At 70.4% G+C, this 55006-nt stretch carries 53 protein-coding genes and 3 pseudogenes (2 of these 56 only partly in view); 32 read left to right on the top strand and 24 right to left on the bottom strand.

Features of this window, described 5'->3' with window-relative positions:
- The 3 genes in view from ACW9J6_RS13110 to ACW9J6_RS13120 are tightly spaced (at most 56 nt apart) and all read right to left on the bottom strand, a layout consistent with a single transcriptional unit that may run on beyond the window.
- A protein-coding gene (locus ACW9J6_RS13110) for a multicopper oxidase family protein (protein WP_457116922.1) crosses the window boundary here: on the bottom strand, positions 1-960 show its 5' portion. Its footprint begins 462 nt before the window's first position; only the first 960 of its 1422 coding nucleotides appear in the window; it begins with the start codon at positions 958-960; the stop codon falls past the left edge of the window.
- A 34-nt stretch (positions 961-994) separates the two neighbouring features.
- Positions 995-2536: a TolC family protein gene (locus ACW9J6_RS13115; protein WP_457116923.1), complete on the bottom strand. Its 1542-nt coding sequence runs from the start codon at positions 2534-2536 to the stop codon at positions 995-997.
- Positions 2537-2592: 56 nt separating this feature from the next.
- Complete coding sequence (locus ACW9J6_RS13120; RefSeq protein ID WP_457116924.1) at positions 2593-2979, bottom strand: hypothetical protein; 387 nt, start codon at positions 2977-2979, stop codon at positions 2593-2595.
- Between the two features lie 1340 nt (positions 2980-4319).
- Between ACW9J6_RS13120 and ACW9J6_RS13125 the strand changes: the two genes are divergently transcribed.
- Entirely contained in the window at positions 4320-4565 is a 246-nt protein-coding gene (locus ACW9J6_RS13125; protein ID WP_457116925.1) for a hypothetical protein, read from the top strand.
- 450 nt (positions 4566-5015) lie between these two features.
- Here ACW9J6_RS13125 and ACW9J6_RS13130 read toward each other — a convergent pair whose 3' ends face one another.
- Together ACW9J6_RS13130 and ACW9J6_RS13135 are read right to left on the bottom strand one after the other, a co-directional pair.
- The gene (locus tag ACW9J6_RS13130; protein ID WP_457116926.1) at positions 5016-5492 is read right to left on the bottom strand and encodes a DUF305 domain-containing protein; all 477 of its coding nucleotides are present in this window, start codon (positions 5490-5492) and stop codon (positions 5016-5018) included.
- Between the two features lie 59 nt (positions 5493-5551).
- On the bottom strand, positions 5552-6238 hold the full coding sequence (locus tag ACW9J6_RS13135; protein ID WP_457116927.1) for a DUF2231 domain-containing protein: 687 nt from the start codon (positions 6236-6238) through the stop codon (positions 5552-5554).
- Between the two features lie 406 nt (positions 6239-6644).
- On the opposite strand from ACW9J6_RS13135, the gene ACW9J6_RS13140 reads away from it, so the two are divergent.
- The 5 genes from ACW9J6_RS13140 to ACW9J6_RS13160 all read left to right on the top strand — a co-directional run bounded on the left by ACW9J6_RS13140 (position 6645) and on the right by ACW9J6_RS13160 (position 10819).
- The gene (locus ACW9J6_RS13140; protein WP_457116928.1) at positions 6645-7043 is read left to right on the top strand and encodes a hypothetical protein; all 399 of its coding nucleotides are present in this window, start codon (positions 6645-6647) and stop codon (positions 7041-7043) included.
- 421 nt (positions 7044-7464) lie between these two features.
- Entirely contained in the window at positions 7465-8022 is a 558-nt protein-coding gene (locus ACW9J6_RS13145; RefSeq protein WP_457116984.1) for a sigma-70 family RNA polymerase sigma factor, read from the top strand.
- A complete protein-coding gene (locus tag ACW9J6_RS13150; RefSeq protein WP_457116929.1) occupies positions 8019-8669 on the top strand; it encodes an NrsF family protein in 651 nt (216 codons plus the stop codon). The genes ACW9J6_RS13145 and ACW9J6_RS13150 overlap by 4 nt, the downstream gene beginning before the upstream one ends.
- A gap of 542 nt (positions 8670-9211) precedes the next feature.
- Entirely contained in the window at positions 9212-9385 is a 174-nt protein-coding gene (locus ACW9J6_RS13155) for a hypothetical protein (protein ID WP_457116930.1), read from the top strand.
- A 165-nt stretch (positions 9386-9550) separates the two neighbouring features.
- The gene (locus ACW9J6_RS13160; RefSeq protein WP_457116931.1) at positions 9551-10819 is read left to right on the top strand and encodes a hypothetical protein; all 1269 of its coding nucleotides are present in this window, start codon (positions 9551-9553) and stop codon (positions 10817-10819) included.
- Here the strand turns inward: ACW9J6_RS13160 and ACW9J6_RS13165 are convergent.
- On the bottom strand, positions 10816-12261 hold the full coding sequence (locus ACW9J6_RS13165) for a hypothetical protein (RefSeq protein WP_457116932.1): 1446 nt from the start codon (positions 12259-12261) through the stop codon (positions 10816-10818). The two genes, ACW9J6_RS13160 and ACW9J6_RS13165, sit on opposite strands and share 4 nt — an antisense overlap.
- 281 nt (positions 12262-12542) lie before the next feature.
- On the opposite strand from ACW9J6_RS13165, the gene ACW9J6_RS13170 reads away from it, so the two are divergent.
- The 5 genes from ACW9J6_RS13170 to ACW9J6_RS13190 all read left to right on the top strand — a co-directional run bounded on the left by ACW9J6_RS13170 (position 12543) and on the right by ACW9J6_RS13190 (position 18922).
- The gene (locus tag ACW9J6_RS13170; protein WP_457116933.1) at positions 12543-12899 is read left to right on the top strand and encodes a hypothetical protein; all 357 of its coding nucleotides are present in this window, start codon (positions 12543-12545) and stop codon (positions 12897-12899) included.
- A 269-nt stretch (positions 12900-13168) separates the two neighbouring features.
- Positions 13169-13726 (top strand): FixH family protein, encoded by a 558-nt coding sequence (locus ACW9J6_RS13175; RefSeq protein ID WP_457116934.1) that lies wholly within the window; start codon positions 13169-13171, stop codon positions 13724-13726.
- The gene (locus tag ACW9J6_RS13180) at positions 13726-15219 is read left to right on the top strand and encodes an efflux RND transporter periplasmic adaptor subunit (RefSeq protein ID WP_457116935.1); all 1494 of its coding nucleotides are present in this window, start codon (positions 13726-13728) and stop codon (positions 15217-15219) included. Before ACW9J6_RS13175 ends, ACW9J6_RS13180 begins: the two co-directional genes overlap by 1 nt.
- Positions 15216-18383, top strand: coding sequence for an efflux RND transporter permease subunit (locus tag ACW9J6_RS13185; protein ID WP_457116936.1), 3168 nt, complete (start codon positions 15216-15218; stop codon positions 18381-18383). The genes ACW9J6_RS13180 and ACW9J6_RS13185 overlap by 4 nt, the downstream gene beginning before the upstream one ends.
- Positions 18384-18439: 56 nt before the next feature.
- On the top strand, positions 18440-18922 hold the full coding sequence (locus ACW9J6_RS13190; protein WP_457116937.1) for a DUF411 domain-containing protein: 483 nt from the start codon (positions 18440-18442) through the stop codon (positions 18920-18922).
- Positions 18923-19060: 138 nt separating this feature from the next.
- Here the strand turns inward: ACW9J6_RS13190 and ACW9J6_RS13195 are convergent, their stop codons facing one another.
- The 4 genes from ACW9J6_RS13195 to ACW9J6_RS13210 form a co-directional block, all read right to left on the bottom strand.
- Positions 19061-19204 carry a hypothetical protein gene (locus ACW9J6_RS13195; RefSeq protein ID WP_457116938.1) on the bottom strand — a complete coding sequence of 48 codons (144 nt, stop codon included), beginning with the start codon at positions 19202-19204 and terminating at the stop codon, positions 19061-19063.
- Between the two features lie 30 nt (positions 19205-19234).
- Positions 19235-20281, bottom strand: coding sequence for an RNA-guided endonuclease InsQ/TnpB family protein (locus ACW9J6_RS13200; protein WP_457116939.1), 1047 nt, complete (start codon positions 20279-20281; stop codon positions 19235-19237).
- A gap of 201 nt (positions 20282-20482) precedes the next feature.
- Entirely contained in the window at positions 20483-22045 is a 1563-nt protein-coding gene (locus ACW9J6_RS13205) for a DUF2235 domain-containing protein (protein WP_457116940.1), read from the bottom strand.
- A gap of 143 nt (positions 22046-22188) precedes the next feature.
- Positions 22189-22362 carry a hypothetical protein gene (locus ACW9J6_RS13210; RefSeq protein ID WP_234082671.1) on the bottom strand — a complete coding sequence of 58 codons (174 nt, stop codon included), beginning with the start codon at positions 22360-22362 and terminating at the stop codon, positions 22189-22191.
- Between the two features lie 235 nt (positions 22363-22597).
- On the opposite strand from ACW9J6_RS13210, the gene ACW9J6_RS13215 reads away from it, so the two are divergent.
- From ACW9J6_RS13215 to ACW9J6_RS13230, 4 genes are all read left to right on the top strand, one after another.
- The gene (locus ACW9J6_RS13215) at positions 22598-23701 is read left to right on the top strand and encodes a helix-turn-helix domain-containing protein (protein WP_457116941.1); all 1104 of its coding nucleotides are present in this window, start codon (positions 22598-22600) and stop codon (positions 23699-23701) included.
- Positions 23702-23823: 122 nt separating this feature from the next.
- Positions 23824-24132 carry a hypothetical protein gene (locus ACW9J6_RS13220; protein ID WP_457116942.1) on the top strand — a complete coding sequence of 103 codons (309 nt, stop codon included), beginning with the start codon at positions 23824-23826 and terminating at the stop codon, positions 24130-24132.
- A 217-nt stretch (positions 24133-24349) separates the two neighbouring features.
- A complete protein-coding gene (locus tag ACW9J6_RS13225; protein WP_457116943.1) occupies positions 24350-24739 on the top strand; it encodes a ribbon-helix-helix protein, CopG family in 390 nt (129 codons plus the stop codon).
- Entirely contained in the window at positions 24736-25353 is a 618-nt protein-coding gene (locus tag ACW9J6_RS13230) for a hypothetical protein (protein WP_457116944.1), read from the top strand. Before ACW9J6_RS13225 ends, ACW9J6_RS13230 begins: the two co-directional genes overlap by 4 nt.
- 586 nt (positions 25354-25939) lie before the next feature.
- Here ACW9J6_RS13230 and ACW9J6_RS13235 read toward each other — a convergent pair.
- A complete protein-coding gene (locus ACW9J6_RS13235; protein WP_457116945.1) occupies positions 25940-26485 on the bottom strand; it encodes an inorganic diphosphatase in 546 nt (181 codons plus the stop codon).
- Between the two features lie 216 nt (positions 26486-26701).
- Between ACW9J6_RS13235 and ACW9J6_RS13240 the strand changes: the two genes are divergently transcribed.
- Together ACW9J6_RS13240 and ACW9J6_RS13245 are read left to right on the top strand one after the other, a co-directional pair.
- Positions 26702-27808 (top strand): DNA-binding protein, encoded by a 1107-nt coding sequence (locus ACW9J6_RS13240; protein ID WP_457116946.1) that lies wholly within the window; start codon positions 26702-26704, stop codon positions 27806-27808.
- 98 nt (positions 27809-27906) lie between these two features.
- On the top strand, positions 27907-28305 hold the full coding sequence (locus ACW9J6_RS13245) for a hypothetical protein (RefSeq protein ID WP_457116947.1): 399 nt from the start codon (positions 27907-27909) through the stop codon (positions 28303-28305).
- A 336-nt stretch (positions 28306-28641) separates the two neighbouring features.
- Here ACW9J6_RS13245 and arsH read toward each other — a convergent pair whose 3' ends face one another.
- A complete protein-coding gene (arsH, locus tag ACW9J6_RS13250) occupies positions 28642-29388 on the bottom strand; it encodes an arsenical resistance protein ArsH (RefSeq protein WP_457116948.1) in 747 nt (248 codons plus the stop codon).
- Positions 29389-29438: 50 nt separating this feature from the next.
- Between arsH and ACW9J6_RS13255 the strand changes: the two genes are divergently transcribed.
- From ACW9J6_RS13255 to ACW9J6_RS13285, 7 genes and pseudogenes are all read left to right on the top strand, one after another.
- A complete protein-coding gene (locus ACW9J6_RS13255) occupies positions 29439-29798 on the top strand; it encodes an ArsR/SmtB family transcription factor (protein ID WP_457116949.1) in 360 nt (119 codons plus the stop codon).
- Entirely contained in the window at positions 29791-30318 is a 528-nt protein-coding gene (locus ACW9J6_RS13260; protein WP_457116950.1) for an arsenate reductase ArsC, read from the top strand. Before ACW9J6_RS13255 ends, ACW9J6_RS13260 begins: the two co-directional genes overlap by 8 nt.
- A complete protein-coding gene (gene arsC, locus ACW9J6_RS13265; protein WP_457116951.1) occupies positions 30318-30743 on the top strand; it encodes an arsenate reductase (glutaredoxin) in 426 nt (141 codons plus the stop codon). The genes ACW9J6_RS13260 and arsC overlap by 1 nt, the downstream gene beginning before the upstream one ends.
- Before the next feature lie 7 nt (positions 30744-30750).
- The gene (gene arsB / locus ACW9J6_RS13270) at positions 30751-31818 is read left to right on the top strand and encodes an ACR3 family arsenite efflux transporter (RefSeq protein WP_457116952.1); all 1068 of its coding nucleotides are present in this window, start codon (positions 30751-30753) and stop codon (positions 31816-31818) included.
- A gap of 30 nt (positions 31819-31848) precedes the next feature.
- Positions 31849-32104, top strand: a pseudogene (locus tag ACW9J6_RS13275) (MFS transporter); the annotation flags it as partial.
- A 1225-nt stretch (positions 32105-33329) separates the two neighbouring features.
- Positions 33330-33505: pseudogene (locus ACW9J6_RS13280) on the top strand (FixH family protein); the annotation flags it as partial.
- Between the two features lie 89 nt (positions 33506-33594).
- Positions 33595-33875 (top strand): annotated as a pseudogene (locus tag ACW9J6_RS13285) (efflux RND transporter permease subunit); the annotation flags it as partial.
- 42 nt (positions 33876-33917) lie between these two features.
- On the opposite strand, the gene ACW9J6_RS13290 reads toward ACW9J6_RS13285, so the two are convergent.
- The 4 genes from ACW9J6_RS13290 to ACW9J6_RS13305 all read right to left on the bottom strand — a co-directional run bounded on the left by ACW9J6_RS13290 (position 33918) and on the right by ACW9J6_RS13305 (position 39619).
- Positions 33918-34475, bottom strand: coding sequence for a threonyl-trna synthetase (locus ACW9J6_RS13290; RefSeq protein WP_457116953.1), 558 nt, complete (start codon positions 34473-34475; stop codon positions 33918-33920).
- A gap of 5 nt (positions 34476-34480) precedes the next feature.
- Positions 34481-37729, bottom strand: a complete 3249-nt coding sequence (locus ACW9J6_RS13295) for an efflux RND transporter permease subunit (protein WP_457116954.1) — start codon at positions 37727-37729, stop codon at positions 34481-34483.
- Between the two features lie 11 nt (positions 37730-37740).
- Entirely contained in the window at positions 37741-39114 is a 1374-nt protein-coding gene (locus tag ACW9J6_RS13300) for an efflux RND transporter periplasmic adaptor subunit (protein WP_457116955.1), read from the bottom strand.
- Positions 39115-39238: 124 nt separating this feature from the next.
- Positions 39239-39619: a hypothetical protein gene (locus ACW9J6_RS13305; protein WP_457116956.1), complete on the bottom strand. Its 381-nt coding sequence runs from the start codon at positions 39617-39619 to the stop codon at positions 39239-39241.
- A gap of 164 nt (positions 39620-39783) precedes the next feature.
- Between ACW9J6_RS13305 and ACW9J6_RS13310 the strand changes: the two genes are divergently transcribed.
- The gene (locus tag ACW9J6_RS13310) at positions 39784-40020 is read left to right on the top strand and encodes a hypothetical protein (protein ID WP_457116957.1); all 237 of its coding nucleotides are present in this window, start codon (positions 39784-39786) and stop codon (positions 40018-40020) included.
- A 14-nt stretch (positions 40021-40034) separates the two neighbouring features.
- Here ACW9J6_RS13310 and ACW9J6_RS13315 read toward each other — a convergent pair whose 3' ends face one another.
- From ACW9J6_RS13315 to ACW9J6_RS13325, 3 genes are all read right to left on the bottom strand, one after another.
- Entirely contained in the window at positions 40035-40721 is a 687-nt protein-coding gene (locus ACW9J6_RS13315; protein WP_457116985.1) for a ZIP family metal transporter, read from the bottom strand.
- A 5-nt stretch (positions 40722-40726) separates the two neighbouring features.
- Positions 40727-41656, bottom strand: coding sequence for a cation diffusion facilitator family transporter (locus ACW9J6_RS13320; protein ID WP_457116958.1), 930 nt, complete (start codon positions 41654-41656; stop codon positions 40727-40729).
- 250 nt (positions 41657-41906) lie between these two features.
- Positions 41907-42233 (bottom strand): YnfA family protein, encoded by a 327-nt coding sequence (locus ACW9J6_RS13325; protein WP_457116959.1) that lies wholly within the window; start codon positions 42231-42233, stop codon positions 41907-41909.
- Between the two features lie 191 nt (positions 42234-42424).
- On the opposite strand from ACW9J6_RS13325, the gene ACW9J6_RS13330 reads away from it, so the two are divergent.
- Entirely contained in the window at positions 42425-43030 is a 606-nt protein-coding gene (locus ACW9J6_RS13330; RefSeq protein ID WP_457116960.1) for a hypothetical protein, read from the top strand.
- A gap of 92 nt (positions 43031-43122) precedes the next feature.
- Here ACW9J6_RS13330 and ACW9J6_RS13335 read toward each other — a convergent pair whose 3' ends face one another.
- The gene (locus ACW9J6_RS13335; protein WP_457116986.1) at positions 43123-43398 is read right to left on the bottom strand and encodes a DUF1289 domain-containing protein; all 276 of its coding nucleotides are present in this window, start codon (positions 43396-43398) and stop codon (positions 43123-43125) included.
- Between the two features lie 16 nt (positions 43399-43414).
- Here ACW9J6_RS13335 and ACW9J6_RS13340 point away from each other — a divergent pair, with 16 nt between their 5' ends.
- Both ACW9J6_RS13340 and ACW9J6_RS13345 read left to right on the top strand, forming a co-directional pair.
- The gene (locus ACW9J6_RS13340; RefSeq protein ID WP_238193862.1) at positions 43415-43693 is read left to right on the top strand and encodes a metal/formaldehyde-sensitive transcriptional repressor; all 279 of its coding nucleotides are present in this window, start codon (positions 43415-43417) and stop codon (positions 43691-43693) included.
- 9 nt (positions 43694-43702) lie between these two features.
- Complete coding sequence (locus ACW9J6_RS13345) at positions 43703-44821, top strand: nickel/cobalt efflux transporter (RefSeq protein ID WP_457116961.1); 1119 nt, start codon at positions 43703-43705, stop codon at positions 44819-44821.
- Positions 44822-44926: 105 nt separating this feature from the next.
- On the opposite strand, the gene ACW9J6_RS13350 is transcribed toward ACW9J6_RS13345, so the two are convergent.
- The 3 genes from ACW9J6_RS13350 to ACW9J6_RS13360 form a co-directional block, all read right to left on the bottom strand.
- On the bottom strand, positions 44927-48214 hold the full coding sequence (locus ACW9J6_RS13350; protein ID WP_457116962.1) for an efflux RND transporter permease subunit: 3288 nt from the start codon (positions 48212-48214) through the stop codon (positions 44927-44929).
- Positions 48215-48217: 3 nt separating this feature from the next.
- Positions 48218-49447, bottom strand: a complete 1230-nt coding sequence (locus tag ACW9J6_RS13355) for an efflux RND transporter periplasmic adaptor subunit (protein WP_457116963.1) — start codon at positions 49445-49447, stop codon at positions 48218-48220.
- A 71-nt stretch (positions 49448-49518) separates the two neighbouring features.
- Positions 49519-49830, bottom strand: a complete 312-nt coding sequence (locus ACW9J6_RS13360) for a hypothetical protein (RefSeq protein WP_457116964.1) — start codon at positions 49828-49830, stop codon at positions 49519-49521.
- A gap of 107 nt (positions 49831-49937) precedes the next feature.
- Between ACW9J6_RS13360 and ACW9J6_RS13365 the strand changes: the two genes are divergently transcribed.
- The 4 genes from ACW9J6_RS13365 (at position 49938) to ACW9J6_RS13380 (ending at position 53151) form a co-directional block, all read left to right on the top strand.
- The gene (locus ACW9J6_RS13365) at positions 49938-50210 is read left to right on the top strand and encodes a metal-sensing transcriptional repressor (RefSeq protein WP_457116965.1); all 273 of its coding nucleotides are present in this window, start codon (positions 49938-49940) and stop codon (positions 50208-50210) included.
- A gap of 10 nt (positions 50211-50220) precedes the next feature.
- Positions 50221-51576 carry an MFS transporter gene (locus ACW9J6_RS13370; RefSeq protein WP_457116966.1) on the top strand — a complete coding sequence of 452 codons (1356 nt, stop codon included), beginning with the start codon at positions 50221-50223 and terminating at the stop codon, positions 51574-51576.
- Between the two features lie 195 nt (positions 51577-51771).
- Positions 51772-52443, top strand: a complete 672-nt coding sequence (locus ACW9J6_RS13375) for a hypothetical protein (protein WP_457116967.1) — start codon at positions 51772-51774, stop codon at positions 52441-52443.
- A gap of 45 nt (positions 52444-52488) precedes the next feature.
- The gene (locus ACW9J6_RS13380) at positions 52489-53151 is read left to right on the top strand and encodes a hypothetical protein (RefSeq protein ID WP_457116968.1); all 663 of its coding nucleotides are present in this window, start codon (positions 52489-52491) and stop codon (positions 53149-53151) included.
- Positions 53152-53181: 30 nt separating this feature from the next.
- Here the strand turns inward: ACW9J6_RS13380 and ACW9J6_RS13385 are convergent, their stop codons facing one another.
- Positions 53182-55006: the 3' portion of a TniQ family protein gene (locus ACW9J6_RS13385; RefSeq protein ID WP_457116969.1), read on the bottom strand. It continues 128 nt past the right edge of the window; the window shows 1825 of its 1953 coding nt (coding positions 129-1953); its start codon lies beyond the right edge, outside the window; its stop codon occupies positions 53182-53184.

Consider the following 55006-nt stretch of genomic DNA (forward strand, 5'->3'; position numbering starts at 1 on the left):
GCAGTGGATCGCCCAGTCACCCGGGGCATCGGCGTTGAACTCGATGGCCCGCATCTGCCCGACCGCGACGTCGACGGACACCTCGCTCCACTGCCTGTTCTCCTCGATCCAGCCGCCGTCGGTCCCCGTGACCTTGAAGTCGACCCCGTGGACGTGGATGGGGTGATTGGTCATGGTCAGGTTGCCGAAGCGCAAGCGGACCTTGTCGCCCTGGCGCGCGACAATGGGGTCGATGCCCGGCCAGACCCGGCTGTTGAAGCACCACATGTTCATGTCGAGCATCGTGTTGACCTTAGGCACGTAGGACCCGGCCTCGATGTCGTAGGCGTTCAGGAGCCACACGAAGTCGCGGTCGACGCGCCGCTCGGCGGGATCGCGGGGGTGCACGACGAAGAAGCCCATCATGCCCATCGCCATCTGGATCATTTCGTCCGAGTGCGGGTGGTACATGAAGGTGCCGGAACGCCTGAGGATGAACTCGTAGACGAAGGTCTTGCCCGGCGGGATTCCGGGTTGGTTGAGGCCGGCGACCCCGTCCATGCCGTTGGGCAGTTGCTGGCCGTGCCAGTGGACCGCCGTCGCCTCCGGCAGCCGGTTGGTGACGAAGATGCGGACCTTGTCGCCCTCGACCGCCTCGATGGTCGGCCCGGGCGACTGCCCGTTGTAGCCCCACAGCCGCGCGACCATGCCCGGCGACATCTCCCGCTCGACGGGCTCGGCGACGAGGTGGAACTCCTTCCAATCGCCTCGCATCCGCCACGGCAGGGTCCAGCCGTTCAGCGTCACCACCGGTTGGTAGTCCGGCCCGCTCGTCGGGTAGAGCGGCGGCTGCATGGTCGCCTTGTCCATGATGGGCGCCTCGGGCAGGCTCGCGCCCTGCACCCGCCCGCTGACCATCGAGGTGCCGGCCAGGACGAGGCCCCCGGCGCCGAGCAGCCCCCTGCGTGAGAACTCGGTCATGATGTGCTTCCCCTTTCCTTGCGACACGGCGCGCTCAACCACCCGGCGTGGCGCCGGCGAGGGTCGCCCCGCCGCCGCCGGCGACTCCCTCGACGCCGGCGCTCTCGCCACCGAAGCTGCCGCCCGTGAAACCGCCGCCGATGGTGGCAGCCCTGAGGTCGGTGGCCGCGATCCAGAAGTCGCGCTGGGCCTCGATGGCCTGGATGTTGCTGAGGATGCGGGCACGCGCATCGACGATGAGCGTCGTCACGTCGACCAGCATGCCGCTGTACTGCAATAGCGCCTGATCCTGGATCGTCTTGCGCAGCGGCAGCACGCTGCCCTGGTAGTGGCGCGTGATGTCATACTGGCCGCGGTAGCGTTGGTACGCCTCGCGCACTTCCGAGCGGGCGTTCACGGCACGTTCGGCCAACCGATGGGCGGACCCTAGGTAAGCTTCCTTGGCCCCCCTGATGGCCGTCGTCCCGAAATCGTAGATGGGGATGGTGAGGTCCAGGGAGTAGCCTTGCCGGAACGTCTTATCCCGGGTCACCGTCACGCCGCCCTGGTCGTTCCGCTCGAACGACTTCGACCGGTCGTAGACGTCCGCGTAGCCCAGGTCGAAGGCGCTGATGAAGCCGCTCACCTGGTTGAGGCCGTACTGGCCCGCCAGGGCCTGCAGCTCCAGGCGGGCCGCCTGCAGGTCCGTGCGCTTGCGGACCGCCTCCGCCTCGATCCGCGCCCCGGGCACGAGCCTGCCGGGCAGCGGGGGAAGTCCGTTCGGGAGCTTGAAATTGGTCTCGCGGTCCCACAGGCCCATCAGGCGGACGAGCTTCTCGCGCTCGACGCGCTGGAGCACCCGGGCCTTGGCGAGCTGGGCACCCAATTCGCTGTAGAAGGCATGCTCGCGGGCCTGCTCCAGCTTGTTGAGCGCGCCGGTCTCGCCGAGTTGCTTGGCCAGGGTCGAGGCCGATTCGGTCGCGGCGAGCGCCTGCTCCAGGTATGCGACCGACTGGTTGGCCGACACGCTGCGGTAGAACTGGCGCCGGGTCTCGCCGGCGAGGCGCAGCACCTGCTCGGCGGCCCGGTACTGGTCGGCGCGGAAGCGCTGGCGGGCGATCTCGGCCCGCACCGGCAGCGTCGCCAACTCGAACAGGCTGACGACGAGGGACCGCTCGATCTCCAGGGAGAGGTCCCCGGCGTCGCGCGTGATGGACAGTCTCGGGGAGGGCGGCAGGGTTGCCTGGACGTACTGGGCCTCGGACACCCCGAGGTCGTTGAAGGCGGCCTGCAGCCCTCGGTTCTTCAGGAGCGCGACCTGCACCGCCGTGTCGGCCGTGAGCGGCCGGCGCAACAGTTGGTCGGCCCGGGCGTCGGCGGTGAGCGCGACCCCCTCGTCCGCCACCTTGACGATGTCCTTTCGGAGCTCGACGGACGCGTAGCGGCTGGCCACCGACAGGCCGCCATCCGGCGTGAAGCTGGCGCAGCCGCCGAGCAGCAACCCGAGCCCCGCCAGCCCGGCGGTGGCCCGGGTCAGGCGCGCGCCGCCGGCCGGGATGGCCGGCCGTCCTTCGATCCGCCCGTGGTGCGTCGTCATCGCGTCCCCTTCACGAGGGAGTTCGGGGCGGGGGTCGAAAAGGTGACAGGCCGCCATCACCGTCCTCCAGTGTCGCGCTTGCCGCCCATCCCGGGCATGTTCATGCCCGGCATGTTCGAGTGGTCCATGCCGCCGGACCCCGGCCCGTCCTGGGGCTTGCCCATGCCGGGCATACGGGAGTGGTCCATGCCCTCCATGCCGGGCATCCCCCCCATACTCCCCTGGCCTGGCTTGGGCGCCACGGCCCGGTTGAGCTCGCGCCAGTCCTTCGGGTCGACGACGTCGAAGCGTTTCACGCCGGCGGTCACGCCCGCGTAGCGAGGGCCCTGGACCGGGATGTCCGGGCGGGCCGCGAGCACGAGCCAATCAGGGGCGGCGCTCGGCACGCAGGCGGCGAGCGGCACGGCCGCCACGAGGGTGGCGGATCTCAGTATCCGAAGCATCTTGAGCATCCCGAACGGGGGCGGCCGGCCGCGGGCGATGACCCGCGGGCGTGGGCGTGGCGACGACATCGCTGCCTAGGCGACGCGGGGCGTGGATGCGGCGCGCAGGCGGTCGGCTTGGTTCAGGGAGCGCGACCGGCGCGAAGGCACGGCCCTACGGACGCGGGATGCGCGTCCGCGCGCGTCACGCGATGCGCCTGGGTGGTCGCTCGATGCGCGTGGGGCGAAGGTCCGGCGCGCCGTCGTCCTGAGGCAGCACGAGGCGGTCGGACACGTGCGTGTTCACGCTCGGCCCCGCCCACGCCGTCGAGGGCAGCGCGGCTTGGCACGCGAGGGCGCAGCAGGTCCCGAGGCACGCCGCGGCCCGCTTCTGCGCTGGTCCGTGATGATGGGCGTGATGGTCGGACGCACTCGCTCCGTGCGCATGCCCGCCGTGGCCATGGTGGCGAGCATGGCTTTCGCCGCCGGCCGGGGCATCGCCCGCGTCCGCCGCGCCACCGTGCGGGTGCACGGCCTGGCCGTGGCCCGCGGATGCGTGCCCGGCCATCGTGCACGGGGCCAGCGGCGCGAAAGCGAAGGCTATCGCGACGCAGGCAACGGCAAGGAGGCGTGCGAACGTCAAGGCTGCGGCGGTCCCACAAACGCGTCCGGACCCTTGCATGACGGCCACGTCGGGGCAACGCACACAAGGCTTAAACAAGCCTGAAAACCAGTGCTGTTGGAAAGAAACAACAACTTGCGACATCATGGTCACCGATTTGGAACCGCCCGGGTCCATGCCCGGGCCGGCCACCATCGGCCGTGCCGCGTGTTCCCGGTGCGGCCGACCCCTCAGCCGCTTGGCAGCGAATGCAGGTCGCGCCCTTCGTCTCGACGGACGACGCTTGGTACCCTACGCGCTCGCTCGGCCTGCACGGCGACGCGGATGGCTCCGGGGGTGCACCCCGATGTTTCGCAGCCCACGAGCCGACCTGCCCCGGAGCCGAGTTCCGATTACGCGCTTGCAGGCGGCACGGGGACCGCGCCCGCCGCGACATGGAGGCGCCTGGACCTGGGTCCGGCGCGTCCGCCGGCCAGGAAGGTCGATGGCGCCGTCCCCCGTCCGGCGCCGATGCCGCGGTGGTCACGGTGCGCGTGGAGAACTGACGTGGCGAACTTCGGCAAGGCCAACACCCCGTGACGAGGGGCGGCACGCGCAGCCGGCGAGCGCGTCGTGTCGGTCATTGACGGCTGCCGCCGTCCCCGCCCTAACCCCAAGGGGGTATGAGCTTCGGCGGGTTGCGCGGCAGCCGTCACGACCGCCTGCCGAGCCCCCCGTTCCCCAGTCAGTCGTCGTCGTGATGGTGGTCGTGGTCGTGATGCTTCTCCACGATCACCTCGTGCCCATGGTCGCGGTGTCCCTCGGCCGTCGGGTGGTGGCGATGCTCATCCGTGACGTGCTCATGGTGGTCGCGGCCAACGCGGACACCGTCGGGGCCGACATCGACGTGCTGCGCGTAGGAAATCGACCCGGCGAGAAGGAAGACGGCGGCGGCCAGGGGGATGGAAGCATATCTCTTTACCATGGGTTCCTCCGAGATGAGTGAGGGTCAGTTTCTGCGGTGAGGTGGCGAGTTCCGAAGCGTGCGCCTCACGGGAACTCCCGTACCAGGCCCGCGCCTACACCCGTTACTCGCCGTAGCAAGCGTAGGAAGGTCCGTGGTGGCAGGTATCGTGATCGTGCTCCGCGTAGTGGCCATAGAACCCGCGGGAATGCGCCCGGTGAGCGCATTCGTGATACGAGTACACGCACCCGAGGAACGCCCTTCGGGCATGCGCGGGCGCGAAGGCGGGCGCCGGATCTCGTCCGGGCTGGAAGCGCACGGGACGAGGTGTCGTCCCGTGCGGCTCGGGGGCGTCCCCGGACAGAGCCGCTCCCCCGGCGAGCATGTCGGCACACAGGATGATGAGGACCATGACAACCTTGTTCATGTCCCGCCTCCTTGCTCATGCCAGGGAGATCTAGCCAGGAGGAAAGAGGCCCCGGCCGGCGTCGGTCACTTTTCCTTCCTGATCTTCGCCTGCAGCTCCCTCAGGCTCTTCTCGTTTTCCTCCTTGGTCTTTCGCGCCTCCTTGCGGACATCCTCATCCTTGGAGTGCTTGAGAGCCGCCTCTGACATGTCGATGGCGCCCTGATGATGCGCCGCCATACCCTTCATCCAAGCAAGGCCGGGGTCCGAGTCCATCATCCCCTGCATCATGGCCTTGTTCATCTTATCCATTGCTTCCATGGAGTCCTTCTGCAGGGGACCCATGTTCTTCATGTCCATGTCGGACATTCCCTTCATGTCCGACATGGATCCGCCCGAGTTCTGGGCGGGCGCGGCGACCGCGCCGAGCGTGACGAGTAGCGCTGCCGCGAGCGCGATCCTTGAGGCGTTCATGCATTCGGCTCCTTTTACCCCGGTGGGGTATAAACAACCGAACGCGTTGAAGGTTCGCGCGCCCGCGGCCATCTCGTGCCTGGCCGACACGGCGCCGGCTTCGGCGGGCTGGGCTCGGTTCCGCGGGTGCCCGGCCGTCGAGGGGACCGTCAGTGCGAGTGGGAGTGGCCGTCTTGATGGGAGTGGCCGGCCGGGGCCGCGGGCGGCCGAACCGTCGGGGAGGCCGGCGCGTCCGCTGCCGGCCCGGGCGCCTGTGCGGCGGCCGGGTCCCGCGCCTCGGCGGCCCCTCCGGCGACACCAGCGCCGGCCTCGGAATGGGTGTGCTCGTGTCCGTCGGTCCCGTGGTCGTGCCCGTGGCCCGCGCCAGGGTGCACGTGCCCGTCCGTGCCCGGAAGTCGCTGCACCCCAAGGCCATAGCGGTACACGTTCTCGCCGCCCAGCCATCCCGTGACCACCAGCCCTGCCGCTCCCGCCGCCAGGAGCGCGAGAAGCGCCGCCCCGGCACCGGCGACGCGATGCCTGTCGAGCCACGCCGCGCCGGCCGCGCCCAGGAACACCGCGGCGGTCCCCAACGCCCACTGCATGTGGGTGGTCATGTTGGCGTGCGAGGGCCCGTCGTGAGCGACCGTATTGTAGGCTTGCCAACCCGTGGCCACCGTGACCAAGGCGGCCGCGACGCCCAGGCCAAGGTTCCAGCGCGCGACGAGGGTGAGAGCGGGCCCGACTGGTTGTCGCGCGAGCGCCGTCCCTGTGGCGAACAGTGCCGCTGCCGTCAGCAGCAGGGCGATGGCGAAGTGTACGACCAGGGGGTGCCAGTTGGGAATGATCTCGATCACGTGGGTGCCCTCTCGTGGGATCGGCCACCCGACCCGGTCGATGCGGACGCCGTGCCTTCGAAGGCTTGGCCGCAGTGTCGGCGTCGCAGGGTCGGGACTCGTCGGAACCGCAGCGACCCGAACCCCTGACCGGCGAAGGCCGGAGCGCTTTACGTCTACGGATGCAGCGGGAACGGGACGGGTCGGCAGGCCATGCAGACCGCCTATACCCCGCGAGGGTTTACTCACGTTCAAAAGCCTTGGCAATGGGGGCCAATGCCACGCGAAGGGCAATTTCGGACCGTCGCGGCGCTTTCGCGTCGCTTGCCTTGCTCGGGCTGCGGTTCCGGTCCAGGGCCTTTACCGCGGTCCTGCCGAGCCACCCTTCTGCTAAGCGAGCTCAGTGCTACGGATCGTGGTGGTCGTCATGGCAAATATCACCGTGGTTTTCGTCATGTTCGCCGGACCGACGATGACGGTCTTGGGTCAGGATCATGTACGCCTCTTCAGCCAGGCTCTCGCGTTCTCCGCGTTTCCGGCCCTGGTGAGGCGGTTTCGTGTGCTCGGGGCGGCTGCGTTCCTTGCCGAGGCTGTCACGGCAAGGCCCGCGACGGCGGCGCGGGCAGCGAGCGATGGAGTGGCCCTCGCCGCGGGCGAGGTACGCATGATCGGGTTTTCCGGCAACGCCGGGGCGGCCAATACGGCCGTGGGGTATACGGGGAAGGAGGGACCGGCATGCCAAGCAGCGGTCGGCGCGGCGTCTCGCCGTTGGACGGCGCCCCGGACCAAAGCCGGTGTAACCATTCGACCGGTCGGCACGGATTGAGGGGTGAGGCCATGTCCAAGTTCCGAGACAGCGATGACGAAGCGCAGTCCCCCCGTCGTGTTCGTTGCCCTTGGTCGGCCCGGCGTCCGGCTGGGTCCCTGCCGAGGGTGGGGCGGAGCCCTGCGGCGCGCGGTCGGTTCGGCCGGGCTGCGCGACGGCCGGCGCTCCCGGGGTGCCGGCGGGCTGCGGTGTCAGGCATTGCTCGACCGGCGGCACGGGCCATTCGCTGGAGGCCACTCCCTTTGACCACGCCCTCCGCCATCGAGGACCGGGTGCGATGCCCATCCTTGCGGCCGCCTTCCCGTGGTCCGGCAGCGGCTGCCCCGTGGGACAGGCGAGCGGCCTGGGCCGCGCGGCTGACGGCGTCGCCCGCCTCGCATCCGCGGCCGACCGGGAGGAGAGGTCGGGAGCAGGCCCCGCGTTGATCCGCCAGGAAGCCGAACTCAGGGCCTTGCTCTCGGCGGGGCTTTCGGGCAGCGCCCCGGACTACCGTCGCTTCCTTGAGCGACTCGGGCCGCACCTGCGCGCTTACTTCAAGGGGAAGCTTGACCGTTCGAGGAGGGCTGCGACGGAGGCGGAGGATCTGGTGCAGGAGACGCTCCTGGCGGTGCACACGCGCCGACACACCTACGACCTGGGCCAGCCCGTGACGCCCTGGGTGTACGCCATCGCCCGATACAAGCTGATCGACCACTTGCGCCGGACGAGGGCGGCGGCCGCCGACGTGCCGGTCGAGGACGCGGGGGAGCTGGTCGCGAGCGACGACCATGCCGCCGTGGAGAGTTCCCTCGACGTCGAGCGCTTGCTGGCGAGGCTGCCCGCCAAGATGCGTCAGGCGATCAGGTCGATGAAGGTCGAGGGGCTGAGCGCCGCGGAGGCGGCGGAGCGTTCCGGGATGTCCGAGGCGGCCATCAAGGTCAGCGTCCACCGCGGGCTGAAGGCCATGGCGGCACTCGCTGGAGGCAAACGAAGGCAATGAGGACGGACGAGTTGATCGGCCTGCTTGGCGCGAGCGTTGAGGGGGAGCCCGTCCGGCGCCCGCGATTGACCCGCCGCATCGGGTTGGCCGCGGCGCTTGGAGCCGCAGGTGCCCTGGGCATCGCCCTGCTCGCGCTCGGTGTGCGCCCCGACCTGCTGCATGGGCGCGCGCTCGGGTTCCTTGTGGCGAAGGTCGCCTTCTCGGCCTGCGTCGGAGGCTTGGCCCTGTGCTATCTCGCCCGTCTCGCCCGGCCGGGCGGAGAGAGGCGCGTGAGCCCCGCGGTCGCCTCGCTTCCGTTTGCCGCGGTCATCTTGCTTGCCGTCCTGAGCCTGGCCTCGGCCCCGCCTTCGCATTGGGCCCCGATGCTGGCGGGCGAGATGTGGCTCGAATGCCTTCTGTCCATACCGGTCATCGCCGTCGTTCCGTTCGCCGTGCTGGTGTGGGTGGTCAGACGCTTCGGCGCCCCGACCGACCTTGTGCGGGCGGGTGCGCTGGTCGGCTTGGCGTCCGGGGCGTTGAGCGCCATGGGCTACGCGCTTCACTGCGTCGACGACACCATCCCGTTCGTCGCCGTCTGGTACGGCGGGACAATCGCCCTGTGCACCTTGGCGGGTGCGATCCTCGGGCCGCGCCTCCTGCGCTGGTGAGCGTGCGCGGTCCGACGGCGGGTTCAGCCCGGCTCCAGGGCGAACCCCCGTGATGTCCTTAGCGTTGAGCCGTGCTTGCCTGTCGAGAGGAGGAACCCGGACGATCAAGTCTCCCGTGGTCGCCTGATACGGGCGTCGCCGCGAGGGGGAGGCACGGCTGCGCAGGCCCCCCGTCCTGCCGCCAGCGCGAACGAGACCGGCGCGGGAACAGGGCGGGTTGCCCGCCACCGCCAAGGCGTAAGCCGGACGGGAAGACGAACCCGCGACCCCTTCGATGGCGCGTCGCGGGCCACGGCCGATGCCCGTCGAGTTGCGCGTCCCGCACCGGAGCAATCAAGATTTATTGTAACGAAATGGACGCCGGCTTCGAAGTCCTATGCATCGGCACAGTAGAAGTTCTCAGCATAGGAAGATGAACTATGGCTGTTAGATTTTCCATGATCGCACTCGCGGCCTACTTGGCGGCCGGTGCAGCTTCGGCCGGACCGGACGTCCGGCCCGGCCCCGTTCCATCCAGGGCCGGGAGCGCGGCCTCCGACCGGATGGCCGCACCCATCGAGACCGGCACCGTCACCGGGGCGCTCCGGACGCGCGGCATCGCCCGCGACGTCCAGGGTCGCGACCTTCGAAGCAGCACTCGCGGCAACGCCCGGTTCCCCGAGCGGCCGGCCGCGGCCCAGAACCTGGGCGCCACGGCGGGTGGCCCCGTTTACTGAGGGGAGCGGCTCCGGCGATCGCTCCCCAAGAGCTGTCCACCGTCCGGCAAGCGGGCCTCGGGCGGCCTGGGGCGCCGGAACCCCGTCCACCGGGTTGGATGCACGGCCGGGCCCGGGGCAGGCCAAGCCGGTGGACGGGCGGGCGCCCGCGCCTTAGGGCGGGCCATGAGCGGAGATCTCATTCACGATTGGGCACGGTCCCGGGAATGGCCGACGACGCACGCGGTGCGGCGGGCCTTCACGCGTCTCGCCGCATCGACCTACGCGCGCAAGCAGGCCGGCTTCGGTGTCCTGCCCCCTTCCTTGGCGGCCGAAGAGGCGGCCGTGCTTCGCGAGAGCCGCTCGCGGCTTCTCGACGCGTCGTACGGCGCCAAGCCCGTCGAAGGGGTCGCGGCTCTCCTGGACGAGGTCGCGGAGGTCCTGCGCGCCGGGGCGGCGCCCGGAGGCGAGGGGACGACGTGGCTCGGCTTCATGGGGCTTGACCGCGGCACGGCGCGGTCGGCGGCGCGGGCTGACGAGGGACGCGACTACGTCCTCGCACAGTACCGGGCGATCCAGGCCCACCTCTGGACCGACCCCGCGCAGGCCGTCGTCTTCGCGGCCGCACAAGCCGCCGTGCACCACACCTTGTCCACCACCCAGGGCCAGGAGGAGCCGGAGGTCACCGTCGACCTGATGAAGGAGTTCACAGGGAACATCAGGAACGTCGTCATCGACGCGATGGAGCGCGAGCGGGTGCCTCTACCCGAGGGCTCGTTCCTGGACGTCGCGACGGCGTCCATGACCAACCGCAGGGACCGGCTGGGCGCCGACTTCGCGGTCGTCACCGGCTTTCTCTCCCGGGGGGTGACCAGGTACCGCGTGGCCCTCTTCCAGGCGAAATGGGACGACGGGCGCGGTCGCTTGGCGGATGTCTCGCACCGAAGCGGCGCGCAACTCGACGAGTTGCTCGCGACCGGGATGGGCTACTACGTCTTCTACCCGAGGGTCGGCCGCACGGGCGGGAAGGCACGGCCCGTGTTCCTGCCGACAGTCAGGGCGGCCGGGGACGTCCATCGCGACGTCCACCCCGGGCCGGGCCGTTTCGTTCCCAAGGTCAGCACGTGCGTCGGGGCCGCGAGCGGCGACGTCGCCTGGGAGTTCGCCGCCTTCCTCGCGCTGGCGCTCGCCTCGCCGCGGGCCGGCGGCTTCGGCAGGCTCTTCGACACGCCCGAGGAGGTGGCGCGCATCCTCTCCGGCGGCCGTAGGCGTCCGCTCGCCCGCGAGGTGCTGGCATACGACCTCACCCCGGGACGGAGCCTCAACCTCTCGGCCTTCGTCGAGGCACTCGGGGCCGCGGGCTACGACCGAACCGGCCTCGTGGCCGTGCCGTCCCGGTCCGACACGCCAGGCGACCCCGACACGGACGGGGAGCCCGACGGAACCGGCGACTAGCCCGCCCGCGCGGCGCCTCCGTTCCCGGGGCGGGCGCGTCGCTTCACAGGGGGGTGGATCGTCACGGCCTCAAGCAAGCACTCCGCGCGGACGGCAGAACGGGGCCGTCCCGGCGTGCGGGCGACGTCCGCGAGCAGCGCCCTCTCATCGCTTAGGGCGAGGAGGTCCAGAACCAGCGGCTCCAGGTCGACGTAGGACGCCTTGTCCGTCCAGGCCAGCACGTACTCGATCAGGCCCCGGCTCGCCGACGGCGCATCCTCGACCGACGCGAGCGCCAGGCCACGCCAGTGCGCCTTCGTGTCGTCGGCGAGCGCGGACCAGACGTGGCGCTCATCGCGCAGGCCCACGGGCAGGTCCCGCAAGCGCCTCGCGAGGTCGAGGACGCTGGCTCCGCCCTCCAGCCCCCCGACGAAGGCGAGGCAATGCTCCTCGCGCTTGGCGTCCGCGACCTTCCGGTTCGCCGCGGTGGCCCAGCGAGCGTGGCGAACGAGGGTCAGGGCGCCGAACGTCGCAGTCGGCCGCTCGCTCGGCCAAAGGTCGGCAACCGCGCTCCGCAGCGCCGCGAGCAGCGCGTCGGGCTCCGTCGCCAAGAGGCCGTCGAGGTGGACGAGACGGCGTAGGTCGGCGGCGTTCCAGCCTTTGAACAGCGCCGCCGCCCCGAACCACTCGCGCAGGGCCGGGCCGTGGTCGAAGCCGTCCGTCACTTGCATCCGCCAGCGGATCTGGTCGAGGACGCGAGCGGGCGAACGCCCCTCGACCAAGGCGCGCCGGAAGGCCGCGAGGTAGCCCTCCGGCCCGAGCGCTCCCTCGCCGGCCTCGAACAGCGAGACGAGGCCCTCCTCCACGCCCGCCGCAAGCTCGGGCCAGTGACGGTCGACCGCCTCGTCGAAAGCCTCCTGCCCGCCGGCCAGGCCGTCGCGCAGCCTCCAGAGGCCGACGCCGTCGACCGCGAAGGCGGCCAGGACCTCTTCGAGCGGGACGGGGTCGAAGAAGCGCGCCCGCAACCAGCCGCCCTCGACCGTCGGGGCCAGCCGCTCCGCGACGGCCAGGAAACCGCGCGTGTCCGGGAGCAGCCGCCGAAGGCGGTCGCCCGCGAGGGCGCTAGCCCGGTCGCGGAGGTAGCCCAGCATCGCGGCCGAGGGGTTCAGCTCCTTCTCGACCCTGTCCACCAAGGCCGCGACATCCGGCAGGACGTCGTCGTCCTGCCGGATGTCGCGGCCTCCGAGGTGCAACTGGAGGAGGGCTTCCGTCGCCCGCTCCGATGTCGCTTGCCCCCCGCGCAAGTGGGCCACCACGATGTCGACCATGAGGCGCTCGCCGTCTGTCCCTCGCGCGGCGAGGAACGCCTCGATCTCCGCTCCGTCCGCGCATCGCGCCAGCCCGTCCTCGCGGAGACGGCACAGGGTCGCCGTGATGTCCTCGCCTGGCCCATCCCGATCCATCGCCTTCCCCTCTACGCGAAGGAGCCCCCTATCGACGACGCGGCCGGGCTCCTCAAGGGGACGACCGCCGGGCCGGCGCGCGGGGATTCCCGGGACCATGCGCCGAAACGGACCGACGACGAACGGGTTCGGTCGCGGCTTGGACGCGGTGTAACGAATTCGACGAGTGTCCCGAACTGATCGACGGGGCCGCCGCGGCGAGGGGGCGCCCTGCGGCGTCCCCGTGCTTACGACCGCCCTCCTTTTGTGAGATACTGCGACGGATGTCGATCTGGACCGCCATGTGTCGCTTGCTCACGGCTCTCGCCGTGGTCGGCCTCCTGACGGGGGCGCTGGCAGCTCCCTCGCGGGCGCTTGCGTCGGCAAGCATGGCGAGCCAGGCGGCAACGGCCCAGCCGGCGGCGGACATGGAGGACATGCCCTGCTGCGACCCCGTCCGCGGCGCGCCCGACCACCGCGACATGGCGGATTGCCCGTTCCTGGCCCTCTGCGTTGCCAAGGTGCTCGCGGGACCCGCGTTCGGGGCGGTCGGCGGGACGCGCGCGGCCACCGCTGCCGCGCAGCCCCTGCGTGACGACCTGCGGCGCGACGGGCTGAGCACCGCACCTCGCGGACACCCGCCCAAGCCCCTGTCCTGATCCCAGACCACTCCCGGCGCCACGCGGCCGAGCCGGCGCGCACGAAGCGACGTGCGCGACCGTCCAGGCCGACGATCCGACATGCGCCGGCCCGTCTCCGGAACCAGGATGGAACCCGTGATCACGGACTCAGACATTGACTTCCCCCGTCGGCTACGGCTGGCCAGCACGCACGGAATGGCCCTCTCGACCCGACCGCGCACCCGCAGGCTCGCGGGCCGGCACGGCCCCGCAGCGGGCGCGAACGGGTTGCGTGACGGGAGGGCGGCATGACGGAGCGGCGCGACCTCCTCCCGGAGGACGATGACCTTGGCCGCCGCGGGTCCGGCCGGGGCCGGTGGACGCTGCTCGGGCTGGCGTTCGCGGCGGCGTTGGCCGGCGCGGCGGGAGCGGGCTACGCCCTGGGGCAGGGGGCCTGGACGCTGCCGCGGGCCGTCACGGAGCGGGTGCCGCCTGCCCTGGCAGGGTGGCTGCCGCCCGCCGCCGGCCTGGCGGGACAGTCCCGCGAGCTCGGGGACTACGTCTTCGAGCTTGCCGAGCCGGAGGCCAGGCCCGGCGCGGCCACCCTGGCCGTCCGGCTGGTGCACAGGCCGACCGGCAAGCCGGTCCCCGACGCGGTGGTCTTCGCGAGGCGCCTCGACATGGCACCCGAGGGCATGCCCACGATGACATCCAAGCTGGAGCCGCTGCCGACGAACGAGCCGGGCCTCCACCGGTTCAGGGCGAACCTGGCGATGGAGGGCGGCTGGCGGCTCTCGCTGGCCGCCAAGGTGCAGGGCGAGGTCGGGACGGTGCAGGGCCGACTCGCGCTGAAGGCGGTGCCGTGATGGATCAGACCACCCCGTTCCACCTCAGCCGGGCCCGGAACCGGACCGGCGCACGGCGCACGGCGGCGTGGGTCGCCGGCATGGCGCTGGTCACCGCGGCGCTGGGCGGAGCCCTGCTGGCCGGCATGAAGGCCGGCGAGGCAGGCATGCCGTTGCCGGCGTGGCTCCCGGCCCCGGTGGTCGCGCTGCTCGTCGGTGAGCGCCCGGAGCCGGCGTCCGACGCCCCCGTGCTCTACTACCGCGACCCGGCCGGGAGACCCGCTTACTCGGCGGGGCCCGCCAGGACGGCGGACGGGCGCGACTTCCTGCCCGTCCGGATCGGCGAGGACGTGGATTTCGCCCCCAAGGCCGGCAAGCCGCAAGGCGCCGAGCCTTCGGCCCATGTCGAGGGCGGCGGCAAGAGGATCCTCTATTACCGCAACCCGATGGGGCTGCCGGATACCTCGCCGGTGCCGAAGAAGGACTCGATGGGAATGGACTACGTCCCCGTCTACGAGGGCGAGGCGGAGGACGGCGGAACCATCAGGATCTCGCCCGGCAAGGTCCAGCGCACCGGCGTGCGCACCGAGCCCGCCGAACGCAGGGTCGTATCGCGGCCCGTCCGGGTACCGGGCACGGTCGCGCTCGACGAGCGCCGGGTCACCGTGGTGGCGACGCGCTCGGATGCGTTCGTCGACCGCGTCGAGAACGTCACGACGGGCGACCGCGTGCGGAAGGGGCAGCCGCTGGTCGACGTCTACTCGCCCGAGATCAACGCGGCCGCCGCGCAGCTCATCGCCAACCCGGGCTTCGACGGCTCGCGGCGGCGGCTGCAGAACCTGAACGTGCCGGCCAACGTCATCGCCGAGATGGAGCGCACCCGCCAGGTCCCGATGGCGATCACGTGGTCGTCGCCGCGCGACGGGGTCGTGCTGGAGCGGAGCGCCGTGGAAGGCATGAAGGCCGCCGCCGGCGACACGCTGTTCCGGATCGGCGACATCTCGGTGATGTGGGTCCTCGCCGACGTGCCCGAGTACGACCTCGGGAGCGTCAAGGTCGGGCAGCCCGTCACCGTCCGGGTGCGCTCGCTCCCGGGCCGGGCGTTCCCCGGCAAGGTGGGCCTGATATACCCGCAGGTGAACAAGGACACCCGCACGACGCGTGTGCGCATCGAGCTGCCCAATCCCGAGGGCGCGCTGCTCCCGGACATGTACGCCGACGTGGAGATCGCGACCGGCTCGGGCAGGCCGGAGGTCGCCGTCCCGGCCGACGCCGTCATCGACACGGGCACCAGGCAGGTCGTCCTGGTGGACAAGGGCGAGGGGCGCTTCGAGCCGCGCGAGGTCAGGGTCGGCGCACGCGGCGAGGGCTACGTCGAGATCCGGGAGGGCGTCTCGGCCGGCGAGCCGGTCGTCACCTCGGCCAATTTCCTCATCGACGCGGAGAGCAACCTGAAGGCGGCCCTCCAGGCGTTGGCTGCCCCTAAGGACCCCGAGCGGGAGAAGCCGCGATGATTGCTCGCCTGATCGGATGGTCCGCCCGCAACCTGGTCCTCGTGTTCGTCGGCACGGCGTTCGCGGTGGCGGCCGGTCTCTACGCCGTCCGGACGCTCCCCCTCGACGCCATCCCCGACCTCTCCGACGTGCAGACTATAGTCTACACCGAGTATCCGGGTCAGGCGCCGCAGGTCGTGGAGGATCAAGTCACGTATCCGCTGACAACCGCCATGTTGACCGTGCCTCGGTCGAAGGTGGTGCGCGGTTTCTCCTTCTTCGGCGTGTCGTTCGTCTACGTCATCTTCGAGGACGGCACGGACCCGTACTGGGCCCGTTCGCGCGTCCTCGAATACCTCAACGCGGCCGGGAGCAAGCTGCCGTCGGGGGTGACGCCGACGCTCGGCCCGGACGCGACCGGAGTGGGCTGGGTCTACCAGTACGCCGTCGTCGCCAAGGAGCGGACGCTCGCCGAGCTGCGGTCGCTCCAGGACTGGGTCGTCCGCTTCGGCGCATCGCGGGCGGAGGGGGTGGCGGAGGTCGCGGGCGTCGGCGGCTTCGTCAAGCAGTACAACGTCGTCGTCGACCCGAACCGCTTGCGTGCGCAAGGCGTCACCCTCGACAGGCTGCGGGAGGCCATCCGGTCGAGCAACGCCGATGTCGGCGGGCGCACGGTCGAACTCTCCGAGTTCGAGTTCATGGTGCGCGGCCGCGGCTACCTGAAGAGCGTGTCCGACATCGAGAACATCGTGCTGAAGACCTCGGGCGGCACGCCGTTGCGGGTGAGGGACGTGGCCCGGGTCGAGCTCGGGCCTGACGAGCGGCGCGGCATCACCGAGATGAACGGCGAGGGCGAGGTCGCGGGCGGCATCGTCCTGCAGCGGTTCGGCGCCAACGCGCTCAACGTCATCGAGGGCGCCAAGGCCCGGCTGGCCGAGGTCGCGGCGAGCTTGCCCAAGGGCACCGAGATCGTGCCGGTCTACGACCGCTCGCAGCTCATCGACGCCGCCATCGAGACGCTCAAGGGCACGCTCGTCGAGGAGAGCGTCATCGTGGCGCTCGTCTGCATCGTGTTCCTGCTGCACCTCAGGAGCGCGCTCGTCGCCATCCTGATGCTGCCCGTCGGCATCCTCATGGCGCTGGGCGCCATGAGGATGCTCGGCATCGGCGCCAACATCATGTCGCTCGGCGGCATCGCCATCGCGGTCGGCGCCATGATCGACGCGGCCATCGTCATGATCGAGAACGCCCACAAGCACCTGGAGCGGGCGCCGGCGGGCAAGCCGCGGGTCGAGATCCTGGTCGAGGCGGCGGGCGAGGTCGGCCCCTCGCTGTTCTTCTCGCTCCTCGTCATCACGGTGAGCTTCCTGCCCATCTTCACCCTGGAGAGCCAGGAAGGCCGGCTGTTCGGGCCGCTCGCCTTCACCAAGACCTTCGCGATGGCGGCGGCCGCGCTCCTGTCGGTGACCCTGGTGCCGGCCCTGATGGTCCTGTTCGTGCGCGGACGGATCGTGCCGGAGCACCGCAACCCGGTGAACCGGCTGCTCATCTGGCTCTACCGACCCATCATCCGCGCGGTGCTCAGGGCCAAGGGGCTGACCATCCTGCTCGCCGTGGCGGCCCTCGCCGCCACGGTGTGGCCGGCGCGCCAGCTGGGGTCCGAGTTCATGCCGGACCTCAACGAGGGCACGCTGATGTACATGCCGACAACCCTGCCGGGACTGTCGGTGACCAAGGCCGCGGAGCTCCTGGCGACCCAGGACCGCATCATCAAGTCCTTCCCGGAGGTCGATACGGTCTACGGCAAGGCGGGGCGCGCCGCCACCGCGACGGACCCGGCGCCGACCGAGATGTTCGAGACAATCATCACGCTGAAGCCGAAGGCGGAGTGGCGGCCCGGCGTGACGCTCGCGAGCCTCAAGGCCGAGATGGACAAGGCGCTGCAGTTCCCCGGCGTGTCGAACGCCTGGACGCAGCCCATCCGGGCCCGCATCGACATGCTGTCGACCGGCATCCGCACGCCAGTCGGCATCAAGGTCTACGGCACCGACCTGACCGAGATGGAGAAGGTCGCCCGCAAGGTCGAGGCGGTGGTCCGTTCGGTTCCGGGCACGTCGAGCGCCTACGCCGAGCGGGTCATCGGCGGCTACTTCCTCGACATCACCCCCGACCGGGAGGCGCTCGGGCGCTACGGGCTCATGGTGGGCGACGTGCAGAGCGTCATCGCCATGGCGCTCGGCGGCGAGAGCGTGACCAACACTGTCGAGGGGCGCGAGCGCTACAGCGTGAACGTGCGCTATCCGCGCGCCTTCCGCTCGAACCCCCAGGCCATCGCCTCGGAGGTGCAGGTGCCCCTGCCGGCGGGCGGGACCGTGCCGCTCGGGGAGGTTGCCAACGTCCAGCTCACCCGCGGGCCGACCTCGATCCGCACCGAGAACGGGCAGCTCGCCGTCTACATCTTCGTCGACATCTCGGGCCGGGACCTCGGCGGCTACGTCGCCGAAGCCCGCGCCGCCGTCGCGAACGAGGTGAGGTTGCCCCAGGGGATGAGCGTCCAGTGGAGCGGGCAGTTCGAGTACCTGGAGAGGGCGGAGGCACGGCTCAGGATCGTGGTCCCCGTGACGCTGCTCATCATCTTCCTGCTGCTCTACCTGAACTTCCGGCGCCTCACGGAGACGTTGATCGTGATGCTCTCCCTGCCGTTCGCCCTGGTCGGGGGCGTGTGGCTGATGTGGTGGATGGGATTCAACATGTCGGTCGCGGTCGCCGTCGGCTTCATCGCGCTCGCGGGCGTCGCTGCCGAGACCGGGGTGATCATGCTCATCTACCTCGACCATGCCTGGGACGAGCGGCGGGCCGAGGTTGCCGCCGCCGGGCGAAGCCTGGTCCGTGCCGACCTCTACCGGGCCATCATGGTGGGAGCGGTCGAGCGCGTGCGGCCGAAGATGATGACCGTGGTGGCCATCATGGCGGGTCTCGTGCCGATCCTGTGGAGCACCGGCTCGGGCTCGGAGGTGATGCAGCGCATCGCCGTGCCCATGATCGGGGGCATGGTCTCCTCGACGGTCCTCACGCTGGCGGTCATCCCGGCCATCTACGGCCTCGTGAAGGGGAGGGGCCTGCCGACGGCCGCGCCGAACCGCCGTGCACCTGACGAGCCGCGGCTGCCGCTCGCCGCCGAGTGAGCGCGACCGGGCGCGCGGAGCGGGGGCGCCCGACATCTTTGACGTTGGAGGTTATGATGGACGTGGGAGACATGTTTCCGCCGTCGCGCCGGGGCGTGGTGCTGGGCCTCGCGGCGTTCGCCGCGGGCGGCGGGCTCGCCCGGGCCGAGGGCTTGCCGGAGGTGGCGGTCACCAAGGACCCGAGTTGCGGCTGCTGCACGGCATGGGTGGAGCACCTGCGCAAGGAGGGCTTCACGGTGCGGGTCACCGAAGGGGCGGTGAGCCCGGTCAAGGTCCGGCTCGGTGTGCCTCGCGAGCTCGCTTCCTGCCACACCGCCCAGGTGGGCGGTTACGTCGTCGAAGGGCACGTGCCCGCGGCGGCCATCAGGCGGCTGCTGACGGAGCAGCCTTCCGGTACCGGCCTTGCCGTTCCCGGCATGCCCGCCGGCTCGCCCGGCATGGAGGTCGACGGCGTCGAGCCGGCAACCTACGACGTCGTCCTGTTCGGTCCGGCCGGGCGGAGCACGTTCGCGCGGTTCAAGGGCCGGCAGGCCTCATGACTGGGCGGGCCGGGTCACGAAGGCGCGGCCGGAAGGGGGGACGGCGGCACGAGGCGCGCCGGCCGCCCCCTTTTCCCGAAGCGCGGCCGTCGTTCGGTCGCCAAGCCACGGCTCAGAAGTGATGATGAACTACCACCCTCAAGCCGCTTGCGCGGCTCTTAGCGCGATTTCCGGGCTCGCGCCCGCGGCCAGTTCCTGACCGATGTTCCAGAGCACCCACGCCGACGCCTGATCGCGCGAGATCACGCGTCCGTCCGGCAAGGTGTGGGTGCGCTCGCCCAAGCCCTTCTTCCTGACCTCGCCCGAGACGGGTCAGGTCTGAGACGGCTTGTGCTTGCGAGGATCGACGAGAACCACCACGCCCCCAGCTTCTTCCGCTTTGATACGCAGGTTGGACAGAAACGATCCCGGAGCCGTGTCGAGGATGGCGCGGTTCAAGCCCGCCTTCTGCTTGACACGGCGGCCCGGTTTCTCGGCCGTGCCCTCGGCCGAGGCGGTCATGTTGCGAACCGACGGATCCTCCGTGACGATCATCGCGTGCTCGCGCACGAGCCGGGCCGTCACCTGATGCGTGCGATCCTTGCGCCGGTTGGCGAGACGGCGCGAGCGCCGGGCGACGAGCCGCTTCGCCTTGGCGGCCCGCTTCGAGCGCTTGCCGCGCAACGCCCGCGACAGGGCGCGCTGCTCCTCCTTCAGCGCCTCGTGCTCGGACGCGAGGAAGCGGTCGTTATCGACCTCCCCGAACCGCATCGGCCCGGTGCAGAGCGTGGCATAAGTCTCCACGCCCCAATCCAGTCCCGCGACCGCCCCGCCGGTCCGCTCGCGATGCGGCTCGCACGAGACGACCACCGACAGGAACCACCCGTCCGCCTTGCGCTGCACGTCGGCGCAGACGACCTCGCCCGGCGTGCGGGCCTCGCCGCGGGCCTGCATCTCCCCGATCCCGGAGAGGCGCAGCGTGCCATGCCGCCAGCCCTGGTCCGGCGTGAACCGAAAGCCGTCGCCAAGATGCTTGAAGCCGAAGCCGGGGAAGCGGTCGCGCCCCTTGAAGCGTGGGAAGCCCGTTGTCTGCCCCGCCTTCACGCGCCGGAAGAAATTCTGGAACGCCCGGTCCAGACGCTTGAGCGTGACCTGAAGCGACTGCGCGTTGAGCGACCGATAGGCTGGGTCGTCCAGCCGGATCGCAGTGACGGACTTGCACTGGTCGTTGTAGCTGATCGACTTGCCCGCCTTACGGTATGCCTCGATCCGCTCCTCCAGGGCCGCGTTGTACAGCGCCCGATGCAGGTCGCAGGCACGCTCCATCGCCGCCGCCTGAGCGGCCGATGGATAGAGCCTATACGTGACTCTGCGATGCACGATGGAAATAGCGCGAACATACCTCCGGTCGAGGATGAACGAAAGCGGGTAAGCGCTCCGCGCTGGCGGCCTTCACCACCCGCCAACCGCTGCGCGGTCTGGCGGGAGCACTAGCCGCAATTTGGTAGACCACCCGTCCGAAGCATTCCCGGACCTGGTCCTCAAGCGAGATGAAAGCTTCCATGGCCTCGTCCTCGCGTTTCATGCGACGGCGCCCGGCGCCCACCCGTACCGGTCCTTGAAGCGGTCGTGGTTCGCCAGCGGGGCCGGCCGGTACGGGGCGACGCCGTCGCACTGCACGACTGAGGGAAGGGCGAAGCGCTCATCGACGCTTGGGTGCACGGTGGCGTCGGGCCTGATGTCCCGGTCCTTGGTCTCCCAGGACTTGCCCTGCGCCCAGCGCCGCACCCAGCCCGGCACCCACGAGGCCGAGACGCGGGCCTCGATGGCGTCGCGCATGCCGGCGACCTCGCAGTGCTGCACGCCCGCCGCGGACGGGTGCAGCCGCAGCCGCGGGATTTGCATGACCTCCACCGGATGGCGCGGATCGGCCACGGCCGGCATGCCGTCCACCTTGAGGCCGTCCGGGACGCCGACGGCCTGCTCCAGCATCCACTTGAGCGCGATGTCCGACAGGCGGGATTCGGTCTCGTCGTAGCTGCCGCCGATGTCCGAGTGGTTGCCGGCGAACCAGAATTGGCGGAACTGGTCGGGCGCGCCCGGCGCCCGCGGCGGCGTGACCTCGGTCTTCCCCCACCTCACGCGGTCGAAGTCCTTGCGCCGCTCGTCGATGGCGATGGCCGCCCGGGCGTAGCCGACCTGGGCGCTGAGGAGGCGGTCGAAGTTCTCGCCCTTCCACTCGGCCACGTGGCTCTTCGACTTCCCCGGCTCGGGCCAGTCCGAGATGGTCTTGGTCTTCGCGGCGAAGAGGTGGCGTCGCACCGCGAGGGCCATCCCGGCCGATGCGGCGACGAGGACGGCCGCCGTGATCAGGTCCGCTCTCCAGAAGGAGCCGTCGAACAGGTAGGAGACGCCCCCGACCAGGGAGGAGGTCACCGCGATGGCGATGCCGAGCGGGATGACGACCGCAGCCGCGAGGCCGGCCTTGATCAGGGTGCGCTTCGGGCCGGCGACGCCGAGCGCCGCGACCGTGTCGAAGGTCCCGATGAAGTACGGCTCGACGTTCGACTTGCCGTCGCCGTCGCGGTGGTCCGAGCCGTACTTGGCCCGGAACCGCCGGGCGAGCTCGTGCCGCTCCGCGTCGAAGTCCGCGCGGGGATGGCCGGCGCCGTGCTCCAGGACCGTCCCGACGGCCTCGCGGGCGATGTCCCGCGTCATCTTGCGGAAGCGCAGCAGCGGGCCGTCCGCTCCCTTCGTGGGCACGCCGCAGTACATGAGGAGGTTGGCCACGCACCGGACCGTGTAGGCCCCACGGCTGAAGCCGATGAGGAAGATGCGGTCGCCCGGCTCGTAGTGGTCGACGATGAACCGGTAGCAGTCGGCGATGTTCGTGGCGATACCGCGCCCCGAGAGGGAGGCGGCCATCTTCTGCACGAACCGCACGGGTGCCGTCAGTGCCGTGGCGCCGATGTCGGTGCCGAGGCCCGGGTCGTAGAAGGCGACCTGCTCAGCGGGATCGATGCCGCTGTCGGGCCCGACCTTGCAGGCGCGGTACATCTTGTAGACGTTGCTGACACGCTGCTCGGGGCGGACGCCCCCGTCCTGGCCGGTGCCGTCCGAGAAGACCACGATGTTCTTGGGCATGATGCGCCTTGCGTCGGAGCACGGGGTCGGGGGGGGGGGGGAGGGGGGGGGGGGGGGGGAGAGAGCCGCGATTGGGAGTGATGCGCTTTGCGTGGGAGCATGGGGTCGCGGGCCCGCCCGAGGGCGGGCCCGCCGCGAGCGCCTCAGCGCTCCTTGCGCACGCCCTTGAAGGGGGTGCCGTCCTTCTTGCCGTCCATGAAGCGGCCGGTATCGGCGTCGCGCTTGGTCCAGGTCTCCGTCCTGGGGTTGAAGACCTGCGAGCGGTCGCGGACCATGCCGTTGCGGTGGCCGTCGCCGGAGGGAGGGTTCGTCGCCATGTCGATGCTCACGTCGGGGGCCCGCGCAACGGTTGCGCGGCCCGGGATGCCTCAGAGCCTGCCCGCTGCCCGGGGCCGATGGCGCCGGGACGGCCGGGAAGCCCTGATGCTCAAGCCCCCGGTCCGAGGCTGTGGCGGCGCGCCCATGGTTCGAGTACGCACGCAGCCTCGTGGTTTGCGTTAATATCTTGCAAAACGCCTTTTTGCAAGATAGGCCGAGCGGATGGGGCAGACCATGACACCAGCATCGACCGGCACCCGGCTGAAGGCGTTGCGCGAGCGGCGCGGCATGTCCCAGGAGCAAGTCGCGCAGGCTTTCGGGTTCAAGAACCACCAAACCGTCGCGCAGATCGAGGGCGGCCAACGGAAGCTGTCGGCCGAGGAGCTCGTGCAGGCCGTGCGGGTGTTCGAGGTCGACCTGGACTATTTCACGAACCCCTTCCTTATCGTCGGGGAGGCGCGGTTCTCCTGGCGGCGGGACGGGGCGCTCGGCATGGCCGAACTGGACGCGTTCGAGCGCAAGGCCGGCGAGTGGATCGGGGCGTATCGCGAGCTGAGCGTGACGACCGGCAACGCCCTGTCGCCCATCGTGCACCGGCTGAACCTGACACGGTTCGACAGCTACGAGGCCGCGGAGGCCGCCGGCGAGGGCGTCGCGGCCTTCCTCAAGCTCGGGCCGGTCCCATCGCAGCGCCTGGCCGAGGCCATGCAGGAGGAGCTCTCGACGCTCGTGCTGATGGTCGAGGCGCAGACCGGCATCTCCGGGGCGGCGTGCCTGGTGCGCGACTTGGGCGCCGTGCTCGTGAACCGGAAGGAGCCGGCCGGGCGCCGGAACTACAACCTCGCCCACGAGCTCTTCCACATCCTGACCTGGGACGCGATGCCTCCCGAGCGGCTCGACGACGGCGTCGGGTCCGGCAAGATCCAGAAGCGCATCGAGCAGATGGCGGAGAAGTTCGCCTCCGCCCTGCTGATGCCGCGCGACGTGCTCGCTCGATATCCCGCGACCGGGATCGACCATGCGTGGCTCAACCGGACCGCGACCGCGCTCGGCGTCACCTCCCGCGCCCTGAAGTGGCGGTTGGTGAGCATCGGGGTGATGGATGCGGACACCGCCCGGGCGTTCGACGACCGGCTCCTCAGCCACAACGGCCAGGCTGACGGGCGGCAGGACGAGTTGCCGCCGCTTTTCGGGCGTCGGTTCATGGAGGTGATGGCCGCCGGGATCGACCAGGGGCACATCTCGGTGCGGCGGGCCGCGGCGCTGCTCGACGTCACCATCGACGAACTTGGCGAACTCTTCGACGCGCACGAGGTCGAGCGCCCGTTCGACATGTGAGCCCGCCGGATACCTGTCCATCGCGGCGCGGTTCTCACCGACACCAACACGGTCATCGAGGCGCGCCGCGTCGGCGCGTGGCGTGCGCTGTCGAGCCGCTACGGGTGCGTGACGGTGACGAAGTGCCTGGAGGAGACGCGGACGCGATTCCAGCGCCGGCGCCCGGAGGAGATATCGACCCGACTGCCCTGCGCTCGACCTTCCACGCGGTCGAGCCGGACGACCACCTCGCCATCATCAGGCTGCAGCTCGACGGCCCCGGCGCGTACCTCGACGCCGGCGAGCTCTCGCTCTGGGCGCATGCCCTGGCCCGGGACGACGACTGGCTGATCTGCGGGCCCGACGCCGCCAGCATGCGCTTCGGCTTCGAACAGGGGCACCGGGCCAGGCTCGTCAGCCTCGAAGCGCTCCTGCAGGCCATTGTGCGTTAGCCCGCGCCGCCCCGCCGCAACTTCGGCAAGCGGTGGCTCTACGACCTAATCCACCGCCTCGCGACAGAACGGCTCCGAAAGTGGCCTGGGCAAGGAAAGCCGGCATGAAGGACGCTCCCGCAGCCACCCGGAACCCTCGGCTCGGCGGTCGCGACGCACCTAGCATGACCCGCTGGCCCATGCTATGGTACATACGTATGTATCGGAGTGTGCCGCGATGGAGCGTCAGTTCACGATGAAGGTCGATCCCGCCCTCATCGAGGCGGTCAAGGCACACGTGCTGAGGCGCGGCACGACCGTGAGCGACCTCATCCGCGACCTGCTCATGCGCGAGATCGGATGGAAGGAGGCGACCGACGGGGTGACCCCATCCCTCACCGACGAGCGGCGCCACGCCATCCTGACCGCCTACTCGCGAGGGGAGGCGGGCCGTGGCGACACCATGGTCGCCCTTGGCCTGGACCCGTCCGAGGTGGGCGCCTTCGCCCGGCTCATGAACGGGAGCGGCGTCGCCTGGCCGCGTCCCGACCGCGCGAGGGCCGAGGAAGCGGCGGAGATCCTCCTCGAACTGGCGCCGGGACTCGGCGAGCGCGGGGACGGCCGGTGAGGAAGGCCCGCATCATCCTGCCCGACGCGGGCCCCTTGTTCTCGTTCGCGGGCATCGACCGGCTCGACCTTCTCGTCGAGGTCGGGCTTCCCATCGTGCTGACCGACTACATCGAATACGAAGCGACGCGCTCCGGCAGCGTGACGGCGCGGCGCATCGATGCGTGGATCGGGGCGAACCGTCCGCTGGTCACGGTCCTGCCCACCGAGACCGGCCAGGAGCGGATTCGGAAGGAGAAGGCAGGCATTCCCGACAAGCGCAAGAACGTGGGCGAGCTCACGATCTTCGAGGCGGTCTCGAACGGGTACATGGAGCCCGGCCCCTACGTATTCCTGTTCGAGGAGGAGCGGCTGATGCGGGGGCACACCGTCAGCTTCTTCGACGAGTACCCCGTCCACGCCCTCACGACCTACGCCTTGCTGGTCGGCTTGGAACGCGCGCGGCGCATCCCCAGCGCCGACGCGGTGCTGGCCGACATGCGGGGGCTTGGCCAGCCGGACCTGACCGATGAGGAACGTCGGCAAAGGCGACGGGGATTGCGGCGGACGCTGATCGACCGGCCGCACCGGGACGAGCAGGGCGACGACACGGAATGGCGTCCCCCCGGACCGTGATCTCGCCCGGGCCGTTCGGAGGGTCGCGCCGCGGCGGGGGGATCAACGTCCGCGGTCAACCAACTTCAGAGAGCGCCTGACCATCCCATCGACCGTCCACCGGTCCATGTCGGCGTTCGCCTCCGCGTGCGAGCGGTAGCGATAGACGCCTTGGGGCACGACACGGGGGGCCCTGCGCGAGTTATCGATGCTGGCCTCGATCTCGTCCCGCGTGGGGCCCCGGAGACCGATTCCCGGCAAGCGGTGTCGACCGACGATGGTCGCCGGCCGACGAGAATGCCACAAGCGGGGCCACCGGGATATGGCCCGCGGTCCGCTTGCCCACGACCATGAGCGCTCGGGCGTCGCCTCGGTACGCTCGGGCCTACGGTGTTGAGCCGGTGGCGGCGCCAGGGGCCCGGGATGGCCGCTGCGGCAGGGCGGGCGCCGAGGAGCACGAGGCGGCTGCTTGATTGACTCGCGTGGCGGTCGGTTGTCGCGTTCCATGACCGAGATGGACGGAGGCGGCACCCCGGGCCGGCATGAAGGGGCTCCCATACCGACCCGGGCATGGGTCAGCCCCCGGCGACGGTCCGCTGGTTAGGTGTCAGCGTTCCGCCCGACCGAACGCCCCGACGCCTTTCCGGACCATGCCCAGCGCCGCCTCGGCGTCACCGCGCCGGAGCACCCGGAATTCCTTGCCGGCGAGTAGGTTGTAGTGGCCGAAGAACGCCTCGACCTCGTCGAGCATCCCCGGGCGCAGGTCGTTGAGCGCCTCGATGTGCGCGTGCGTGCGGGCCTTCACGGCTACGCCGATCAGACGGTCGTTGCGCTCCCAGGTCCCGTCGCGTTCGCGCTGCTCGGCCTCGATGACGCCGATTAGGCGTGCCTCCAGCATGCAGCCCGGGAAGGCGGGCGCGTCGAGAAGCAGGAGGACGTCGAGCGGGTCGCCGTCGGCGCCCTTGGTCGAGGGGATCATGCCGAAGTCGTAGGGGAAGCTCGTGCCCTCCGGCAGGACCATCTTGAACCGGAAGGCGCCGAATGCATCATCGTAGGCATACTTGTTCGGGCTGCCCTTGGGCGTCTCGACGACGACGTGGACGGTGCCATCCTCGCCGAAGGTGGGCAGGCGGCTCAGCGAGGGGGCGGTCATGGGCGAGGCGGGGCTCCGGCGCATCGCCCGGGCGGCGGCACGCCCCTGGTGAACTCGCATGGAGCCACGGGGGTCCCGGGGCGGGGCGACCGGGGCGACTCCGAGGATGCCGCGTAACGAGGGCCGCCACGCGACACGCGCTACGCCGGGGGCGCGCGAAGACCAATTTTTCACTGCCCTGCCACAGGATGGCCGCCTCCGGTGAGGGCGGCGGGCATGGTGGCGGAAGTCGACGTGTGGGCGGCGGCGGACCGGATACGGGCTCGGGCCAAGCCGGACTGCGCTCCGGGCGAGCGCGTCTCGGTGCGCAACGTGCGGCGGGAGCTCGGTCGGGGCTCCTTCGAGAGCATCGGCCCGGCGCTCGCCCGGTGGAAGGCGCGGACCGGCTACCAGGCCGTCATCGAGACGGCCGGCCTGCCCGAGGCCCTGCAGAACCGCCTGGCCGAGTTCGGCGCTGCCCTGCTGGAGCACGTGCGGATCGAGTGGACCCGGCACGACCTGACCGGCTTGGCGAACGGCGAGCGGGCAGCTTTCCGGGAGATGCTCGACGAGGCGCTGGCGCACGCGGACGTGATGGAGGCCCGTGCTGCGGCGCTCCAGGCCGAGGTCGAACGGCTCCGAAACGGTTCGGCCGTGCCCGTGCCTTCGTTCCCGTCCGCACCCACACCGGAAACCGGGGCGCCGAGCGCGACGGCCGGCTTCATCGGCATCCTGATGGGCAAGAGCCTCGCCCGCGAGGCCGACGCCTACTGGGACGAGGTGCGGGCCGCGGTCGACGCGGCGATGCGCCGGCAGGGCCCCCTGGCCGTGCACGCACTGCACGGGGCGCTGCCCGCCGCGCTGAAGGACAGGGGCGCGCGGATCGGCATGCCGCTCACGCCTGCCTGGCTGCGCTACCGCCTGCTGCGGCTGGCAGAGGGCGGACAGGGCGTCACCGAGGCCGGGGGGCGCTTCGCCCTCGCGGAGCCGTCCCGCTCCGCGCCCGCACCCGGAGCCCCGCCCTCGGACCGCGCCGTGCCGCCGGCGCTCTCGGGACGGCGGTTCTGGACGCTGTTCGTGGCCGAGGTGCACGACCTGCTGCTGGAGGCGGGCCCGCTCTCAGTCGACGACATCCTGGACAAGCTCCCGCCCGGCTGGGTCGAGGCCACGCGGCGGTACGGCAAGGCCGACGACCAGGGGACCGTCCCGCCGGGCAAGCTCCGGGAGAAGCTGAACGTCCGCATCGCCAAGGGCAGGCCGCTCAAGGAGATGGACGACGGGCGCTTCGCCGCGACCTACCGCTGGCCCGGCAGCAGGACGCTCAGCGACGAGGAGGCGGCGTAGTTCGCCCCTGACGCCACCGGACGGGCGGGGCCGGGCGCCGCCGGCATTTCTTAAGCCGCCACGTCCAGGATGCCCCAGCGCTTCCTAGAGGGGTACCCATGTCGGACTGGCACCAGATCGTCTTCAACCTCGCGGTCGTGACCTACGCCCAGGGCGGCCGCGGCTCATGGGCCCACAGGAAGGCCGAGGATGGGGCGGACGTTCTCTGGACCTGCTGGAAGGACGGCGACGGCACGCCCCACGCGCGGGTGATACGCGGCCGCGACCTGACCGGGCCCGACCTCCGGCACGCCGCCCATGTCGTCGAGAACGAGGACCAAGCCGTCCTCTACGCCGAGGATTTCGGCGAGGAGATCCCCACGACGGAGGACGGCGGCACGTACCTGCTCCCGGAGCCGGCCGTGCCGGAGCACCACGTCGCCATGCTGAAGGCCGGCCGGTACAGGACCTGCGACGGCCTCAGGCCGCTGGATGACGTCGGGCGGTCCTTCGCCTGACGAGCGAGCTCCGGACGGTCACCGGATGCCGTCCTGGCCGGGCCGGGTCGCGCACGCAGGCCCGTGGCGCGGCGGCGTCCCGGTTGCGACTTCCGCCGCAACCGGTATCATCGGGTCGTGGGCTGCGGACAGGTTGTCCCTGGAGATCCCGGTCGATCTACCTTGGACCCCTCCCGTGGACGATATCGGAAGGCGGGCCTCTGAAAGGGGGCGCCGCCTTCGCTCTTTTCGGGGCCGGCCGCGAACCCGGCAGGCTGAACGGATGCCGCCGCCGCGCCAAGGAACTTGCGCCGGCAGGCTACAACGGCCCGGGGTCAGGAAAGCGGTTGCCCGGGTTCAGCGCTTCGCGAACCCGATGTCGGCGGCGACGGCCTTGAGACGCTCGGGCTCGCGCTCCTTCCGCTCGGAGTACCGGTCGACGAGGTAGTCGGCCCGCCCGCGGGTCAGCAGGGTGAACTTCATCAGCTCCTCGCAGACGTCGACCACACGGTCGTAGAGGGGGCCCGGCTTCATCCGGCCGGCCTCGTCGAACTCCTTGTAGGCCATCGGCACCGAGGACTGGTTCGGGATGGTGACCATCCGCATCCAGCGCCCGAGCACGCGAAGGCCGTTGACCGCGTTGAAGCTCTGCGACCCGCCCGAGACCTGCATCACCGCGAGCGTGCGGCCCTGCGTCGGCCGCACCGAGCTCTCGCTCAGCGGCAGCCAGTCGACTTGGGCTTTCATCACCCCGGTCAGGTTGCCGTGCCGCTCCGGGCTGACCCAGACCTGGCCCTCGGACCAGATCGAGAGCTGCCGGAGCTCCTGCACCTTCGGATGGTCGGCGGTGGCGTCGTCGGGCAGCGGCAGGCCGTGGGCGTGGAAGATCCTGACCTCGCCGCCCATCGCCTCCAGCAGGCGAGCCGCCTCGTAGGCCAGGAACCGGCTGAACGAGCGCTCCCGCAGCGACCCGTAGAGGATTAGGAAGCGGGGCGGGTGGGAGATCGGCGTCGAGGCTTGCACCCGCTCCTCGGTCGGCACCTCGAAGTGCGTCTCGCTCAGGTTCGGCATCCCGTCGGAGAGCGGCTGATGGGACTTGTCCAAGGCGCTATGTTCCTCTACATTTCAACAGAAGTTGATATGTAGGTTATTCGATGGACGAACGGCAAGCCCTCGCGGCCTTCTCGGCGCTCGGTCAGGAACACCGGCTCCGGGTCGTGCGCGCCCTCGTCACCGCTGGGCCGGACGGTCTCGCGGCAGGCGTGCTCGCCGAGACCGTAGGCGTCGCTGGCAACAACCTGTCCTTCCACCTGAAGGAGCTCTCGCATGCCGGGCTGATCACGTCCCGGCGCGAGGGAAAGTCGGTCATCTACAGCGCCGCTTACGCCGGCCTGTCCGACCTCGTCCAGTTCCTCATGCGCGACTGCTGCCAGGGCCACCCGGAGGTGTGCAACCCGGCCGTGGCCGCGCTCGCCGCCTGCGACTGCACCACCGGGGACGCCCTCCATGCCTGAGCCCGCCTACAACGTCCTGTTCCTCTGCACCGGCAACTCGGCCCGCTCGATCCTGGCCGAGGCCATGCTCAACAAGGAGGGCGGCGGCCGCTTCCGCGCCTTCTCGGCCGGCAGCCAGCCGAAGGGCGAGCCGCACCCTCTGGCCTTGCAGGTCCTGCGCGAGAGCGACTACCCGACCGAGGGGCTGCGCTCGAAGTCCTGGGACGAGTTCGCCGGACCCGACGCGCCGGTCATGGATTTCGTCTTCACGGTCTGTGACAACGCCGGGGGCGAGGCCTGCCCGTACTGGCCCGGCCAGCCGGTGACGGCGCACTGGGGCATCGAGGACCCCGCCGCGGTCGAGGGCTCGGAGATGGAACGCAAGCGCGCCTTCGTCACCGCGCAGCGCTACCTCAAGAACCGGATCGCGGCCTTCGTCGCCCTGCCGCTTGGCAGCCTCGACCAGGTGGCCCTCTCGTCCAAGGTCCGCGAGATCGGCCAGCTTGCCGGCGCGACCTCGGCCCGCCCGGAGGTCGCGTGATGGACGTCGTCATCTACCACAACCCGGCCTGCGGCACCTCGCGCAACACGCTCGCCATGATCCGCAACGCGGGGGTCGAGCCGCACGTGGTCGAGTACCTGAAGACGCCTCCGAGCCGGGCGCTCATCAAGCAGATGCTCGCCCGCGCCGGCCTCTCGGTGCGCGACGTCCTGCGCGAGAAAGGGACGCCCTACGCCGAGCTCGGCCTTAGGGACCCGGCGCTCACCGACGAGCAGCTCCTCGACGCCATCGAGGCCCAACCGATCCTACTGAACCGTCCGCTGGTGGTCACCCCGAAGGGCGTGCGCCTGTGCCGACCGTCCGAGGCCGTGCTGGACCTGCTGCCGGCGCAGCAGGGCGAGTTCATGAAGGAGGACGGCGAGCGCGTCGTCGACGAGCGCGGCCGCCGCGTCGCCACCGCCTGAGGACGCCATGAGCACCTTCGAACGCTACCTGACCGTCTGGGTCGCGCTCTGCATCGTGGCCGGCATTGCGCTGGGCCACGTCATGCCGGGCTTCTTCCACGCCGTAGGCGCCGCTGAGGTCGCCAAGGTGAACCTGCCGGTGGCAGCCCTGATCTGGCTCATGGTCATCCCCATGCTGCTAAAGATCGACTTCGCCTCGCTGCGCCATGTCGGCCGACACTGGCGCGGAATCGGCGTGACGCTGTTCATCAACTGGGCCGTGAAGCCCTTCTCGATGGCGGCGCTCGGCTGGCTGTTCATCGGCTACCTGTTCCGGCCCTACCTGCCGGCCGACCAGGTCGACAGCTACATCGCCGGGCTCATCATCCTGGCCGCGGCGCCCTGCACCGCGATGGTGTTCGTTTGGTCGAACCTGACCCAGGGCGAGCCGCACTTCACCTTGAGCCAGGTGGCGCTGAACGACACCATCATGGTAGTGGCCTTCGCGCCCATCGTCGGCCTGCTGCTCGGGCTCTCGGCCATCACCGTGCCCTGGGGCACACTTGTGCTCTCCGTGGTGCTCTACATCGTCATCCCGGTGATCATCGCCCAGGTCGTGCGGCGCAGCCTCATCGCCTCGGGCGGCCAGCCGGCGCTGGACCGGTTGCTCGCCAAGCTCGGGCCCGCCTCGCTCGTCGCGCTGCTGGCGACCCTGGTGCTGCTGTTCGGCTTCCAGGGCGAGCAGATCCTGGCGCAGCCCGCGGTCATCGGGCTGCTGGCGGTGCCCATCCTGATCCAGGTCTACCTGAACTCGGGGCTGGCCTACCTGCTGAACCGCGCCGCGGGCGAGCGGCACTGCGTCGCCGGCCCTTCGGCCCTGATCGGCGCCTCGAACTTCTTCGAGCTCGCGGTGGCCGCCGCCATCAGCCTGTTCGGCTTCAACTCGGGCGCGGCGCTCGCCACGGTGGTCGGCGTGCTCATCGAGGTGCCGGTCATGCTCTCGGTCGTGTGGATCGTGAACCGGAGCCAGGACTGGTACGAGCGTGGCGTGGCGAGCAGAGGAGCGGCCCGGACGCACGCACCCCGCGAGGTCTGACACGGGCGGCCGCGCGGTTTCCTCGCCGTCATCTCGGCCCTGGAAGTGGTGGAGATCCTCGCCAGCGGCTCGTCCTTCGACCTGTCGGCGGCGCGCACCGGGCCCATCACGGCCGATGCCGACCGGCCTCTGGCCTGGGGCGGCGGCTTGTCCCGGGCACCTGGTGGCCGCGCTCGCGTCTCCCGAAGTTGGCCTCGCCATCCACCGGCATGGGGGCAGGCCGTTCGTCGCGCTCGCCGCCCTGCTGCTTGCCGCGGGCCACGTCATGCCTGGCGCCGAACCATCCGGCGTTCGTAGCGCGTGGATGTCGTCGACCTCGAAGCCAATGTCACTGGCGTGCCCGTGGTGCGGAGGCGCTGGACGTCGGCCTCGTGGCGAACGGTGTCCTGGCCGGCCTGCTCGCCATGCGCCGCGGCGCAGGCCAAAGCGAAGGCAGGCGTCAACCGCCTGGCCGCCGCGGGAATCGACGCCGTCATTCGTCCGGCCGGCAACGGACACAGGTCCGAGGGCCGCATCATAGGACAGGTCTTCTCCCGGCTTCGTTCTGAGTTCAATCCCTTCGAAGGCCCTGAGCCTGGACGTCGGCCGTCACGGCGCCGCGCATCTCATCGCCGGCGGCGCGACGGCGCAGCTTAGGGAGCATTCCTGTTTGACGGTGCAGAACCACGAGAGATTGCCGCTTTTGATGCATGCGCCCCCGCAGCGGCGGTAGGGACCACCGTATATTGGTCGCACGACTACCGACTCGGTAAGTACTCGCGGCTTGCGCGGGTACTCCGTCACGCCGGCGGCTTGCGCTTGTGCAAGCGATAGGCACGCCGCCAGGTTCAGAAGGAACCGAACGCGTCGCATGACCCCATGCCATCACAGCATCGCCAAGTTGCACTTCACGCCCGCTTGGAAGCGTTGTCGACTAAATTGCGCTTCATATCCCGGGGCTGTGACGCGCGGTCGCACGGGTCCCGCCCGCGCCGCTCATGCGCGCTGCCATCTGCAGCAAGCGACGACCCACCGCCTTCGCCCCGAACCGGGTCTTCCGGTCGGTACCCGATGGGCGATCCCTCGCCCGTGATAGCGTAACTCACTTTACGGCGGCGGCCCCGTTCATTGCGGTGTTCCAGCCTCGCTCTCGCACCGGTGACCGCGTCCGCGGTCACCGCAGGAATGCGTGTGCCGGCGGCCGTGCCAAGCCACGCGGTGGCGACGTTGGCAGGCGACAGGAATGACATGGCCGAGGCGGCCATGGACGACATGCCGTGCTGCCCCCCACAAGACGCCGGCGATCCCGGATTGCCCGAAGGGTTGTCCGCTGACGGCCTTTCGCCTGGCGAGGGTCGTGACCGGCCTGCCGGACGGGGGCGGCCTCCCCACGCGGATCGACGTGGCCGAGGGGCGTGCCTTGAAGGGCGAGTCGTTCTTCGCCGGCCTCGCGCAGCAGGCCCCGCCCGCGAAATAACCCCGATCCTGAGGCTGATGCCACCGGCGTGGGCGCCAGACGACGCCGCGCGCCTCTCGACATGGCTCCCAAAAGCATGGATGAGATGACCTCGAAGATCGAGCGGCCCCCGACGACCGAGCCTGGTGTGTATCGCTTCGAGGCGAAGCTCACGATGGCCGACGGCCGGCGCACGGGGCGAAGGTTCAGGGCGAGACCGGCACCGCCGAGGACCGGCTCGACTTCCCTTAGGTAAATCGAGCCGCCCGGGCTGCGTGACCGGTTGAGTCGGCGAGGATGAAAGCGGCAGAGGCCGGCCCCGCGCCTTGGGGACGCCTACCTGGAACCTCGACACGGCGGTCTCGGGAGCGCCGGATCGGCTGGTCCCGATCCTGATGACCTCGCTCGCGACGGGATCTGCTTGCTGCCGCTGGCGCTCGGCGCGGGAGAGCCAGGGCGCGAGATCGAGGAACCGATGGCCATCATCATCCTTGGAGGTCCCGTTACTTCGATGGTCCTCCACCTTCTCGACCGGCCGACCCTCGCGCTCCGATACGGGTCTTTCGATTCACCGGTTGAGAAAGGGATGCCGGAGGCCGACGTGGAGGCGGTGACCACCTGATGAGCGCGTGCGCCGCTAGGGTATGCGTTGTTTGGTGCCGGCTCAGTGGTCGGCCGAACCGATCAGGTCGGCCACATGCGCACCGGCCGGGTGCCCAGTCGCGGCGCGATGGGCCTGCGAGCAGGCCGCGTAACCGGGGCCGAAGGCCGTCATCACGAGTTCGCGCCGGCCGTCCGCCGCCTCACGGCTCGCAAGGAGCGCTCGGCCGCCAGGCCAGAACTCGGAATCCGGGGTGGATCCAGGATTGGGCTCGCCGTAGCGGCGCACGCCCTCGTCGTGGATGGTCTTGCGGGCCCGCGCGAACACCTCCGCGGTCAGCGGCACTCCTACCCAGACCACCTGCTGCAGACCCTCGTCCCGGCAGACGACCAGCACGACCTCAGCCGTGCCGGACCCGGTCGCCGGGCCCCACCCGCTCGGGTAGTACAGGCCGGTGAGGTTCGCCTCGCGGTCGACCTTCCACGGCCGCGGCACGGTGGCGACAGGCCCCCAGGCGAGGCCGAGGGGAGCCTCGCCGTCGGGGACCTCCGCCGCGGGCCCCGGGCGCGCCAGGGCGAGGAGCGCGAGCGGGACCGCCGCCCAGGTCGCGACGCGTCGCATCCGGCCTACTCCGCCGCCTTGAGGTGTCGGGGCTCAGCCTCCGCGGGGCTCGCGTCGACCTTCGGCACGGCCGCCTTGCCGAAGCGGGCGTAGAGCGCCGGCAGGACGATCAGGGTCAGCAGGGTCGCGCTGATCAGGCCGCCGATCACCACGGTGGCGAGCGGCCGCTGGATCTCGGCGCCGGTCTCGGTGGCGATGGCCATGGGCACGAAACCGAGCGAGGCGACCAGCGCCGTCATGGCCACCGGCCGGAGCCGGGTCATGGCGCCCTCCATGATGGCCTCGCGCTTCAGGCGCCCCTCGGCCACGAGCTGCTTGATGAAGGTCAGCATCACCAGGCCGTTCAGGACCGCCACGCCCGACAGCGCAATGAAGCCGACCGCGGCAGGCACCGAGACCGGCATGCCGCGCAGCCACAGCGCGAGGATGCCACCCGTCAGCGCAAGCGGCACCGCGCTGAACACCAGGAGCGCGTCCCGGGGAGACCCCAGAGCCGAGTAGAGCAGCAGGAAGATCAGGAAGAAGCAGACCGGCACCACGACCATCAGCCGCCGCTTGGCCGAGGCGAGGTTCTCGAATTGGCCGCCCCAGGTCACGTAGTAGCCGGGCGGCAGCTGCACCTGGCTGCCGACCTTGGCTTGCGCCTCGGCCACGAGCGAGCCGATGTCGCGGCCGCGCACATTGGCCGTGACCACGACGCGGCGCTTGCCGTTTTCGCGGCTGATCTGGTTCGGACCCTCGGTGACGGAGAAGCTCGCCACCTGCTTGAGCAGGACCGAACTCGCCCGGCCGTTCGAGCCCGGCGGCAGCGGCACCGGGACGTTCTCCAGGGCCTCCCTGTCCTCGCGCACCTTGTCGGTCAGGCGCACCACGATGGGGAAGCGCCGGTCACCCTCGAACACGACGCCGGCGTCGCGGCCGCCGATGGCCGTGCCGATGACCTCCTGAATGGCCCCCGTGCTCAGGCCGTAGCGCGCCGCCTCGGCCTTGTTGATCTTGATTTCCAGGAAAGGCAGGCCGGCCGTCTGCTCGACCTTCACGTCCTCGGCGCCCGCGATGCCGCGCAGCACCGCCGCGACCTGGTTGGCGGCCTTGAGCATCGGCTCGAACTCCTCGCCGAACACCTTCACCGCGAGGTCGCCGCGGGTACCGGCCAGGAGCTCGTTGAAGCGCAGCTGGATCGGCTGGGAGAACTCGTAGACGTTGCCGGCAAGCTGCCCGACCGCCTTCTCGATCTGCTCCTGCAACTCGGCCTTGGGCAGTTCCGGATCCGGCCACTCCTCCTGCGGCTTGAGCATCACGAACGTGTCCGACGAGTTCGGCGGCATCGGGTCGGAGGCGACCTCGGCGGTGCCGGTCTTCGAGAACACGTAGGCGACCTGCGGGAACTTCGAGACCGCCCGCTCGACCTTGAGCTGCATCGCCTGCGACTGGGTGAGGCTGGTGGACGGGATCCGGGTCGCGTTCAGCGCGATGCTCTTCTCGTCGAGCTGCGGGATGAACTCGGTGCCCAGCCGGGTGAACAGGATGCCCGCCCCGACGAGGAGCAGCAGGGCCGCGCCGACGAAGGCGAACGGCGCTCGGACCGCCGCGCCCAGCACCGGCCGGTAGGCGGCCTTGAGCGCCCGGATGATGAGGTTGTCCTTCTCGGTGACCTTGCCGGTGATGACGATGGCGATCAGCGCCGGCACGAAGGTCAGCGAGAGGACGAAGGCCGAGACCAGGGCGATGATGACGGTGAGCGCCATCGGCTCGAACATCTTGCCCTCGACGCCCGTGAAGGTCAGGAGCGGCACGTAGACCAGGATGATGATGGCCTGCCCGTAGAGGGACGGCTTGATCATCTCCTCGGCCGAGGCCCGGACCGTCTGGAGACGCTCCTCGGTGTCGAGGGGCCGGCCCCGTTCGTGCTGCCGCTCGGCGAGATGGCGCAGGGCGTTCTCGGTGATGATCACCGCCCCGTCGACGATGAGTCCGAAATCGAGGGCGCCAAGCGACATCAGGTTGGCCGAGATCTTCGCCTCGACCATGCCGGTCATGGTTATCAGCATGGCGACCGGGATGACGAGCGCAGTGATGACGGCCGCGCGGATGTTGCCGAGCAGAAGGAACAGGATGACGATGACGAGGGCCGCCCCCTCGGACAGGTTCTTGACCACCGTCCTCACAGTCGCCTCGACGAGGCGGGTGCGGTCGAGGACGGTCTGCACCTCGACGCCGGGCGGCAGGCTCTTACGGATCTGGTCCATGCGGGCGTCGACGGCGGCCGCCACCGTGCGGCTGTTCTCGCCGATCAGCATCAGGGCGGTGCCGACGACGACCTCCTGCCCGTCCTCGCTGCCGGAGCCGGTGCGCAGGTCGCGACCGATGCGGACCTCGGCGATGTCCCTGATCCGGACCGGTACGCCGCCCCGGGTCGCGACGACCACGGTCCCGATGTCGTCCATGCCCTCCAGGCGGCCGGCGGCGCGCACGACGTAGCCCTCGCCGTTGTCCTCAAGGTAGCGCGCGCCCTGGTTGGCGTTGTTGGCCTCCAGCGCCCGCGCGATGTCCGAGAAGGATAGGTCGAGGGAGGCGAGCTTCGTCGGGTCGGGCTGCACGTGGTACTGCTTCTCGAAGCCGCCGATACCGTCGACGCCGGCCACGCCCGGGACGGTCTTGATCTGCGGCCGGATGATCCAGTCCTGGACCGTGCGCAGGTAGGCGGTCTGCTCCAGCTCCGTCCGGAGGCGCTGGCCCTCGGGCGTCAGGTAGCTGCCGTCCGGCTGCCAACCGGGCTTGCCGGGCTGCGAGACCTTGCGCTCGCCGGGCTTCGCGTAGTGGATCGACCACATGTAGATCTCGCCCAGCCCGGTCGAGATCGGGCCCATCGCGGGCTCGGCGCCCGGAGGCAGATCGCGTTTCACCTGGGCGAGGCGCTCGGCGACCTGCTGGCGGGCGAAGTAGATGTCGAGCTTCTCCGCGAAGACGGCGGTGACTTGCGAGAAGCCGTTGCGCGAGAGCGAGCGGGTGTATTCCAGCCCCTTGATGCCGGCGAGCGCGGTCTCGACCGGGTAGGTCACCTGCTTCTCGATATCGACGGGCGAGAGCGAGGGCGCGGTCGTGTTGATCTGCACTTGGTTGTTGGTGATGTCCGGCACCGCGTCGATGGGCAGCCTAATCACCGCGTAGCCGCCGAAGCCGGCGGCGAGCAGCGACAGGAGCAGCACGAGCCAGCGCTGGTGGACCGAGAAGTCGAGGATGCGGCTGATCATGTCGTTCCTCCTCAGTGGTCGTGGTCGGCTTCGCTCTTCCCGAGCTCGGCCTTGAGGAGGAAGGTGTTGGCCACCGCGATAGGCTCGCCGGCCTTCAGGCCGGAGACGACCTCGAAGCCGTCGTCGTCGGAGCGCCCGAGCTCGACCTCGCGCTTCTCGAAGCCCTCCTCTGTGCGCACGAAGACAACGCGCTTGCCCTCGACGGTCTGCAGCGCCGCCTTGGCGACCCGCACGGGCACCTGGTCCGTCGCGGTCTCGACCTCGGCGGTGACGTAGGTGCCGGGGCGCCAAGCCATGTCTTTATTGGGAAGCGAGACCACGACGCGGGCGGATCGAGTGTCGGCGTTCAGGAGCGGGCTGACGAAGATGACCTTGCCCCGCTCGCTGCGTCCGCCGCGGTTCACGGTGACGAGCGCGCCCTCCCGGACCTCGGCGAGGTCCGAGGTCGGCACCGACAGCTCGATCCACACGGTCGAGAGGTCGGCGACCGTGTAGACGTCGGCGGGGTCGCCCTCCTTACCGACCGCCGTGCCGACATCGACCTTGCGCTCGACGATGCGGCCGGAGATTGGTGCCCGCAACTCGTACTGGCGGAGCGTGGAGGCGTTGGGCGTCGCCTCGTCGCGCTTCTGCGCGGCGGCGACCTCGGCCGCGTTCAGGCCGAGCGCCGAGAGCTTCTGCCGGGCGAGGTCGACGCGGAGTTGGTTCTCCTGGAAGGTGGCCTTGGCGTTGTCGAACGCCGCCTGGGACGCGGCGGCGGAGGCGAGCAGGCGCTGCTGGCGCTCGAAGTTCACCTTCTGCAAGTCCGACTGAACCATGGCGGTGAGGTACTCGCTCTTGGCATCGGCGACCTCGCGGCTGTCGAGGACGGCGACGACCTCGCCCTTCTTGACGTCGTCGCCCAGGCGCTTGCGCATCTCGGACACGGTGCCGACGACGCGGACCGGGACGCGGGCGATGCGGTCGGCGTCCGTCGTGATCGTGCCGGGCACGAGGAGGTGCCTCGACAGCAGGCCGCCCTCGGCCTTGGCCACCTTGATATCCTGGCCGTCGATCTGCTCGGCGGTCATCTTGACGTGACCCTCCTCGCCCTCGGCCTCTGAATGGGCATGCTCGCCGTGGGCGTGCCCGTCGCCGACCTTGGGTTCAGCGGCCTTAGGGGCGGCGGACTTGGCGGGGGGCGCGTTGCCGTGGTCGTGTCCGTCTCCCTCATCGTGGCGGGTCTCGCCGGGCGACGCGGTTCCGGGGCCGGCGGCGAAGGTCAGGGCGGTCGGCGGCAGCCCGGCCGAGGCGAGGAGGCCGCGGACGAAGCCGGACACGGCGGGAACGGCGGCGCCCACGAGGACGCCGGCGGCCACGAGGGCCGCGGTCAGGAGAATGCGCATGATGCCTGCTCGTCGGGACGCCGGCGCCGTGGCGGCTTCCGGGGCGGTCCCGTTGCGGTGACGTGAGGGTACGGTCCCCGGGGCTCGGCCCGGAGCTCAGGACGCGCGCCTTCGCGGCGTCACCTCAGGCGCGTGGCGGGCGCGGCAGGCGGTCGGGGAAGATCGACGGGAGGGCCGTGCTGGCCTGCCCGTAGCACGGTCGCGAGAGCGACACTGGAGGGGCGGCCCCCACGGCGTCCAGCGGCATGGCGACGTGGCAGCCGCAATGGACGTGGCAGGCTACGCCGGGGTCGCTTTTCTGGGCCGATGCCTGCGCCTGGTCCGACGCCATCGCCAGTTCGGTACGGTCATGGCCGGGATGGCCTTGATGATACGCGAGATCCTCGGCGAGGCCTGCCGTCGGGGCGGAGACCGCCAGCGCCAGGACGAGGGCGAGCGCGCGGGCGGCGGTCGCCCACCACCCCGTCCATGCCCCGAAGGCCCTCTGGCGTCCCGCCGAACTCATCACGTTCCTTATGCGCGATTCCGGCGTCCTGCCACAAGTCTCAGGGGAAAGACGCCGGACGAACCGGTCGCATTAGCGACCGACGAGGTGCTGAACGTCACCTTCAGCCGCGGTTCAAGGCGGTCGCGGCAACCTTGCTAGACATTCACCGAGAGCGACCGGACATGAAGATGCGCCTTGTCATGCTGGCGACGGCCGCGGCCCTCCTCGTCCCGGCGGCGGCGTCGGCCCAATACTACGAGGGCGGCTATGGCTACAGGCGGCCGCACGGCCACGTCGACGTCTACCGCCACGGAGACCATGACGACGTCGTCGTCCGGCACCACCACCCGCGTCGCTACGAGGACAGGCCGTTATACGGCGAGCGGCGTCACCACCAGCATCATGACTTCGATGACTGATGCCCCCGCTCGGGTCAGCCGATCATCTCGTCGAGCAGGAGCAGCAGGAGAAAGCCCGCGAAGAACATCGCGGTCACCCACGGACGGTCCTCGGTCTCGTGCGCCTCGACGAGGAGCTCCTCCGTGACGAGGTAGAGGAGCGCGATCAGGCCGAAGGCGAGGAAGCCGCCCTGGACGGAAGCGGGCAGCGAGCCGACCGGGCCGCCGAGCAGCGCCCCGAGCGGCAGGAGCAGCACGAGGCCCGCGGTCGAACCGACCACCTTCCACTTGGACGCACCGCCCTCGCCGAGCTCGTTGGCGACGGTCAGCCCGAGGAACAGCACCTCGATGGTGAGGGCCACCGTCAGGAGGATGCCCGCCTTGGCGCCGGCCGCGAACGCGATGCCGAGCACGAGGCCGTCCACCAGGACGTCGATGCCGGTGACGGCCATCAACCCCACTGGTCCCTTCATGCGCCGCTCCAGCGTGCGGACGCCGAGCATGGCCGCCACGCCTAGGGCGCCCCCGATCACGGTGGCCCAGACGGAACCGGTGTGCTTCAGGTCGGGCAGGATCTCGCCCGCGGCCGCGGCGAAGACCACGCCGGCGGCGAAGTGCTGGATCGCGCTGACGAGCACGGAACCGGGCCGCAGGTTGACGGCGGCGGCCGCCCCGATGACCGCGGCGGCGACCGGTATGAGCGTGTATGTCCAGGCTTGCATCGCGGTCACACCACCTCGTCGGGCGCCAGCGCGCAATCGTTGGCCGGATCGGTCTCGACCTGCAGGGTGACGTGGCCGATCCCGAAGCGCTCCCGCAGCCGCCTCGCCGCGTCCATCAGGAACGCGTCCCCGGGATGCCCGTCCGGGGTCACGAGGTGAGCCGTCAGCGCCGTCTCGGTCGTGCTCATCGGCCAGACATGGAGGTCGTGCAGGCCCCTGACGCCGGGCAGCCCTTCCAGGCAGGCCCGGACCTCGGCCGTGTCGATGCCGAGCGGCACGGCGTCGAGCGACAGCCGCACCGAATCGCGCAGAAGGCCCCAGGTGCCGACCAGGATCACGACGGCGATGACGAGGCTGATGGCGGGGTCGAGCCAGAGCCAGCCGGTCCAGCGGATGAGGAGCGCGGCGACGATGACCCCGACCGTCACGCCCGCATCCGCCGCCATGTGCAGGAACGCGCCCCGGATGTTGAGGTCGCCCTTCCTGCCGGCCATGAACAGCCAGGCCGTGCCGGCGTTCACCAGTACGCCGGCGGCCGCGACCCAAAGGATGGTGCCCGTCGCGACGGGCTCCGGCTCCGCCAGCCGGTGCACGGCCTCCCAGGCGATGGCGCCGACCGCGACCAGCAGGATGGCGGCGTTGGCGAGCGAGGCGAGGATCGGGGCACGCTTGTAGCCGTAGGTGCGCCCGGGTGTCGGCGGCTTGTTCGAGAGCCAGGACGCGCCCCAGGCGATCAGCAAACCGAGCACGTCCGAGAGGTTGTGGCCGGCGTCTGCCAGGAGCGCGAGCGAGCCCGACATCGCGCCGAAGGTGGCCTCCAAAACCACGTAGGCCGTGTTGAGGCCGATGCCGATGGCGAACGCCTTGCCGAAGCTTGCGGGGGCGTGGGCGTGGCCTTCATGGCCGTGTCCGGAGTGATCGTGATGTTCGGTCATTCGGTCAGGCGTGTCCTCGGTTCTGGTCATGGCGAAACGTCGCCGGGTGTGGCGTCCGTTCCGGGGGGTGGATCGGTCTGATCGCTCGTAGGCTACTCTCCCGGCGCTAGCCGGGCGGGGACGTCGCCCTCGCGGTATTATCGGGGAGTGCGGCCATGGGCGCGTCGGCGAGTGCCGGGTCATCGAGGTGCTCTCGGACCACGGCCTTTGCGTCGACGACCGCCATTGACCGCTTGCCCCGGTGGGCCGCCTAGGCTCCCCGGGGCGCGAACAGGATCAGGCCGCTGCCCGCCAGGCACACCAAACCGCCGATGACGTCCCATCGGTCGGGTCGGTGGCCTTCGAAGCCCCAGAGCCAAAGGATGGCGGCGATGATGTAGATGCCGCCGTATGCCGCGTAGGCGCGCCCCGCCGCCTCGGTCTCCACGAAGGTCAGCAGGTAGGCGAACAGCGCGAGCGAGGCCATGCCCGGGATGAGCCACCACGGGGATTTGTCGAGGCGCAGCCACGCCCAGAAGGCGAAGCAGCCGGCGATCTCGGCCAGGGCGGCCGCTGCGAAGGCGGGATAGGTCAACATGGGTGCCTGTTCGCATGGCCCGTACGCGCGGCCAAACGGTGACAGGGGCAGGCGTCGCCGGTACTGGCCATCGCGCCTAAGCCCGGTCTCGATTGCCCGCCGGACCCGGCTTGAGGCCATCGGGCCGTGCAGGCGACGGGATTTGCTCGGGATGACGAGGATCTGCGCGTTCCGCAGGGTCGGAGGATGACGTGTCGCTGTCGTGGTTCGGGGCCGTCGTCACATTCCAGGTGACGTTCACGGAGTTGTTCATCGCCGCGACCGTGATCGCGGCGGCGGCCTACCGGTTCGGCTGGCGCAGCGTGGCGCTCGGGTCCGTCCTCGGTGCCGCCGGCGTCGCGGCGCTGGCGGCGGTGCTGCAGGTGGCGGCGTACCGGATCGCCCTGCATTGGCTCGACTGGATCTCCGCCCTGCTGCTGCTCGGCTTCGGTCTGTACCTCTCCTACGAGTTCGTGACGGGCCTGCGGGAGCGACCCGGGGTGGACGGCGTACCTCACGGCTTCGGCTGGGACTTGCCGGTCAACGCCGGCGGGGTCGGCGTCGCGGCCTGGGCCTTGGCTGCGGAAGGACTGGAGATCCTCGTGGTCTGGCTCGGCGTGTCGCTGCGCGAGGGGCCGGCCACCGCGACCGCCGGGGTCGCGGCCGGGCTTATCGTCATCGTCCTCCTGGGCCTGCTGCTGCGGAATGCAGGCATCTTCCGGCGCGTGCCGCCATACGTGCTGGACGGCATCGCGGCGGTGATGGTCACCGGTTACGGGGTTTATTTCCTCTGGCTGGCCTATTCCGGCGCGCCCTGACCGAAGTGTCGCGCTGGACCTCAGGCACTGGATGGCGGGTACGTCGCGACAGGCCCCCAAGCTCTGCCGCGCGCTAGCGTCCATGCGGTGGCTCAGCCTTTACCCGGATCGGCCCCGTCCTGCGTGCCGGCGATTTGGCGTACCCGACGCGGGAGTTCGCGGGCGAGGGCGGTCTTCCGGTAGGGCGTCATCTTCCGCCAAGCGCGGATCTCCGGGACAGTGCGGCCACATCCCAGGCACCGGCCTGTACGCCCGTCCCATTGGCAAACCCCGATGCAGGGGGCGTCCTTCTTCATGTTAGGGCTCCATACGCCAAGCGGCACGCCGGCCGCTAAACACATATAGGGTACCCCCCTATATATCGCCATGACGAGGAATCCCGCGATGGCCCACACGATCAAGGAAAAGACCAAGCTCCTGGCGCGGGTGCGCCGGATCAAGGGACAGGCGGAAGCCGTCGAGCGGGCCCTTGAGGCCGAGCTCGGCTGCGCCGACGTCCTGATGCTGGTCGCCTCGATGCGCGGGGCCATCAACGGCCTGACCGCCGAGCTGATGGAAGACCACATCCGCCACCACGTCGTGAACCCGGACGCGGAGCCGGACGCCGAGCGCGCCCGGGGCGCGGCCGAGCTGATCGAGGTGGTGCGGACCTATCTCAAGTGACGAGACCCCATGACGTCCTTGCCTGACCTGCTCCAGCAGGGCACCGCTCATGCTTGGCTGTTCGTGCCGAGCGCGATCCTGCTCGGCGTCCTGCACGGCCTGGAGCCCGGCCACTCGAAGACGATGATGGCCGCCTTCATCATCGCGGTCCGGGGCACGGTCACGCAGGCGGTCCTGCTCGGCGTGGCGGCGACGCTGTCGCACACGGCGGTCGTATGGGTCATTGCGCTGGGCGGGCAGTATCTCGGCCAGGAATGGGGCGGCGAGGCGAGCGAGCCGTACTTCCAGCTTGCCTCCGCAGCCCTCATCGTCGGCATCGCCTTCTGGATGGCCTGGCGCACCTGGCGGGAGCAGCACCACGACCATCACCATCACGACGAGGCGAAGCACGTCACGACCGGGACCGGCCTCCTGACGCTGGAGGTGTTCGAGGACGGCGTGCCGCCGCGCTGGCGGGTGCGTGCGGAGCGTGGCGACCTGCCGTCTACAGGCGACCTCCTGATCGAGACGGTCCGCCCGGACGGGGGCCGGCAGACGTTCACCTTTGCGAACGGCGGCGACTTCCTGGAGAGCCTGGAGACGATCCCCGAGCCGCACGCCTTCACGGCGCGGCTTGCCCTGAACGGACCGGCCGGAGCCGAGGCCCACGAAGTCGCGTTCGAGGAGCACGACCATGAACACGGGCACATGGACCTGGGCGACGAGGACGACGCCCATGCCCGCGCCCATGCCGACGACATCCGCCGCCGTTTCGCGGGCCGGCAGGTGACGACGGGCCAGATCGTGATGTTCGGCCTGACGGGAGGCCTGATCCCGTGCCCGGCGGCAATCACGGTTCTCCTCCTGTGCATCCAGCTCAAGCAGTTCAGCCTGGGCTTCGCGCTGGTCGTCTGCTTCAGCGTCGGCCTGGCACTCACGATGGTCTCGGCCGGCGTCATCGCGGCGCTCAGCGTCAAGCACGTGGCCTCGCGCTGGTCCGGGTTCGGCTCCTTCGCCCGGCGGGCCCCCTACGCCTCGGCCGCGCTGATCGTCCTGGTCGGGCTCTATACCGGCTGGCTCGGTTGGCAGGGTATCAGCCACCCACACCAAGACCACGCGGCCGCATGGACGGTCGACGTTCACGGCTGACCGACAGGCCGTGAGCCGAGACAGGTTCAGTCGTTGGCGGTGGCACTCGACCTGGGATCGACCAAAAGGCGAACTCGACAGCCATCACGCTCCCGTGGGCTTCTCCTAAGCGCGCTGCTCCGCCAGCCCAGGATGCCGCGCCTCGACGACCCGCGTTCCCGTCGCCGCCCTGCCGAAGCGGATGTACAGCGCCGGCAGGACCAGCAAGGTGAGCAGCGTCGCGCTGACGAGGCCGCCGATGACCACGGTCGCCAGCGGTCGCTGGACCTCCGCCCCGGTCCCCGTCGCCAGGGCCATCGGGACGAAGCCGAGCGCGGCGACCAGCGCCGTCATCACCACGGGCCGCAACCGGGTCAGCGCCCCCTCCCGAACGGCGTGCGGAATGGCCATGCCCCCCGCCACCAGCGTCCGGATGTGGTTGAGTAGCACCAGTCCGTTCAGCACCGCCACGCCCGACAGCGCGATGAAACCAACCGCCGCCGAGACGGAGAAGGGCATGCCGCGGAGCCACAGGGCGGCCACGCCGCCGGTCAGGGCCATCGGCACGGCGCTGAACACGATGGAGGCCTCGCGCGCGGAACCGAGCGCACCGAGGAGCAGGATGAAGATCAGCGCGAAGGCCGCCGGCACGACTACCATGAGGCGCTGCCGGGCGGCTGTCAGGTTCTCGAATTGTCCGCCCCAGCGCACCTCGTATCCGGCCGGCAGCCTCACCTCGGCGGCGATCCGTTCCTGCGCCTCGGACACCAGCGAGCCGATGTCCCGCCCGCGGACGTTCGCGGTGACGACCACCCGGCGTCGCCCGTTCTCCCGGCTGACCTGGTTCGGCCCCTCCGTGAAGGTGAAGGTCGCCAACTGCCGCAACGGCACGCTCGTGGCGCCGGCCGGCCCGGGCGCCGCCGGAACCCCGGTGCCCGCCCGCGCCGGCGCGGCCTGCGTGGGCGGAAGCGGCACCGGCAGGTTCTTGAGCGCCTCGACGTCGCCCCGGACGTTGTCGGCTAGGCGCACCACGATGGCGAACCGCCGGTCGCCCTCGAAGACCTGCCCGGCATCCTTTCCGCCGACGGCCGTGCCGATTACGTCCTGCACGTCCGCCATGCTCAGGCCACGCCGGGCGATCTCGCGGCGGTCCACCTTGATTTCCAGGAATGGTAGTCCGACCGCCTCCTCGACCTTCACGTCGGCGGCGCCATCGAGGCTCCGCAAGATGCCCGCGATCTTGCGTGCCCCCTCGACCATAGGGCCGAACTCCTCGCCGAACACCTTCACCGCGAGGTCGTCGCGCACGCCGGCGATGAGCTCGTTGAAGCGCATCTGGATGGGTTGCGAGAACCCGAGCAGCGTGCCCGGGATCAGCTTCGCCTCGGCTTCCATGCGCCCGATGAGGGCCTCCTTGGACTCGTCCCGATTCGGCCACTCCGCCTGCGGCTTGAGGATCAGGTAGGCGTCGCAGGCGTTCGGCGGCATCGGGTCGGCGGCGATGTCGGGGGTGCCGCAACGCGAATAGACGAAGGCCACCTCGGGGAACTTGCTCATGGCGTCCTCCACGCCGAGCTGCATCGCCTGCGACTGGGTGATGGACGTCGACGGGATGCGGCGCGCCTCCATGACGATGTTCTTCTCGTCGAGCGTCGGCGTGAACTCCTGCCCGAGGCGCGTCGCCAGCACCCCGGCGAGCCCGAGGACGACCACCGCACCCAGGATGAAGGTCGCGGGCGCCCGGATGGCACCGGCAAGGACCGGCCGGTAGGCCGCCTTCAGGGCGCGGACCAGGGCGTTGTCGCCTTCGCTGACCCGTCCGGTGACGAAGGTCGCGATCATCGCCGGGACGAAGGTCAGGGACAGGACGAAGGCCGCCACGAGCGCGATCAGCACCGTCAGGGCCATCGGCGTGAAGGTCTTGCCCTCCACGCCGGTGAAGGTCAGCAGGGGCACGTAGACCAGGATGATGATGGCCTGCCCGTAGACGCTCGGCTTGATCATCTCCTCGGCCGAGATGCGCACGGTCCCGAGCCTTTCGTCGAGGGTGAGCTTGCGTCCGAGCTCCTGTTGCCGCTCGGCTAGGTGACGCAGGCTATTCTCCGCGATGATGACGGCACCGTCGACGATGAGCCCGAAGTCGAGCGCGCCGAGCGACATCAGGTTGGCGCTGATGCGCCCGGCCAGCATGCCGGTCGCCGTGAGCATCATCGTCACGGGGATGATCACGGCGGTGATGACAGCCGCCCGGATGTTCCCCAGGGCGAGGAACAGCACCGCGATGACGAGCAGTGCGCCCTCGGCGAGGTTCCGGCCCACCGTCCGGATGGTCGCGTCGACGAGGTCCGTCCGGCTGAGGAGCGTCCGGGCCTGGATGCCCGGCGGGAGGAGCTTGTTGATCTCCTTGATCTTGGCGTCGGCCGCCGCCGAGACGGTGCGGCTGTTCTCGCCGATCAGCATCAGGGCGGTTCCCAGCACCACCTCGTGGCCGTTCTCGCTCGCCGAACCGGTCCGGAGTTCGCGACCGATACCGACCTCGGAGACGTCCCTCACCAGGATCGGCACCCCGTTTCGGGTCGCCACGACGACGTCCCGGATCTGGTCGACGTTCTCGATGAGGCCGCCGGCCCGGACGACGTAGCCCTCGCCGTTGCGCTCGACGTAGTTGGCGCCACGGGTCGTGTTGTTGGCCTCGATGGCGCGCGTCAGGTCGGCGAAACCCAGCCCGTAGCCGACGAGCTTCATCGGGTCGGGCTTGACCTGGTACTCCTTCACGAAGCCGCCGATGGCGTCGGCCCCGGCAACGCCCGGGACGCCCTTCATCTGCGGCCGGATGATCCAGTCCTGCACCGTCCGCAGGTAGACGGTGCGCTCGAAGTCTTCCTTCAGGCGCTCGCCCTCGGGCGTCAGATAGCTTCCGTCCGTCTGCCAGCCGGGCTGGCCGTCCCTGACCGGCGCGCCCTCGCCGGGAGGCAGGTACTCCACCGCCCACCAGTATATCTCGCCGAGCCCGGTCGAGATCGGCCCGAGCTTCACCTCCACCCCGGGTGGCAGGGTGCCGCGCACCTCGGTCAGGCGCTCGTTCACTTGGCTCCGGGCGAAGTAGACGTCGACCTTGTCGCTGAACACGGCCGTGAGTTGGGCGAAGCCGTTGCGCGAGAAGGAGCGCATGCTCTCCAGCCCCGGCGTGCCCGCGAGCGCCCGCTCGACCAGGACCGTCACCTGCTTCTCGATCTCGACCGGGGTCAGCGCCGGGGCGATGGCGTTGATCTGCACCTGGTTGTTGGTGACGTCGGGCACCGCGTCGATGGGCAGGCGCGCGAGCGACCACGCGCCGAAGGCGGTGGCGATGAGCGTCACCAGGATGACCGCGTAGCGGTTGGCGACGGAGAAGGCGAGGATCGGACGGATCACGACTCAGTCCTCCGCCGCGGCCTTGCCGAGCTCGGACTTGAGCGTGAACGAGTTCGCCACGGCCACGGCCTCGCCGGGTTCGAGCCCTTCGGTCACTTCCACGTCGTCGTCGTCCGACCGCCCGAGCTTGACCGGGCGCCCCTCGAAGCCCTCGGCCACGCGCACGAAGACGTTGGGCTTGCCATCGAGGGTCTGGACCGCCGAGGCCGGGACGAGCACGCGCACCGGCTTCTCGGAGATCACGATCTCGGCGGCCACGAACGAGCCGGGCCGCCACGTCTCGTCCGGGTTGGCCAGTTCCGCGACGACGCGGGCCGCGCGGGTGGCCTGGTCGAGGACCGGGACGATGAAGATGATCCGACCCTTCGCGGCCTCCCCGGTCGCCTCGGCCCGCACCGTCACGGCTTGGCCCTCCCGGACCAGCGGCATGTCGCCGGGACTGACCGCGAGGTCGATCCAGACCTTCGAGAGGTCAACGACGCTGTAGAGTTCGGTCTCCAGGTTGTCCCGCCCGACCGCGGCCCCTTGGTCGACCCGCCGCTCGACGACCTTACCGCCTATCGGCGAACGGATCTCCTGGCGCTCGAACTGCGCCTCGGGCTGCTTCGGCAAGGCCTCGATCTCGGCTTGGCTCAGGCCGAGGAAGGTCAGCTTGCGGCGCGCCGCATCCTCCTTGACCTTGAGATCCTGGTAGCTCGCCTGCGAGCGCAGGTATTGCTGCTCGGACGAGATGCGCTTGTCCCAGAGCTCCTTGTCGCGCTCGAACAGAGTCTTCTGCAGGGCGGTCGAGACCCGCGCCGCGAGGTACTCGCCCTTGGTCTCGGCGATCTCGCGGCTGTCGAGGAGCGCCACGACCTCGCCCTTCGCGACCGCGTCGCCGAGACCCTTGCGCAGCTCCACCACGGTGCCGGTGGTCTTCACCGCGATCCGGGCTGTCAGGTTGGCGCTCGGGACGATGGTGCCCGGCACGTGCAGGTGGCGCGAGAGGCTGCCGCCAACGACCGTTGCCGTCCGAATCCCCGCCTTGGCAACCTGGTCGTCCGTCAATTTGACGAGGCCGGGCCTCTCCGGCTCGCCCTTGGCCGCTGGAGGCGTCTCGGGCTTGGCGGGGGCGCTTGGCCCCTTGGTCGCGGACAGCATCGCGCGGACGGCCTCGGGGGCCCCGGGCCACCAGGTCGCGATCAGGAAACCGCCGGCGACGGCCAGCAGCACGGGTATGAGACGCTTGAGCATGTCGATGCCATGGCGGCCAGCCGCGCACCGGCGCGAAGCCGTGGTTCGAAGGAAAGTCGAGGCGAGCGGCCTCAAGCCCTCGGCGGCTCGAACGGTCCCTGCCCATCGCCGCCGGCGCGGAAGGCTTCGTCCGCGCGGGTGAAGGATTGGGCCACGGAGAGGACGCCGGCTCCCGGAGACCCCGCCGCGGCGGGCATGACGCCTTGCGCGTGCGATTGCGCATGGTGGACCAGATCGTCGGCATCCCGATGGCCGGCCGGGTGATCCTGTCCCGCCATCGACAGGACCGCTTGCGCGGCGGGACCAGGCGCCTCGTGCCGAGCCTGGGCGAGCAGCGGCAACGCCGCCACCGCCACCAGCAGCAACGCCGCGGCCATCGTCATGAGACGCCGCCCGAACGACACGCGATCCACGCCCCCCATATAGCCCCGGCCGGACCGAAGCGGCGAATGCCCTTCCCTTATCCTATCCAGGGGGATACGATGTCAACATGAAACACACCCACGCCTCGCACCCCGAGATCGTAAAGCGCCTCAAGCGTGCCCATGGCCACCTCGCCGGGGTCATCGCGATGATCGACGAGGGCCGCCCCTGCCTCGACCTCGCCCAACAGCTCCAGGCGGTCGAGAACGCCATCGCCAACGCGAAGCGCACCCTGATCGAGGACCACATGGAGCACTGCATCGGCGACGGCGTCGCCGGCGGGGGCAAGTCGGCGAGAGCCACGCTGGCCGAGTTCAAGGCGCTTGCCAAGTACCTTTGAGGACCGCCCGATGCTGAGCGTCTTCGCGAACCGGACCTACCGGCACCTGTTCGCCGCGCAGGTCATCGCCCTGATCGGCTCAGGACTGCTGACCGTCGCCCTCGGGCTCCTGGCCTATCGTCTCGCCGGGCCCGAGGCCGGCGCGGTTCTGGGCACCGCGCTCGCCGTCAAGATGGTCGCCTACGTGCTGGTGGCACCGGTCGCGAACGCCTTCACTGGGCAGTTGCCACGCCGCGCCTTCCTGGTGGCCACCGACCTCGTCCGAGCCGGCGTCGCGCTGATCCTGCCGTTCGTCGACCAGGTCTGGCAGGTCCACGTGCTGGTCTTCGTGCTCCAGTCGTGCTCGGCCGCCTTTACCCCGACCTTCCAGGCGACCATCCCCGACATCCTGCCCGACGAGAGCGACTACACGCGGGCCCTGTCGCTCTCGCGGCTCGCATACGACCTGGAAAACCTGCTCAGCCCGGCGCTCGCCGCCGTCCTACTGACGGTCATCAACTTCCACTGGCTGTTCGGCGGCACGGTCGTCGGCTTCCTCTGCTCGGCCGCGCTCGTGGTCTCGGTCAGCCTGCCGAGCCCGCAGCCGACCGACCGTCGCGGCATCTACGACCGGACCACCCGCGGCCTGCGCATCTACCTGGCGACGCCCCGCCTGCGTGGCCTCCTCGCCCTCAACCTCGCGGTCTCGGCCGCCGGCGCCATGGTCATCGTTAACACCGTGGTGATCGTCCAGGCGATCCTCGGAAGGCCCCAGAACGACGTCGCCGTCGCGCTCGGGTTGTTCGGCGGCGGGTCGATGGTCGCGGCCCTGATCCTGCCGCGGATACTCGACCGTCTTCCGGATCGCGCTGTGATGCTGCCGGCGGCGGCGCTCCTCGGCGTCGTCCTGCTCGCCTTCGCCGCGACGACCTGGGAAGGCGTGATCGGCTGGCCGATGCTGCTCGGCACCTGGTTGGTCCTCGGGATCGGGTACTCGGCCGCACAGACCCCGACCGGGCGGCTGCTCCGGCGCTCGGCCACGAGCGAGGACCGGCCCGCGGTGTTCGCGGCGCAGTTCGCCCTCTCGCACGTCGCCTGGCTGGTGACCTACCCTCTAGCGGGCTGGCTCGGCGCCGAGGCCGGGATGCCGGTCACCCTGGCGGTCCTCGGCGCGCTCACCCTGGTCGCCGTTGCCGCCGCGGCCTGCCTGTGGCCCGCCTCGGAGCCGGACGTGGTCGAGCACGCGCATCCCGAGCTCGATCCCGGCCATCCCCACCTGGGGGGCGTCGGATCGGGCCGGCATTCCCACGCCTACGTCATCGACGACCTGCACCAGCGCTGGCCTACGGTCCGGCCGGGATGCCGTGGGCGCGCTTCAGGCGCTTGACGATGTCCGGGTGCGAGGCGTGCTCCATGAGCAGGTCCTATGCCCCCGGAGGGGATGATGCAAATGGCTTCAGCACCGTCGATGCCGGTCGGCGAGGAGCGCGACGCTCGCCCGGCGTTGCACTGCGCCGAGTGTTACGCTTGAAGCTTAGGTAGCACGATGCTACCTCTAGGGCTTCGGGAAGCACAATCGCGCATGACCCCCGAACGGTGCCTGGTCTGCGGCGAGCACGCGGTCGAGGAGCGGGTCGATGCGGTCACCCTGACCCGCCGCAGGCGCAGCGCGACCTACGCGGACCGGCGCATGGTCTGCGCCGCCTGCGGGAACGTCAGCTACCGCGGGGCGCAGGTGAGCGGGCACGAGGTTGCAGTTGCCGCGGCCGAGCGTGGGATGGAGGTCCTGCTCTCGGTGGCGGAGCTCTGCGCGATCCGCTCGAAGTACCGCCTGCGCCAGGCGGACATGGAGCAGATCCTCTCGACGGGTCCGAAGACGTGGACCCGCTGGGAGCGGGACAAGATCACCCAGATCAAGGCGGTGGACAAGTTCATCCGGGCCATCGCCGGCGACCTTTACCTGGCGCGCCGCCTGATGCGCGAGGCGGGCGTCGACAACCCCGAGGCCGATGAGGTGTTCGCGCGGATCGAGCGCGACGAGCGCCTGAGGGCCCGCGCCGCGCTGCGGGCCGAGCTCGGCAGGCGGGTCGGCATCGATGATCCCAGGCTCAATGTTCCGCTTCATCTCCAGAGGGGAGATGGACCGTCAATCACCAAAGTTCTGGTGCCAGAAGCAGCAAAGTTCCGTTTCCCCTCGGGCGGCTTGCGGCACTGGCCTCGCCGGGCCCTTTGTCCCTTTCGATGCCCGGTGTGACGCTGCCCGGACGGACGGACGACATCCGTCAAGCGGGGAACCGCCATGCCCTACGATTACGGAAGCCGCCCTAACCGGAGGCGCGCCGCCGCCCTGCTTGAGACCCTCAAGGGTAAGCTCGTCGACGCGAGCGGTGCGGTCGAGCATGCTGCCACCATGCAGGCGGCGAGCTCATCTCCGCACTGGCGGCTGTCGAACGTCGCCGGGGTCCATCTCTACGAGACGGCCCGCGGCTGGTACGCCGACATCGCGTTCCAGGACCTACCCGTCGGCGTGCCGACCGTGATCGGGAATGCGGCCCCATACGGGACCCGGCAGGAAGCCCTGCAGAGCGCCGTCCGGAATCTCTCGCTCTGCGCCGAGCGCGAGAAGGTGGTCATGGCGAACTTCGACACCACGATGCGGTGGTTCGTGTTCGACGAGATCGAGGTTTTGGTCGATCCGGACTACCTGCCCGGCATCGCCGCCAAGCTCGCCGGCGAGGGGTACACGCAAGAGGATGTCCTCGGACGGCTGGCCTACCTCAGGCACGTCATCTCCGGTGACGAGCCCTTGACGAAGGAAGTGGCCGAGGCCGCAGACGAAAAGACCCGCGAACGCCTCGCGGTGGTCTGCGAGATCGCGATGGCCCTGGGGCTGACGCAGTTCTCCGTCGCCGACGGCGTATGGGCCGACCACGTGCCGGCCTCGCCCGGTCCCAGGCACTGACCCGCGCCGGGGCAGGGGCCGGACGCGCACCTACCCCCGCGCCGCCCACCTCCGCCTGCCGGGGTGGCTCATCGCCCAGATCGCGCCCCGGGGAGGGCAACCGATCAGGGCGGCATCGAGCGCGTCGGTCCGCTCGTAGACCGCGCTCCCGACTAAGGCCGGGTCGAAGGCCGGCGCGACCCCGCCCGCCGCAAGGTATCTGCCGGCCACGCGCGCGTTCAGGTTCCTCTCGTGACAGATCTCCGTCAGGAGCGCGTAGCGCCCCCTGAACGCCTCGTAGCTTTCCCGCGTGACGACCGGCAGCTTGCGGCGCGTGAGCGGGCAGAACTCCTTCCCGACCGCCAGCGCGCCCAGGGAGATCAAGCCGTTCAGGACACCCGGCGTCAGGCTGGGCACCTCCGCGCCGATCTCCTTCTTCGTGAGGCTTCGCCGCGGCGGCATGCCCGCCTGGAGGAATGCGGTCACCTCGGCGGCATCGACCAGGAGGTCCGTGTACCGGCGTCCGCCTCCCAAGCATCCCTTCCAGGACAGCCGGCCGCCGAGGACGAGCTCCACCAGGTCCCCGATGTTGGTCGAGGCGATGAAGCAGGCGCGGCCGAACGGGACCTGCCTGGCGGTCGGCGCATCGACCGGTACCGCCCCCACGAGCAGGCGCTCCATAAAGGCTTCGACGTCGGCGCGCGCCATGCGGTGCCGAGCCTTGTTGACCTCGCGCGACCCGAAGAGCGTGGGGATCAGGCCCCGGGAGACGAGCTCCAGGAGGTGCCTCTTGGGAATGCCGGTCTCCGCCATAACGTCCGCGACCTTGAGACCGGCGGCGTACGCCCGCAGTTGCTCCTCGAAATCGTCGACTCGGATCGTGAGGCGCAACTGTCCGGGTTCCCCCAACGCCGGTGCGATGCCGGAACGCGCGAAGATCGCCCGCAGGGTCTGGTGGGAGGTCCCGGAGGCGGCGGCGGCCGAGGTCGACGTATGCAGCCGCCGCTCCTCAAGCACCTGCCCCAGAACCTGGCTGCCGGCGGGAAGCGGGACGTTCTCGATGGCGTGCCGGCGCACGAGGTCCCGGATACACTGGAACCCCGGGTCGTCGAGGTCGCGTTCGAGGACCGCCAGGATGTGGCCGTAGGTCTTCTTGATACCAATGGAGCCGGCCGCATGGCTCCGGGCGATCAGCGTGTCGAGGAACCGCTCGATGGATGCCTCGCCGGCGGCAGCTGTCCGGTACCCGGCCAGCGACGCGGCGGCCAGCACCTCGTTTCCGAGGTCGCGCAGGTGGGGGCGCCCCGGGCCCAGGCCCTCAACGCCAAGGCATTCGCAGATCGCGATCGCGGCGTGCAGCGGTAGGCCGTCGAGCCAGTTTGTCGGATCGCGCACGCCGTCGAGCCGCCGGACGACCCACTCCTCGAAGGCGTTGGGCCCCGCGTCGGCTACATCGGCACGGAGACGCGCGAGACGAGGCAGCACCTCCTCGGCGACCATGGCCGAGAAGTCGACGATGGCCTGCCCCTCGGTCCGGGAGCTCTCCAGCAAGCCCACTCGGTGCCCATGGCACGAACGGATCTGGTCGATGACCCAATCGCGGCGCAGCCAGGGGCGCGCGGCGAGGGGCACGTCAGACTGGGCGCCCGCCAGGTCGTCGGCGATGCAGTGGGGACAGAACCGGAAGTAGTTGAAGTGCGCGGCGCGCCACGTGAGCCTCTCGTTGCCCCTGCCGGTGAGGATCGCGTTGCCCACCCGCCGGGGCGTGCAGAGCCTGAGGCCCGTGGCCTGCGGCCCGGTCAGGCCGCCGAGCGCGGCCACGACCCGCACGGCGTCGTCCGTGCCATTGTGGACCTCGCGCGCGGAGATGCCGGAC

It is taken from the genome of Methylobacterium sp. JK268, assembly GCF_054052225.1.

Bases quoted from the DNA above. Each gene is read 5' to 3' on its own strand.
- ACW9J6_RS13240 (WP_457116946.1), top strand. From the start codon at position 26,702: ATGGTGGCGGAAGTCGACGTGTGGGCGGCGGCGGACCGGATACGGGCT.
- ACW9J6_RS13300 (WP_457116955.1), bottom strand. From the start codon at position 39,114: ATGCGCATTCTCCTGACCGCGGCCCTCGTGGCCGCCGGCGTCCTCGTG.
- ACW9J6_RS13210 (WP_234082671.1), bottom strand. From the start codon at position 22,362: ATGGCGACGAACCCTCCCTCCGGCGACGGCCACCGCAACGGCATGGTC.
- ACW9J6_RS13175 (WP_457116934.1), top strand. From the start codon at position 13,169: ATGACGGAGCGGCGCGACCTCCTCCCGGAGGACGATGACCTTGGCCGC.
- ACW9J6_RS13205 (WP_457116940.1), bottom strand. From the start codon at position 22,045: ATGCCCAAGAACATCGTGGTCTTCTCGGACGGCACCGGCCAGGACGGG.
- ACW9J6_RS13120 (WP_457116924.1), bottom strand. From the start codon at position 2,979: ATGCTTCGGATACTGAGATCCGCCACCCTCGTGGCGGCCGTGCCGCTC.
- ACW9J6_RS13320 (WP_457116958.1), bottom strand. From the start codon at position 41,656: ATGACCGAACATCACGATCACTCCGGACACGGCCATGAAGGCCACGCC.
- ACW9J6_RS13125 (WP_457116925.1), top strand. From the start codon at position 4,320: ATGGTGGTCGTGGTCGTGATGCTTCTCCACGATCACCTCGTGCCCATG.
- ACW9J6_RS13160 (WP_457116931.1), top strand. From the start codon at position 9,551: ATGAGCGGAGATCTCATTCACGATTGGGCACGGTCCCGGGAATGGCCG.
- ACW9J6_RS13225 (WP_457116943.1), top strand. From the start codon at position 24,350: ATGGAGCGTCAGTTCACGATGAAGGTCGATCCCGCCCTCATCGAGGCG.
- ACW9J6_RS13380 (WP_457116968.1), top strand. From the start codon at position 52,489: ATGCCCTACGATTACGGAAGCCGCCCTAACCGGAGGCGCGCCGCCGCC.
- ACW9J6_RS13355 (WP_457116963.1), bottom strand. From the start codon at position 49,447: ATGCTCAAGCGTCTCATACCCGTGCTGCTGGCCGTCGCCGGCGGTTTC.
- arsB (WP_457116952.1), top strand. From the start codon at position 30,751: ATGAGCACCTTCGAACGCTACCTGACCGTCTGGGTCGCGCTCTGCATC.
- ACW9J6_RS13155 (WP_457116930.1), top strand. From the start codon at position 9,212: ATGGCCGCACCCATCGAGACCGGCACCGTCACCGGGGCGCTCCGGACG.
- ACW9J6_RS13165 (WP_457116932.1), bottom strand. From the start codon at position 12,261: ATGGATCGGGATGGGCCAGGCGAGGACATCACGGCGACCCTGTGCCGT.
- arsC (WP_457116951.1), top strand. From the start codon at position 30,318: ATGGACGTCGTCATCTACCACAACCCGGCCTGCGGCACCTCGCGCAAC.
- ACW9J6_RS13260 (WP_457116950.1), top strand. From the start codon at position 29,791: ATGCCTGAGCCCGCCTACAACGTCCTGTTCCTCTGCACCGGCAACTCG.
- ACW9J6_RS13215 (WP_457116941.1), top strand. From the start codon at position 22,598: ATGACACCAGCATCGACCGGCACCCGGCTGAAGGCGTTGCGCGAGCGG.
- ACW9J6_RS13340 (WP_238193862.1), top strand. From the start codon at position 43,415: ATGGCCCACACGATCAAGGAAAAGACCAAGCTCCTGGCGCGGGTGCGC.
- ACW9J6_RS13345 (WP_457116961.1), top strand. From the start codon at position 43,703: ATGACGTCCTTGCCTGACCTGCTCCAGCAGGGCACCGCTCATGCTTGG.
- ACW9J6_RS13310 (WP_457116957.1), top strand. From the start codon at position 39,784: ATGAAGATGCGCCTTGTCATGCTGGCGACGGCCGCGGCCCTCCTCGTC.
- ACW9J6_RS13360 (WP_457116964.1), bottom strand. From the start codon at position 49,830: ATGACGATGGCCGCGGCGTTGCTGCTGGTGGCGGTGGCGGCGTTGCCG.
- ACW9J6_RS13305 (WP_457116956.1), bottom strand. From the start codon at position 39,619: ATGAGTTCGGCGGGACGCCAGAGGGCCTTCGGGGCATGGACGGGGTGG.
- ACW9J6_RS13235 (WP_457116945.1), bottom strand. From the start codon at position 26,485: ATGACCGCCCCCTCGCTGAGCCGCCTGCCCACCTTCGGCGAGGATGGC.
- ACW9J6_RS13190 (WP_457116937.1), top strand. From the start codon at position 18,440: ATGGACGTGGGAGACATGTTTCCGCCGTCGCGCCGGGGCGTGGTGCTG.
- ACW9J6_RS13375 (WP_457116967.1), top strand. From the start codon at position 51,772: ATGACCCCCGAACGGTGCCTGGTCTGCGGCGAGCACGCGGTCGAGGAG.
- ACW9J6_RS13115 (WP_457116923.1), bottom strand. From the start codon at position 2,536: ATGACGACGCACCACGGGCGGATCGAAGGACGGCCGGCCATCCCGGCC.
- ACW9J6_RS13255 (WP_457116949.1), top strand. From the start codon at position 29,439: ATGGACGAACGGCAAGCCCTCGCGGCCTTCTCGGCGCTCGGTCAGGAA.
- ACW9J6_RS13370 (WP_457116966.1), top strand. From the start codon at position 50,221: ATGCTGAGCGTCTTCGCGAACCGGACCTACCGGCACCTGTTCGCCGCG.
- ACW9J6_RS13140 (WP_457116928.1), top strand. From the start codon at position 6,645: ATGGCAAATATCACCGTGGTTTTCGTCATGTTCGCCGGACCGACGATG.
- ACW9J6_RS13150 (WP_457116929.1), top strand. From the start codon at position 8,019: ATGAGGACGGACGAGTTGATCGGCCTGCTTGGCGCGAGCGTTGAGGGG.
- ACW9J6_RS13185 (WP_457116936.1), top strand. From the start codon at position 15,216: ATGATTGCTCGCCTGATCGGATGGTCCGCCCGCAACCTGGTCCTCGTG.
- ACW9J6_RS13335 (WP_457116986.1), bottom strand. From the start codon at position 43,398: ATGGCGATATATAGGGGGGTACCCTATATGTGTTTAGCGGCCGGCGTG.
- ACW9J6_RS13170 (WP_457116933.1), top strand. From the start codon at position 12,543: ATGTGTCGCTTGCTCACGGCTCTCGCCGTGGTCGGCCTCCTGACGGGG.
- ACW9J6_RS13365 (WP_457116965.1), top strand. From the start codon at position 49,938: ATGAAACACACCCACGCCTCGCACCCCGAGATCGTAAAGCGCCTCAAG.
- ACW9J6_RS13325 (WP_457116959.1), bottom strand. From the start codon at position 42,233: ATGTTGACCTATCCCGCCTTCGCAGCGGCCGCCCTGGCCGAGATCGCC.
- ACW9J6_RS13180 (WP_457116935.1), top strand. From the start codon at position 13,726: ATGGATCAGACCACCCCGTTCCACCTCAGCCGGGCCCGGAACCGGACC.
- ACW9J6_RS13295 (WP_457116954.1), bottom strand. From the start codon at position 37,729: ATGATCAGCCGCATCCTCGACTTCTCGGTCCACCAGCGCTGGCTCGTG.
- ACW9J6_RS13315 (WP_457116985.1), bottom strand. From the start codon at position 40,721: ATGCAAGCCTGGACATACACGCTCATACCGGTCGCCGCCGCGGTCATC.
- ACW9J6_RS13290 (WP_457116953.1), bottom strand. From the start codon at position 34,475: ATGCGACGCGTCGCGACCTGGGCGGCGGTCCCGCTCGCGCTCCTCGCC.
- ACW9J6_RS13245 (WP_457116947.1), top strand. From the start codon at position 27,907: ATGTCGGACTGGCACCAGATCGTCTTCAACCTCGCGGTCGTGACCTAC.